The organism is Solirubrobacter ginsenosidimutans (assembly GCF_027587205.1).
In genome coordinates, this window is the sequence record NZ_JAPDOD010000031.1 from 57,672 (window position 1) to 112,504 (window position 54,833).

Below are 54,833 nucleotides of genomic sequence, written 5' to 3' on the forward strand. Positions count from 1 at the left end.
CGACCCGGAGCCGCTGCTCGACGGCTCGGAACCCGAAGCGGGCGACGAACCGGAGCCGGACCCGGCGCCGGCGCCGGCGGACGACGAACCCGAGCCTGCGCCTGCGCCGGTCGATGACGAGCCCGACCCGGACGAGCCCGAGCCCGACCCGCCGCCGCTGGGCGCCGTCGTCGGCACCGGCACGACCGGAACCTGCACCGTGGGCACCGGCACGGGCACCTGGACGGTCGGAACCGGCACGGGCACGCGGACCGTCGGCACCGGGACCGGGACCTGCACGGTCGGGACCGGGACCTGCACCGTCGGAACGGGCACGGGCGCCTGGACGGACGGCACCGGAAGTTGGGCGAACGCCGGGGTGGCGATCGAGACGATCGCCACACCCACCACGATCACGACCTGGAGCTTCAATGCATCGAGCGCTATACCGCCGCCCGATGGTCTTCAAACCAGAGTGGTCAGGAAAGCAGCTTGCGTATACGCGCCAGCGCGTCGTCGACCTGCTCGGCGGTGACGATCAGCGGCGGCAGGAAGCGCAGCGTCGTCGGCCCCGTGGCGTTGATGATCAGCCGTTCTTCGAGCAATGCGCGCTTCGCGAGCTCGGGTGCGCCACCCGCCACCTCGGCCGCCACCATCAGCCCGCGACCGCGTGCGGAGAGCACACCGGGAAGTTCGCGCAGGCCCTCCAGGAGCCGCTCGCCCTGCTCGCGCACGCCGGCCAGGAACGCCTCGTCGTCGATCACGTCGAGCACCGCCAAAGCGGCCGACGAGACCACCGGCCCACCCGCGAACGTCGACCCGTGGTCGCCCGGGGCGAAGACATCCTTCAACCGCTCGCCGATCACCAGCGCGCCGATCGGCAGCCCGCCGCCGAGGCCCTTGGCGAGCGTCATCGCGTCCGGCACGACGCCCACCTGCTCGTACGCCCACAGCGTGCCGGTCCGGCCCATCCCGGTCTGGACCTCGTCGAACACGAGCGCCGCGCCCGCCGCGTCGCAGGCGGAGCGAATCGCGGCCAGCAGCGCCGGATCCATGATGTTCACGCCCGACTCGCCCTGCACCGGCTCGATCAACACCGCGGCGGTGCCCGCCCCCACGAGCGAGGGGATCTCGTGGGCCGGCACGGCGATGAAGCCCGGCACCAGCGGCGCGAACGGCGCCTGCTTGGCCTCTTGGGGAGTCGCCGAAAGCGCCCCGTACGTGCGGCCGTGGAACGCGTTGTGGGCGACGATGATGTCCCCGCGCGGCCGAGCTTTACGGACGAGCTTCAGCGCGGCCTCGTTGGCCTCCGCCCCCGAGTTGCAGAAGAAGACGACACCGCCCAGGGACCGCGAGGCCAGGCGTGAGGCCAGTTCCACGTTGGGCGCGTTGTAGAAGAGGTTGGAGACGTGCATGAGCCGCCCGACCTGTTCCTGCACCGCGCTCACGACCGCCGGATGGCAATGCCCGAGGTTGTTGACCGCGATCCCGCTGAGGAAGTCGAGGTACTCGACGCCGTCGGAATCGGTCAACACGCAGCCGGAGCCCGACTGGAACGTGACGTCGTAGCGCGCGTAGGTGGGAGCGAGCGTCATGAAGCGGGCCTCACCTTCGTGCCGATGCCGGCGTCCGTGAAGAGCTCCAGCAGCAGCGAGTGCGGCAGCCGGCCGTCGATGATGTGGGCGTAGGTCACGCCCCCGTGAATGGCCTCGATGCAGGCCTGGAGCTTCGGCCGCATCCCGCCCTCCATCGTCAAGAGCGCCGTCTCGACGTCGTCGGCGCTGGCCTCGGAGATGACGCTTGACGGATCGTCGACGTCGCGCAGCCAGCCTGCGACGTCCGTGAGGAACATGACTTTGTAGGCGCCCATCGCGCGGGCGATGGCGCCTGCCGCCTCGTCGGCGTTGATGTTGTGCGAGCGCCCGATGCGATCGGCGCCGACCGACGCGATGACCGGGATGTAGTCCTCGGCGATGTGGTTGATCACGCCGACGTCGACGCGCTCGATCTTGCCGACGAAGCCGATGTCCTCGCCGCCAGGGCCGGTCATCGTCGACACGCGGAAGAGCTGGCCGTCGTCGCCGGAGAGGCCGACCGCCGGCTGCCCGTGCCGGTTGATCCGCGACACGATGTCCTTGTTGACCTTGCCGACGAGCACCATCTTGGCGATCTCGACGGTGTCGGCGTCTGAGACCCGCAGCCCGCCGACGAACTCCACCGGCATGTTCAGGCGCCGCATGTAGGCCGTGATGTCCGGCCCGCCGCCGTGGACGATGATCGGGTTCAGCCCGACGTACTTGAGCAGCACGACGTCGCGGGCGAAGTCCTCGCGCAGCTCGGGCTCGGTCATCGCCGCGCCGCCGTACTTGATCACGACGGTCTTGCCGTGGAACTCCCGGATGTAGGGGAGCGCCTCGAGAAGGGTTCCGACCTCGGGCTTCACGTCGTGTAGTCCGCGTTGATGGTCACGTACTCGTGCGAGAGGTCGGAGAAGAAGACCTCGGCCTCCGCGCCGTCGCCGGGCAGCGCGACCACGTACTCGACCTCCTCGCCGGCGACCGCCTCGGCCAGGCCGGCCACGTCGTAGCGGGTCGCCGCTCCCGCCGAGCAGACCTTCACGCCCTCGATCGAGATGTCGAGCAGCAGCGGCGCGGAGTCGTACAGCGCGGCGCCGACGGCCTGCGCGATGCGGCCCCAGTTCGGGTCTCCCCCGTGCAGCGCGGCCTTCACCAGCGGCGAGTTCGCGATCGCCCGGGCGACGCTCGCCGCCATCCCGTCGTCGCCGCCGCTGACCACGATGCGGCCGATCCGCTTGGAGCCCTCGCCGTCGCGCACGATGTCCAGGGCGAGCTTGCGCAGCGCCCAGTCCAGCGCCTCGCCGAAGGCCGCCTCGTCCACCGTCTGCGGCTCCACGGCCACGCCGCTCGCCCCCGACGCCTGCAGGATCACCGTGTCGTTGGTGGAGAGCTGGCCGTCCACCGAGACGCGGTCGAACGACCGCGCCACGCACACGCCGAGCAGCAGGTCGGCGGTCTCGGCGCTCAGGATCGCGTCCGTCTGGACGAAGCAGAGCATCGTCGCGAACGCGGGCGAGATCATCCCCGCCCCCTTGGCCTGCGCGGTCAGCCGGACGGTGCCGGACGGCAGCGCGACGTCGACCTCGATCGCCTTCTCGAACTTGTCCGTCGTGCGGATCGCCTCGGCGAAGTCGCCGTGGCCGTACTCGCGCAGCTCGCCGCGAGCGCGCGCGATGCCCTTGATCGCCACGCTCGCGTCCAGCGGCACGCCGATCACGCCGGTCGAGGCGACCGCGACCTGATCCTCGCGCACGCCGCCGGCCATCGAGGCCGCGCCCTGCATCCGCGCGGCGTCCTCGAACCCGCGGTTGCCGGTGGCGGCGTTGGCGTTGCCGGAGTTGGCGACGATCACGCGCAGCGCGTCCAGCCGCGAGCGCGTCTGGGTCAGCACGACCGGCGCCGCCAGCACGCCGGAGCGGGTGAAGCGCGCCGCCGAGACGCACTCCGGCGCCGAGCAGACCATCAGCCCCAGGTCCATCCCACCCGACGGCTTGAGCCCGCAGGCGACTCCGGCCGCGCGGAACCCCGCGGGCAGATCGCCGGGGTTCTCGGTCACATGCGCGGGCATCTCGAGCCACCGTGAGCTCAAAGCAGTCCCTCCGTCTCAGGCCGGTCGAACATCAGGTTCAGGTTCTGCACGGCCTGCGACGCCGCGCCCTTCCACAGGTTGTCGATCGCCGAGAAGACGATGATCCGCCCGGTCCGCGGGTCCTGGACCCACGAGATGCGGCAGAAGTTGGTGTCGCGCACGTCGATCACGCCGACCGGACCGGTGCGCAGCTCGACGAACGGCTCGCGGGCGTAGGAGTCGTCGTAGAGGTTCACCAACTCGTCCTCGCTCAGCTCCGCCGACGGCGTCACATACGCCGTGACGAGCTCGCCCTGATCGAGCGGCAGCAGGTGCGGCATGAACGTGATCGGCAGCGTCGCGCCGAGCACGCCGAGCTCCTGCTCGATCTCGGGCGTGTGGCGGTGGCCGTTGATCTTGTAGGGCGAGACGTTCTCGTTGGCGGAGATGAAGTGCGTCGCGTGGGTGGGCGCGCGACCGGCGCCCGAGACGCCCGACTTGGCGTCGATCACGACGTCGCCGATCACGCCCGCCTTCGCCAGCGGCGCGAGGCCGAGCAGCGCCGCGGTCGGATAGCAGCCGGGGTTGGCGACGAGATCGGCGCCCGCGACCTGCGCACGTGTCAGCTCGGGCAGTCCGTAGACGCCTTGGCCGAACAGCTCCGGCGCTTTGTGCTCGCCGTACCAGTCGTCGTAGATCGCGCGATCGCGCAGCCGGAAGTCGGCGGAGAGATCCACGACCCGCGTGCCCGCGGCACGCAGCTCCGCCACGACCGGCGCCGCCGCGCCATGCGGGTACGCGACCACCGCGGCGTCCACCGCGTGCTTGGAGACGTCGAAGATCTCGAGCTCGAGCGGCACCCGCGTGCGCGGGTGGACGTCGTCGAGCCGCTGACCCGCCTCCGCGCGGGCGGTCACATGCGCGAGCTTGAAGAACGGGTGGCGATAGAGCAGTTGCGCGGCGATCGCGCCGGCGTAGCCGACGCCGCCGAGGACGCTGACCTCAACCACGCAGCTCACCCTCGAGCTTGCTGCGCACCGCCTCCACGATCTTGTTGCGCTGCGGCGCGATCTCCTCGTCGGTGAGCGTGCGGTCGCCCGCGCGGAACTCCAGGCGGACCGCCAAGGACGTCTGGCCCTCACGCGCGTACACGTCGAACACGTGCACGCCGCGCAGCAGCTTGCCGCCCGCGCCCTTGACGACCTCGACCAGCTCAGCCGACGTCCGGTCCGCCGGCACCCAGAACGCGAGGTCCTGGCGGATGCCCGGGAACGACGTCAGATCCTCGTAGGCGGGGACGAAGTTCGCGTGCGGGAGCACCGGGCCGAGGTCGAGCTCGAACCCGGCGACCCGGCCCAGGTCCCACTCCGAGGCGACGCCCGGGTGGACCTCGCCGAGCCAGCCCACGTCCTCCCCGCCGACGATCACCCGCGCCGCGCGGCCCGGATGCAGGAACGGATCGGACCCGCGCACGACGCTCCACTCGACGCGCAGGGCGCCCAGCAGGGTCGTGAGCGCGCTCTTGGCGGCGAAGAAGTCCGCCGCCGGCGGGTCGCTCTCGCCCCACGAAGCCGGGCGCAGGCGCCCGGTCATCAGCGCGGCGAGATGCATCCGCTCGTCCGGGAGCGGCGTCGAGCGCGCCTCGGCTGCGGTCAGCTCGCGCCCGTGCGGGCGGTCGAAGTAGACCGAGCCCTCCTCGAAGAGCCGGACGTCCTCGCGCCCACGGGCGACGTTATGGCGTACGGAGGTGAGCAGCGACCCGAGCAGGGTCGTGCGCATCACCGAGAGATCCTCGGAGAGCGGGTTGCGCAGCGTGATCGCGGGAGCGTCGAAGCGCAGCTTGCGCGCCATCTCGGGCGCCTCGAAGCTCCAGCCGATCGCCTCGGAGAAGCCCGCGCCGACCAGCGCGTCGCCGGCACGGCGACGCAGCCGCTGCTCCACTGTCAGGCGGCCGGAGGCGCCGTGGGCGGGCAGCGTCGAGGGCAGCTTGTCCAGCCCCCAGAGCCGCGCGACCTCCTCGATCAGATCGACCTCGCGGGTGACGTCGTTGCGCCGGACCGGCGGAACGATGACCTCGAGCGCGTCGCCCGTGTCGGTGACGCCGAAGTCCAGGCGCTCGAGCAGCTCGGCCTGGTCGCCGAGCGGGACCTCGGTGCCGAGCAGGCCGGTGACCTTCTCGTCGCGCAGCCGAATCGTCTTCGGCGGCGGACCGTCGCCACCCACGTCGACCGTGCCGGGCACGAGCCGCGCGCCGGTCAGCTCGAGCATCAGCTGGGTCGAGACCGCCTGGCCCCACATCGCGATCTCCTGCGCCAGCGACTTCTCGAAGCGCGAAGAGGCCTCCGTGCGCAGATTGAGGCGCTGCGACGTGCGCTGCAGGTTCGGCCCGTCCCAGTTGGCCGCCTCCATCAGCACCCGCGTGGTCGTCGGCTGGACCTCGGAGCGCTGCCCGCCCATGACCCCGGCGATCGAGGTCGGGCCGTCGTCGTCACAGATCAGGCCCATGTCGGAGGTCAGCGTGCGCTCGACGCCGTCCAGCGTCGTCATCTTCTCGCCGTCCTGCGCCCAGCGGACGACCAGATGCCCGCCGGCGACGAGGTCCCAGTCGAACGCGTGCAGCGGCTGGCCGGTGAGCAGCATCACGTAGTTGGTGATGTCGACCACGTTGTTGATCGGGCGCTGCCCGCTCGCCATCAGCCGCGCCTTCAGCCACGGCGGCGACTGCGCGATCTTCACGTCCTCGAACAGCCGCGCGGTGAAGCGCGGGCAGAGGTCGGGCGCCTGGACCTCGATGTTCACGCCCGCGAGCTCACCCGCGATGCCCGGGTCCTCGAGCCACGGCGGCGGGTTCAGCGGCGCGCCGGTCGCGGCGTGCACCTCGCGCGCGGCGCCGTAGATCGACAGGCAGTCGGGCCGGTTGGAGGTGATCGCGAGCTCGAGCACGTCGGTCGCGATCGGCAGCACGTCGGCCAGCGGCGTGCCCTCCTGCAGGTCGTCGTCGAGGACCATGATCCCGTTGTGGTCGAGGCCGATCGCCAACTCGTCCTCGGCCAGGATCATCCCCTGGGACTCCACGCCGCGCAGCTTGGAGCGCTTCAGGCGGGCGCCGTCGGGCATGACCGCGCCGGGCAGCGCGACGCCCACGACCTGACCCGCCGCGACGTTGGGCGCGCCGCAGACGATCTGGGCGACGTCGCCCTCGCCGGTGGAGACGTGACAGACGGAGAGGCGATCGGCGTCCGGGTGCTGCTCGCGCGTGAGCACCCGCCCGACGACGAAGTTGTCCAGCGCGGTGACGCCGTGGGTGAAGACGCGGTCGACCTCGGTCCCGGTCAGGTCCAGGCGCTCGGCCAGCTTGGCCGGCTGCAACCCCGGATCGACGTAGTCCGTCATCCAGAACAGGGGCAGCCTCATCCGAATTGCTCCAAGAGTCGAAGGTCGTTCTCGAAGAACATGCGCAGGTCGGGCACGCCGTGCTTGAGGAAGGCGATCCGCTCGATCCCCATGCCCCAGGCGAAGCCCTGGTGCTTCTCGGCGTCGTAGCCGGAGTCGGCGACGTAGCCGTAGAGGTTCGGGTCGACCATCCCGGAGCCGAGGATCTCGATCCACGACGTGCCCTTGCACAGTGGGCAGCGCGACCCGTCGCGCAGGAAGCCGTGCTTGCAGTTGAAGCAACTGACGTCGAGCTCCACCGACGGCTCGGTGAAGGGGAAGAAGTGCGGCCGCAGGCGGACCTTGCGGTCGTCGCCGAAGATCGCCTGGGCGAACGCGAGCAGCGTGCCCTGGAGGTCGCTCAGCGTCAGCCCCTCGTCGACCGCCAAGCCCTCGACCTGGTGGAACTGCGGCGTGTGGGTCGCATCGTTGTCGGGCCGGTAGACCCGCCCCGGGACGATGATGTAGAGCGGCGGGCCCTGCTTCTCCATCATCCGCACCTGCATCGGCGAGGTCTGCGTGCGCAGGACCACGTCGTCGGCGACGTAGAACGTGTCCGACTCGGCCCGCGCCGGGTGGTGCGGATCGTGGTTGAGCGCGTCGAAGTTGTAGTAGGCGAGGTCGATCTCCGGTCCCTCGACCACGCGGTAGCCGAGGCCGACGAACACGTCCTCGATCTCGCGCCGGGTGGCGGTGAGGATGTGCAGGTGGCCGGCGGGCAGCGCCGGCGTGCCGGGCAGCGTGACGTCGACGACGTCCGCGGCCAGCGTGGCCTCCAGCTCGAGCGACTGCAACTCGGCTTCGCGCGCGTCGACCGCCGCCTGCAGCGCCTGGCGCGCCTGATTGGCGCCCTTTCCGACCGGACCTCGCTCCTCGGGCGGCAGCTTGCCCACGTCGCGCAGCAGGTTCGGGAGCTCGGCTTTACGGCCGAGGAAGTGCACGCGCACCTCTTCGAGCTCGGCGGTTGCGGTGGCGGCGGCGACGGCCGCCTCCCCTTCGGCGCGCAATGCGGCGATCCGGTCGGCGGTGCTCATGGGCGGGTGATCCTAGTGTTGATCTGGTAGAGGGCGACGGTCGCCGCCATCGCGGCGTTGAGCGAGTCGGCGTGGGCGATCGGGATGTGGGCGACGTCGTCGCAGGCGGCGACGAGGGCCTTCGGCAGGCCCTCGCGCTCGGAGCCGATGAACAGCGTCATCTCCCCGTCCACCGGCAGCTCGCTGAGGGGCGCGCCCTCGCGGGCGACCAGCGCGACCTTGCGGCCGGGGACCTCGCCGAAGTTCCTGACGCGGGCGATCGGGACGGAGAACAGCGCGCCCATCGAGGCGCGGACGGCCTTGTGCCCGTACGGGTCCGCGCTGCCCGGGCCGAGCGCGACGCTCGAGGCGCCGAACGCCAGCGCGGAGCGCAGGATCGTGCCCACGTTGCCGGGGTCCGCGACACCCCACAGCGCGACGCAGCGCGGGCCGACGGGCTCCGACCAGCGCTGCGGGTAGACGCCGAGCGCTCGCGTGCCGGAGCCGAGCTGGGAGACCGTGGCCAGCACGTGCGGCGCGACGGGAATGCCCTCGAGCCCGCTGCCGGTCGCCGCGTAGCGCGCCGACGCGTGCCAGCCGGCGGCGTCGGCGGCCTCGAGCAGGTCCTCGCCCTCGGCGACGAACTCGCCCAGCTTGTCGCGCCACTTCCTTCCGGCGAGCTTGCGGATCTCTTTGAGCGCTTCGTTGTGGGGGCTGGTGATCTCGGTCATGTCGTGTCGGCTGGAGAAACAAAAAAGGGCGCCGCTCCGACATGGAGGGGCGCCCTGGAAAGGCTCGGCGGTGTTCGGGTAAAGCTAAGCCGCCGAGGCCTCGCGGGCGCGGTCGACGAATCGGCGGAAGGTCTCGGGGTCGCGCACGGCGATGTCGGCGAGGACCTTGCGGTCCAGCTCGACGCCGGCCAGCTGCAGGCCGTGGATGAACGTGCCATAGGACATGCCCTCGGCGCGCGCGGCGGCGTTGATGCGGGTGATCCAGAGGCGGCGGAAGTCACGCTTGCGGTTGCGACGATCGCGGTACGCGTACGCGTCCGCCTTGAACATCGCTTCCTTGGCGCGCTTGTACGAGGAGTTGGCCTCCCCGCGGAAACCCTTGGTCCGCTCGAGGACCTCGCGGCGCTTCTTACGCGCGTGGACTGAACGCTTTACGCGGGTCATCGGCCCTGCCCGTGGAGCAGTTGGCTGGCACGGCGCGCATCGCCCTTGACGAGGTTGATGTCCAGGTGCATGTGACGCTTGCGCTTAGGCGACTTCTTCTCGAGGATGTGGCTCGAGAAGGAGTGGCGAGCCTGGACCTTGCCGGTGCCAGTGACCTTGAAGCGCTTCTTGGCGCCGGAGTGAGACTTCATCTTGGGCATGACGAGGGCGGCAGTATAGCCGCCCCAGTCGCGCCGATCGATCTACGAGGCCGGTTTCTCGTCCGCGGGGGCGGTCCGGGCCGGGCCGAGCATCATCGTCATGTTGCGGCCGTCCTGCTGGGGACGCTGCTCCACGACGGCCAACTCCGCCAGGTCCTCCGCGAGCCGGTTGAGAATCATCTCTCCCCGCTCGGGGTGGGCCATCTCGCGCCCGCGGAACATGATCGTCACCTTGACCTTGTCGCGCGCCTTGAGAAAGCGCGTGACGTGGCCCTTCTTGGTGTCGTAGTCATGCTGCGCGATCTTCGGCCGGAACTTGATCTCCCGGACGTTGATCTGCTGCTGATGCTTACGAGCCGACTTGGCCTTCTGGGCCTGCTCGTACTTGTACTTCGAGTAGTCGAGGATGCGGCACACCGGCGGCTTGGCGTCGGCGGCGACCTCCACTAGGTCGAGGTCCTTCTCCTGCGCTCGGCGCAGGGCATCTTGGGTGCGCATGATCCCTACCTGCTGGCCGTCCTCATCGATGAGACGGACCTCAGGAACGCGGATGCGTTCGTTGATGCGGGTGGTATCGCGCTCCGGCGGTTGCCGGTCGAACCTTCTCGGGACCGGCACTAGCTGGGGGTGTGTGCGCGTGGCGTCAAGAACGCAGCGCAGTCTGGAGACGCGTATTCAATGCCAAGGAGTATAGACGCGTTTGCGCGAGCGTGTGGGGAAACCTGCGGGTCAGCACTCGGACCGAAGCGCTCAACGCACCGCTAGCGGTGCCGATTGACCCGGTTGCTCCTCTTGTTGGAGAGCGGCCCGGGACACGGATGTGCCAGGGCAATGTGGGTCACCCGCGGGGCAAGGATGCCCACGGGTAGCCCCTTATTCTTCGTCCGCGCCCAGCTTCGCGCGGAGGTCCTCGAGCGTCAGTGCGCCCTGGTCACCCTCGCGGTGCCGGCGCACCGACAGCGTGTCGGACTCGACCTCGCGGTCGCCCAGCACCAGCATGTACGGGATCTTGCGCAGCTCCGCCTCGCGGATCTTGCGCCCAATCGACTCCGTGCGGCGGTCGACCTCGACCCGGAACTCCCCGAGCGCGGCCTGGACCTTGTCGGCGTGCTCGACGTGGCGGTCCGACACCGGCAGGACGATCGCCTGGACCGGCGCCAGCCAGACCGGGAACTCGCCCGCGTAGTGCTCGACGAGCATGCCGATGAAGCGCTCGAAGGAGCCCATCAGGGCGCGGTGGATCATCACCGGGCGATGCTCGGCGTTGTCGGCGCCGGTGTAGACCAGCTCGAAGCGCTCCGGCATCACGTAGTCGAGCTGCACGGTGCCGAGCTGCCACGAACGGCCGATGGCGTCGGTCATGTGCAGGTCGATCTTCGGGCCGTAGAACGCGCCGTCGCCCTCGTTGACGTCGTACTTGAGCCCGTGGTTGTCGAGCGCGCGCTGCAGCGCGGCCTCGGCGCGGTCCCACATGTCCTCGGTGCCGATGCGCTTCTCCGGGCGGGTGGACAGCTCAAGGCGCGGCTCGAACCCGAACTTGTCGTAGATCGCGAAGCCGAAGTCGAGGCAGCGGATGACCTCTTCCTCGATCTGGTCCTCGGTGGCGAAGATGTGGGCGTCGTCCTGCGTGATGTGGCGCACCCGCAGCAGGCCGTGCAGCGTGCCCGACGGCTCGTGGCGGTGCACGAGGCCCTGCTCGGAGTAGCGGATCGGCAGGTCGCGATAGGAGCGGCGCTGGGACGCGTAGAGCTGCGTGTGCGCCGGGCAGTTCATGGGCTTCAGGCCCATCGACTGGCCCTCGACGTCCGTGAAGTACATGTTGTCGCGGTACACGTGCCAGTGCCCGGAGCGCTTGAAGAGCTCGGCGTCGTAGAGGATCGGGGTCTTGACCTCGCGGTAGCCGCGGGCGCCGTTCTCGGTGCGCCACAGCTTGGTCAGCTCGTTCCAGATCGCCATCCCGTTCGGGAACCAGAACGGCGAGCCCGGCGAGAGCTCGGAGAACATGTAGAGCTCGAGCTCCTTCCCGAGCTTGCGGTGGTCGCGCGCGCGGGCCTGCTCGAGGCGCTCCACGTGCTCGGCGAGCTCCTCCTTGGAGGCGAACGCGGTGCCGTAGATGCGGGTGAGCATCTGACGGTTGGCGTCGCCACGCCAGTACGCGCCGGCGACGGACGTGAGCTTGAAGGCCTTGGCGCGGCCGGTGCCCGGGGCGTGCGGGCCGCGGCAGAGGTCGTAGAAGTCGCCGTTCTGGTAGATCCCGACGCTCGGCACGCCCTGGTTCTTGACCAGGTCCTCGATCAGCTCGACCTTGTAGGGCTGATCCTCGCGCAGGAAGTGCTCGATCGCCTCGCCCACCGGCAGCTCGGAGCGCACGAACGGCTCGTCGGCCTTCACGTGCTTCTTCATCTGCGCTTCGATCTTCGGGAAGTCGTCCTCGTTGATCGTGACGCCGGGCGGGAACTCGAAGTCGTAGTAGAAGCCCTCGGCGATCGGCGGGCCGATCGAGACCTTGGTCCCCGGGTAGAGCTCGAGCACGGACTCGGCCAGCACGTGCGCGATGTCGTGGCGCAGGAGCTTCAGCGCGTCCCCGTCACCCGCCTTGGCGGTGACGATCTCGACCGGCTGCCCGTCGACGAGCGGGTACGACAGGTCGACGATCCGCCCGTTGTCGTAGGCCGTCCCGTCCCGCTTCTCCGTCTTGTCGCCATCGAGGACGCGGATGGCCATCGCGGCCCGGGCGAGGCCCGGACCGATGTCGGCGGCGAGATCGGCTCCGGTGGAGCCGTCGGGAAGTTCACGGACAGAGCCGTCGGGAAGAGGGACGCGCATCGCGCGCTAAGGCTAGATCACGTTGATCTTCACGCTCTTCGCGGCCGTGTTGCCGTCGGTGCCGGTGAGTTCGAACCGCAGCTTCTGCTTGCCCTTCTTGGCGTTCGCCGGGACGCGGAACGAGAACGAGGTCGCGCCCGCCTGGAGCGTGAGGTGCTTGACCGTCTTGCCCAGGGTGAGCGTGGCCTCGGTGTCGGCCGAGCTGCCCAGCACGACCTTCAGCAGGCGGTTACGGCGCACGGACTTCGCGAGGGTGACCAGCGAGGCGCGCAGGGGCGTCGCCGAGGACGCGGACGAGGACGAGGGATCGAAGCCGCTCGGCACATCGATCGGCACGAACTGGGTGTCGGGCGGCGGCGCGAGATCGGCCTGCGGCTCGGCGAAGAGGACGTCGTCGATCGCCGCGAGGTCGGTCTGCGGGGTGTCGACGACGCCGGGGGCGATCGGCGCCGTGCCCGCGCGGACCTGCACCTCGGCGATGCGCTCGCCGTCGCGGAAGCGCACGCCCACGAAGCTCAGCCCGTTCGGGCCGGGCGGGACGGGCACGTCAAGGATCGTCGCGCCGCGCGAGTCGAGGAACGTCACCGAGGCGCCACCCGTGGTGTCGACGTCTGAGAGCACGACCCCGAACGCGCTCGTGAACGCCTGACGCGGCGTGCCGGGCACGTTGAAGCGCACGTTCGTGTAGTTGGAGCCGACCGGCGAGAAGAGCTTGTCCCCGGAGTAGCGCGGGAACCCTCCACCCCACGGCGAGCCGTTGGAGATCTCGGTGCCGATGCCGGGCGTGTCGAACTCCGCCCCGCGCTGGCTGCCGAAGAACCCGCCGGGGAACCGGTTCGGGAACGTGGCGGTCGCCGGCACGCCGTCCCAGTTGATCTCGGAGCGCTTCTCGCCCGCGTCGGCCTTGAAGGCGTTGATGGTCGCGTCGAGCGAGGCGGGCGTCGCCCCCGACACGGTGCGGATCTCGGGGGCCGCGGACGCCACCGCTGGTAAGGCGAGCGCGACGACGGCGGAGAGCACAGAAATTCTCAGGAGCGTGGCCATACGGGAGCTGACGCCATCGCCACGCCCACCATTCCCGCCAAACGAAGGGGTCAGACCCCTCAACAATTGATTTGGCTCTACAGCGGGGCTCGCAATGTTGAGGGGTCTGACCCCCCCTTTGTGACCCCCCTTTGCGGGGTCTCGCTAGGGTGCCCCGTTCGCAAGCGACAGCGAAGGAAGTGACATGCGAACGACCACGACCGCCGTTTTGGCCGTGGGCGCGACCGCCTTGGCCATCCCGACCGCCGCCCAAGCGCAGACCGTCCAGTCCTCGGTCCAGGCCCCGCTCGCCGGGCACCTGACCGTCGCCTCCCAGATGAAGGCCGAGCACACCGAGCTCGCCCAGCAGCGCCTCACCCGCAAGGCTTGGCGCCTCGCCGACAAGGTCGCGGACGCCCGCGGCCATGGCTTCTCGCCGCGCGATTACCGCCGGCGGGTGAAGGACGAGCCGCCCGCCCGGCTCGCCCGCCGCGTGCGCACGCTGCGGCGCGACCTCAACGACGCCCGCCGCGACGCGCACCGCCGCCGGGCCGCCGCGCAGAACGCCCCGGCCTCCCCCACGCTCGAGGCGATCGCCGCCTGCGAGTCCGGGGGCAACCCCGGCACGGACACGGGCAACGGCTTCTACGGCAAGTACCAGTTCACGCTGCAGACGTGGCAGAGCGTCGGCGGCGAAGGGAACCCGGCGGCGGCCGGCGAGGCCGAGCAGAACCGCCGCGCGGCGCTGCTCTACGCCCGCGAAGGAGCCTCGCCCTGGCCCGTGTGCGGCCGTTAGTAGTCTCGAAACCATGGCCCTCCGTGACGAGTTTCCGGTCCTTGAAAAGGTCGCGTATCTGAACGCCGGCACGGACGGGCCGATCCCGCGCGCCGCCGCTGAACTGGTCCAGCAGGAACTCAACAGCTCGCTCGCGGACGGGCGGACGTGGCCGCACTTCGAGCGCCGCATGCAGTTGCAGACCGACCTGCGGGCCGGCTACGCGCAGTTGATGAACTGCGAGCCCGACGACGTCGCGGTCACGACCGGGACGAGCTTCGGGCTCGGCTGCGTGCTCGCGGGGATGGACCTCGGCACGGGCGACGAGATCGTCACCTCCGACAACGAGCATCCCGGCCTGCTCGGCCCGTTGATCGCCGCCCGCCACCGCGGCGCGACGGTCAAGCCGGTGCCGTTCGCCGAGCTGGCGAACGCGGTCACCGCGACGACGACGCTCGTCGCCGCCTCGCACGTGAACTGGATCACCGGCGAGCTCGCCCCGGACCTCTCGAGCGTCAACGTCCCGGTGATCCTCGACGGCGCGCAGGGCTCCGGCGCGGTGCCGGTCGACGTCCAGGCGCTCGGCTGCGCCGCCTACGCCGCCGCCGGCCAGAAATGGCTCTGCGGGGCGGACGGCACCGGGATGCTCTACGTCCAGCCCGAGTTCGGCGAGCGGGTGCGGACGATCGCGCCGACCTACGGCTCCTTCGAGGACGCGTCGCGCGGGCTGGAGTCGACGCTGCGGGCCGGCGGGCGGCGCTTCGACGCCGCCCTCTCCCGCGAGGCGCTCGCGTTCTCGTTCGCCGCGCTGGAGGTGCTCGTCGCGGCCGATCTCGACGCGTCGATGGAGCGGGCGGCCGACCTCGCGGAACAGTTCGCGACCGGGCTCGCCGACGCCGGCTACACGGTCGCGCCTCGTGGCCGGTCGACGCTCGTCGCCTGGGAGTACCCCGAGCCCGCGGAGGCCCGCCAGCGGCTCGCCGACGCCGGCATCGCGGTGCGCGACCTCCCCGGGTTCCCGTACCTGCGCGCGTCGGTCGGCGCCTGGAACGACGAGTCCGACCTCCAGAAGCTGCTCGCGGCGCTGTGAAGACGATCTGCGTCTACTGCGGGTCCAACCCTGGAAAGGACCCGGTGTACCTCGAGGCGGCCACCGCGATGGCGCGCACGTTCGCCGAGCGCGGCCTGCGGATCGTCTACGGCGGCGCACAGGTCGGCGTGATGGGCGCCGTGGCCGACGCGGCGCTCGCCGCGGGCGGCGAGGTCGTCGGCGTGATCCCGCAGCTCCTGGTCGACCGCGAGGTCGCGCACCAGGGGCTGACCGAGCTGCACGTCGTCGAGAACATGCACGAGCGCAAGGCGCTGATGGCCGAGCTCGCCGACGCGTTCGTCGCGCTTCCGGGCGGGATCGGCACGCTCGAGGAGCTGATCGAGGTCTACACCTGGAGCTACCTCGGCATCCACGACAAGCCGCTGGCGGTGCTCAACACCGCGGGGTTCTATGACCGCTTGACCGCGTTCCTGGACCACGCGATGCATGAGGGCTTCCTGCGCCCGGAGCACCGCTCCCGGCTGCTGGTCGCCCCCGACACCGAGGCGCTGCTCGCGGCCTGGACATGACCTGGTGGCGCGACGGGGCGATCTACCAGGTCTACCCGCGCTCGTTCCAGGATTCAGACGGCGACGGCACCGGTGACCTACGAGGCGTCCGCCGGCGCCTGCCGTACCTGAAGTGGCTCGGCGTCGACGGCGTCTGGCTGTCGCCGTTCTACCGCTCGCCGATGGCGGACTTCGGCTACGACATCTCCGACCACCGTGACGTCGACCCGGTGTTCGGGACGCTGAACGACTTCGACGCGCTGGTCGCCGAGGCGCATCGCCTGGGCCTGAAGCTGATCCTCGACTACGTCCCGAACCACACCTCGATCGAGCACCCGTGGTTCCGCGAGCGCCCCGAGTTCTACCTCTGGGCGGACGAGGTCCCGAACAACTGGGTGAGCAACTTCGGCGGCCCGGCGTGGACGCGCGACGACGCGAGCGGGCGCTTCTACTACCACGCCTACCTCGAGCAGCAGCCAGACCTGAACTGGCGCAACGAGGACGTCCGCGCGGCGATGCTCGACGTCCTGCGCTTCTGGTGCGAGCGCGGCGCCGACGGCTTCCGGATCGACGCGCTGCGCCAGGTGATCAAGGACGCGCGGCTGCGCGACAACCCGCCCAATCCGGACTGGAACGAGGGAGACGACCCGTACTGGGCGCTGCTCCCCGAGTTCACGAGCGACCGCCCCGAGCTGCAGGACGTCATCCGGCAGTTCCGCGACGCGGTCGGCGAGGACCGGCTGCTGCTCGGCGAGCTCTACCTCCCGATCGAGCGGCTGATGGCGTACTACGCGTCCGGGCTCGACATGCCCGCGAACTTCCACCTGCTCACCACGCCGTGGACCGCGCGCGACGTCGCAGACCTCATCGAGCGCTACGAGGGCGCGCTGCCCGACGGCGCGTGGCCGAACTGGGTGCTCGGCAACCACGACCGCCCGCGACTCGCCTCCCGCCTGCCGCCCGGTCACGAGCGGGCCGCCGCGTATCTGCTGCTCACGCTGCGCGGCACGCCGACGCTCTACTACGGCGACGAGATCGGCATGCACGACGTCGAGATCCCGCCGGACAAGCGCGTCGATCCGTGGGCGTTCGGCAACCGCGACCCGGTCCGCACGCCGATGCAGTGGGACGCCGCCGGGTCGTTCACGACGGCGCGCGAGCCCTGGCTGCCGTTCGCCGCCGACCACGGGCGCGTCAACGTCGAAGCGCAGCGCGACGACCCGTCCTCCCTGCTCTCGCTCTACCGCCGCCTGCTCGCGCTGCGCCGCACCGAGCCCGACCTGCGCACCGGCGCCTACCGCACGCTCTCCGCCGACGACAACGTGCTGCGCTTCGCCCGCGGCGACACGTTCGAGGTCACGATCGACTTCGAAACCGGCGCCGCCGCCCTCATCCGGTCCGCACACGGACCGGATCGCGTCAACGAGTGGTGACCATGCGATTCCGCACGTTGCGGCATGGGAACCCAAAGGTCATCGGAGCCGCGCCGAGCCCGTGTTCCAGTCGGCGCCGCCACCGCGGGGCTGAGTTGTTCCTGCTCGTCCGGGGGGTGATCGCCCTTGGGCGGGCGGGATCAGCCACGTACTCTCTACGGGGATGCGTACCGCTTTCCTGTGCATCGTTGCGCTGGTGCTGGCGCTTCCGGCATCCGCCGGCGCTGCGACGTTGACGCTGCAGAGCGGGACGCTGACCTACACGGCGAGCCCGGGCCACGCCAACTCGGTGTCCGTGAACCCGCTCCTCGGGACGGTGGCGATCGCCGTCGCCGACGACGACCTGATCGCCGCGGGCCCCGGCGGCTGCAGCGCCGTCTTCGCCCTCCCGCCCGACTCGGCCTACGCGTGCGCGGGCGTCAGCCGGATCGTGATCAACGCTGGCGATCTGAGCGACTCGATCACCGCGGCGGACACGCTCGCCGTCCCGCTCACGCTCAACGGTGAGAGCGGCGACGACAACGTGCGCGGCGGCGGGGCGGGAGACGTCATCAGCGGCGGTGACGGGCAGGACTCGCTCTTCGGCGGCGACGGCGACGATCTACTCGACGGCGGCAACGGCGACGACACGCTCGAGGGCGAGGCGGGTGGCGACACGCTGCTCGGCGGCGAAGGGCTCGACACCGCGCGCTACACGGCCCAGACCGCCGCGCCGCCGTTCACGATCACCCTCGACGGCACGATCGGCGACGGCCGGCCGGGAGAGGGCGACACCGTCGCCTCCGACGTCGAGAACGCCACCGTCGTCGGCTTGCGCGCCGGGCTGCCGCCACTCGAGACGATCGTCGTGCCGGAGGCGACGACGCTCGTCGGCAACGCGGACGCCAACGAGCTGACGACCGACGACGGGAACGACACGCTCATCGGCGGCGCCGGCAACGACGTCCTCGACGCGTTCGGCGGCGACGACACGATCGACGCCCGCGACGGCTTCGTCGACCGCGTCCACTGCGGAGACGGCAACGACACCGTCACGGCGGACACGCGCGATCTCGTCGACGGCGACTGCGAGTCGGTCTCGATCGCCGAAGTCGGCGACGGAAGCGACGACCACCCGCCGACCGTCGCCTGGGCGGCGCCTGCGGCGGGCGCGCGGCTGCCGGCGAACCCCGCCAACACCCTGCAGGCGTTCGCCGAGGACGACCGCGGCGTGGCGCTGGTGCGCTTCCTCGACGACGACCGCGTCGTGTGCGAGGACGCGTCGGCGCCCTACACCTGCGATTACCGGGCACGCGGCGGCGACGTCGGGCGCAACACGCTGACCGCGGTCGCCGTCGACACCGCGGGCCAGACGACGAGCATGCAGCGCGCCGTCGTCGTCAGCCGCTTCCGCCCGCGGGTCACGCTCGCGGTCAAGCGCTTCGTCGCGAGCGGGCGGGTGGTGCGCCCCGCCGCGCTCACCAGCGCCTGCTCCGGGACGGTCGCGGTGACGGTCCGCTGGGGCCGCCGCCGCGCCACCCGCCACGCCAAGGTCACGCGGAAGTGCGCCTACCGCGTCACGCTGCCGCGGCGCCGCGGCAAGGTCACCTCGCGCTACGGCGGCAGCGCGCTGATGGTCGCGCGCAGCTCCCCCGTCAGGTCGAGCTGAGCTCCTTCAACAGCAGGGCCTCGGCGAGCGCGATCCCGGCGATCTCGCCCAGGTCGACCGACTCGTTGGCCGCGTGGATGCGGGCGAGGTCGGAATCCTGCGCGCCCCAGAGCACGAACGAGGCGTCCGGGTAGGCCGCCCGCAGCTTGGCGACGAGCGGGACCGACCCGCCGCTGCCCATCCGCGCGACGGGCTTGCCGAACGCCTGCTCGAGCGCGCGCTCGGCCTCCGGCAGCGCGGGCAGCGCGATCGGGGTCGAGGCCGGCTCGACGACGACGTCGATCCGCGCGCCCCACGGCACGTTCGCGCGGACGTGACGCTCGACGGCCGCCAGCGACTGCACGGGGTCGGCGCCCGGCGGGACGCGCACCGCGATCTTCGCCCGCGCCTCGGGGATGACGATGTTTCCCGCGCCCTCGACCGGCGGCGCGTCCAGGCCCAGGACCGAGATCGCGTGGCGCGCCCACACGCGGTCGCTGATGGCGCCGCTGCCGACCAGCGCGACGCCGTCCAGGACGCGCGCCTGGCGGCGGAAGTCCGGCTCCGGCCACTCCGTGCCGTCCCAGTCGCCGTCCTGGAGCCCTTGCACCGCGACGCTGCCGTCGTCGTTGTGGAGCGTGGCGATCAGGCGGTTCAGCGCCAGCAGCGCGTCCGGCGCGGCGCCGCCGAAGTGGCCGCTGTGCAGCGCGCCGTCGAGCGTGCGCAGCGTGACGACGAGCTTGCCGTGCCCGCGCAGCGTCTGCGACAGCGTCGGCTCCCCCACCTTCCAGTTGCCGTTGTCGGCGATCACCATCACGTCGGCGCGGAGCAGGTCGGGCTGCTCGTCGACGACGCCCAGCAGCGCCTGGCGGCCGTTCTCCTCGGAGCCCTCGACCACGAGCTTCACGTGCACCGGGGGCGCGCCGTCGAACGCCCGCAGCGCGGCGAGGTGGGCGACGATGCCCGACTTGTCGTCGGCGGCGCCGCGCCCGTAGACGCGCCCGTCCTTGACGGTGGGCGTGAACGGGTCCGTCTCCCACCCGTCGGCCGGCGCGGGCTGGACGTCGTAGTGCGAGTAGAGCAGGACCGTCGGACCGGCGCCGGGGAAGTCGGCGACGAGCGTCGGCGCCTCGCCGGGGACGTCGACGCGCTGGATCTGCGCCGCGCGCGCATCGCGCAGCAGCTCCTCGACCAGATCGGCCGCCTCGTCGAGCGGCTCGCGCGGGTATCCCTCGAACGCGATCGACGGGATCGCCACGAGGCGCTCGAGGTCCGATTGGAGGCGTTCGCGGTCCACCGTAAGGGCTTGATCGACGTGCATCGCGGCCACGATACGACCGACATTGCTCAGCGGCACGTCACAATCGAAGGGTGACCGACGTCCTCGAAGGCGCTCATATCGCGGGCTGCCGGATCGAGGCGGTCGCCGGCCGAGGTGGCATGGGCATCGTCTATCGGGCGACCCAGTTGTCGCTCGGGCGCCCCGTGGCGCTGAAGCTGATCGCGCCCGAACATGCCGCCGACGCGGGGTTCCGCGAGCGCTTCCAGCGCGAGTCGCGGATGGCGGCGGCGATCGATCACCCGAACGTGATCCCCGTCTATGAGGCGGGTGAGGAGGACGGCCGGCTCTACCTCGTCATGCGCTGGGTGGCGGGCACGGACCTGCACCGGCTGTTACGCGCCGAGGGGCGCGTGGAGCCGCAGCGGGCGGCGGAGATCGTCAACCAGGTCGCGGGCGCGCTCGACGCGGCGCACGAGGCCGGGCTGATCCACCGCGACGTCAAGCCCGCCAACGTCCTGCTCAGCGGCGAGCACGCCTACCTCGCCGACTTCGGCCTCACCCGCTTCGCGGGCGCCGACACGCTGACCACCGCCGGGCACTTCCTCGGCACGGTCGACTACATGGCGCCGGAACAGTTCCATCCCGGCCCCAACGACGCGCGGGCGGACGTCTACGCGCTCGGCTGCGTGCTCTACGCGGCGCTGACCGGCGCCCCGCCGTTCCTGCGCGAGACCGTGCCCGCGACGATGCTCGCGCACCTGCACGACCAGCCGCCGCAAGCCTCGCGGACGGCGGGCGTGCCGCCCGGGTTCGACCGCGTCCTGGCGCGGGCGCTGGCCAAGTCGCCGGAGGACCGCTACCCGTCGGCGGGTGACTTCGGGCGGGCCGTGCTGGCCGCCGCCGAGGGTCGCTCGGTGACCGAGGAGGAGCGCTCCGTCGCGCGCGGCGCCGCGGCGCCGACGATCCGCCGCGAAGGCCGCCTCTGGTCAGGCGTCGAGAAGCTGCCGCCGGTCGGCGTCCCGGATCCGGTCGCGGAGCAGGAGCCGCCCGCACCCGCCGAGACCACGCCGATTCGCCGCTACCGCGCCAAGCGCCGGCGCCGCCTGTGGGCGTGGGGCTCGGGCGTCGTGGCGATCGCGGGCGCGGCCGTGGCGATCGCGGTCGTCCCCGGCGGCGCCGACACCCCGAAGCCGGGCGAGCCCGTCTCCTCCGGCGAGGTCGAGCGGATGGCCAACTCGTTCGCCTCCGCCTACGGCGACGAGGACGCGGCGCGGATGTCGCGGCTGCTGACCGCCGACGCCCAGCGCGTCTCACCCACCGACAACCAGACCGGCCGCCACGACGTGGTGGCCGCCTATCAGAGCCAGTTCAACAGCAAGGCGATCACCGGGTTCGAGCTCAAGGGCCTCTCGGCCGAGAGCGGCCCCTCAGGCCGCGCGACCGCCCGCTACACGATCACCTACGACGGCGCCAAGCCGACGACCGGCCAGATGACGTGGGTCGTCATCAGCGAGAAGGGCCGCCCGCGCATCTCGCTGATCGCGTTCGTCCCGGACTAGCTAGCGGGCGCCACTAACAGGTGTTGGCGGTGCGCAGGGTCACCTTGGTGCCCTTGGCGACCGCGGTCCCGGCGGGCGGGCTGACGGAGCAGACGGTCGGGCTGCCGAGCAGGCGGTCGAGCCAGTTGGTGTCGTCCTGGATCACCGGGGTCAGGCCGGTCGCCCTCACGGCGGCGGTCGCGTCGTCCGGTGACCGGCCGAGGACGTTGGGGACGTCGACGCGCATATCGCGCACATAGCGCAGCGCGTCCGCGGCGGGTCGGCGCCCGGGCGAGCTCGCCGTGACGTCGATCACGTTGCCGCCCGGCTGGAGGTCGACGTCGGCGGTGAACTCGCCCGCGCTGACCGACGCCGCCGTGCCCATCACTTCGACGGTGGCGTCCGCCGGGGTGACCGTGCCGTGGATCGAGATGTGGTCGTCGCGCGTGGTTCCGCCGCTGTTGGGCGCCTCGAGCTTGAGCTTGACGCGCGGCTCGGTCGCGGGGCGCGGGGTCTCGCCGCAGGCGCTCACGACGAGGCCGGCGGCCAGCAGGATGACGAGACGGCGCACGACCTAGAGGCTAGCCAGGACGGACGGTGGCCTTCGCGTGCGTGATCAGCTTCCTTCCCCCAGGGGGCGTCAGCGCGACCGCGACGCTGACCCGCAGCCGGCGCGCCTTCGCGAGCGTCCGGCGCGCGCGGGCGTTGAGCGCGACCGAGAACGACACGGTGCCGGACGCGGTCGACTTCTTCAGATACGTGCCGACCTTCGTCTTGCCCGCCAGCACCGTCACCTCCAGGCGCGAGGCCGGCTCCTCGACGCTCACCGACCCGCGAACGCGCGTGCCGCGCTGGGTCCCGGCGAGCTTGAGCTTCAGCGTCCTCTGCTTCGGCGCGGCGGCCGTGGGCTCCGCGGTCGACCCGGGAGCCGGCGGGGTGGCGGTGGCACCGGGCGTGCCGACCGGGTCAGTGGTTGCCGTGGGAGTGGCGGTTGCGCTGGGCGTGGGCGTCGCGGCGGCGGCCACGACGACCGTGCCGGTCATCTCCGGGTGGAAGTCGCAGACGAACGGGTAGCTGCCGGGAGCGTCGAACGTGCACTCCGCGCTCCAGCCCGGCTTCGTGGCGCTGGCCGGCAGACCGGGGCAAGCGCTGGGCTGCTTGTCCGTGAAGTGGGCGTCGTGGCGGCTGGCACCGCTCGGGTAGGCGAACGTGACCGTCTGCCCGGGCGTGATCGTCACCGTCGTGCCGCTGGTGCCGTTCGCCTGCCACGCGTAGTCGATCGCGGTGAAGCTCCCGCCTGCCGCCGCGCCGCTGTACGCCAACGCCGGCGCTGCCGCGCAGGCCATCGCCGCCGCGACCAGCAGCGCCTTTCTTCCGACCCGCAAGTTTCTCGCCCTCCGTGTCCGGTCCGACTCCGTCGCGGGGAGATACGCCGACGCGGGTGGGTCGGTTCGAACAAAGTTTGACATGTGACCATTTGGTCACGTATTGTGAGGAACGTGACCGACGACGACCGCGTGTTCAAGGCGCTGGCCGATCCGACCCGGCGCCACCTGCTCGACCGCCTCTTCGTGCGGGACGGCCGCACGCTGACCGAGCTCGAGTCCGAGCTGGAGATGACCCGCTTCGGCGTCATGAAGCACTTGCGGGTGCTCGAGGAGGCGAACCTCGTCGTCGCGCGCCGGTCGGGCCGGGAGAAGCAGCACTTCCTGAACCCGGTGCCGATCCGGCTGATCCACGACCGCTGGATCGACAAGTACACGGAGCGCCGCGTCTCGGCGCTCGCCGACCTCAAAACCCAGCTGGAGAGCGCATGAGCACCGAGACCGCCACCAACACGACCCAGGTCTACCGCGTCTACATCCGCACCACGCCGGAGCGCGTCTGGGACGCGATCACCCAGCCGGAGTGGACCGAACGCTACGGCTACGGCGGCGTCGCCGACTTCGACCTCCGGCCGGGCGGGCGTGCGATCCAGCGCCCGGGCGCCGCCATGAAGGCCTACCCGGGCGTCCCGGACGTCATCGTCGACGGCGAGATCCTCGAGTCCGACCCGCCGCGCAAGCTCGTCCAGACCTGGCGGATGCTGATGGACCCGGCGATGGAGGCCGAGGGCTTCACCCGCCTCACCCACGAGATCGAGCCGATCGACGGCGGCGTCACCAAGCTCACCGTCACCCACGAGCTCGAGGGCGCGCCGGCCCTGGCCTCGATGGTCGCGGGCGAGAGCGAGTCCAGCGGTGCCGGCGGCGGCTGGGCGTGGGTGCTCTCGGACCTCAAGACGCTGCTGGAGTCGGGCGAGGCGATGGCACAGCGCTGAGCGCGTAGCGGAAGGTGTTCTCGAGGCGGTAGGAGCCGTCCGGCCGCCGGAACGGCTCCGCGGCGCTGACCATGGCGGCCAGCGCCTCCGCCTCGGGCACCCCGGCGACGCCGCGGGCGAGGAAGCCGTGCCCCAGCTCGAAGCGTTCGCGATCCCGAACCTCGTACGGGACGCTGACCGTGGCGTGGGTGGAGAGTGTTAGGCCGGCAGTGGCGACGGTCTCGACGAGGCGCTCGCAGAAGCGCGGCGCCGGCGGCTCGGTGCTGACGGCGCCCCAGACGGCGTCGAGCTCGCATTCCTCGCGCGGACCCCAGACGCAGATCGCGATCGCGGCACCGGGCTTCGCGACCCGCACCCACTCGCGCAGCGCGACGTCCGGGTCATCGGCGAACTGCAGCGAGTTGAAGCTCGTGACGGCGTCGAAGGTGTCATCCGGCCACGGGAGCTCGTCCATCGGGCCGACGCAGAAGTCGGCGCCGGGCGCGACGCGGCTGGCGATCGCGATCATCGCCGGCGCCGCGTCGATCCCGCTCACGTGCGCGCCGCGGGCGAGCGCCTGGGCGCAGAAGTGGCCGCTGCCGCAGCCGACGTCGAGCAGCCGCGTGCCCTCGGTGAGCTGCAAGGCGTCAGCGATCTCACGCTGCGCGGGCGCGGGGAGCCCGGCCCAGTGGTCGGCGAAGGTCGTCGCTTCCTCGTTGAACACGTCCATGAGAGCTAAGACCGAGAGATCGCCGGAAGTTCATCGGGGCCGTCACAAACCCCGTCACCGCGACCCGGTCGCCACCGTTGTCCTTGGTGATATGCCCCGATTCCTCACTCTCCCCCTCCTGATCGGCGCCCTGGCCCTCCCCGCTTCCGCCAGCGCCGACGTCCCCATCCACAGCGCGATCTCGATGCGCCTCGTCGACTCCCACCACGCGACGATCGAGTTCGCCTCTCCGGTGCTCCCGCGCAAAGCCGACGGCAGCATCGACGCCCGCTACGTCTTCGCCCCGGGCAAGAGCCCGTCGGCGATCAAGAAGGTCGGCATGCACGGCACCGACACCCGCTACTCCTCGACGGTGACGTCCAAGAACGCCTGGCGCGTCAACGTCCGCTACACGGTCCGCCTCAAGATCGCGGGCCAGAAGGACATCGTCCAGAAGATCAAGCTCATCGACGCCCGCCACTGACACGATGACGGGATGGAAGCCGCCGTGCGCGCCGCGCTCGCCACCGACCTGCCCGCCACCGCGCGGCCCGTCACCGACGATGCCGAACGCCGTGCGGTGATCCGCGCGATCATCGACGAGCTCGACGGCGATCGCGACTATGACGAGTGGGTGGCCGGCGCCCCGCTCGCGGAGATCACGTTCGTGTAAGTCGTGCGAACATTCCTGTCGGCGGGTGCGTACCCGTCGACAGGCGCGTGTTCGGCTGCGGACACGCCAGCTTCGCTAGGGTCGGTGGCGATGGGCGGGAAGGCGGTTCGCTGGATCTGTGCGCTGGCCGGGGTGGGCGCATTCATGGCACCGGGGGTGGCTCGCGCCGACACGCCGGTGACGAGTCTGCGCCCCTGGGCGGCCGACAACACCTACCTCGCCGAGGACGATCTCGACGGCCGCGCGCAGCCGACCGTCGAGCCCCGCACCGTGGTCAATCACGTGCGCAAGGGCCAGTGGGTCAAGATCGAATGCCAGACCGTCGGCGAAGAGGTCTACGGCAGCGCTCTGTGGGACCGGGTCAATGGACTTTACGTTCCAGACCACTACCTCAAGACGTACACGACCGGCTTTCTCGACGGCGCGCCGCGCTGCGACGCCGCGCCCACTCCGCCGCCTGATCAGGACGGCGACGGCTACCCCGCCGCGCAGGACTGCAACGACCTCGACCCGGCGATCCACCCGGGCGCGATCGAGATCCGCGGCAACGCCGTCGACGAGAACTGCGACGGCCTGCGCGAGGATCTTCCGCCCCTGACGGCCAACGTCTCCTCCAACTGGCGGGTCAAGGGCGCGCGGGTGACGGCCGATCGGCTGCTCGTCACGAGCGGCAGCGCGAACCTGACGATCGAGTTCCGCTGCTCGGGCAAGCACTGCCCGATCAAGCGCCGCACCCTCAGCGCCGCCGCCGGCGGGCGCGTCAACGTGCTCAACACGATCAAGCGCTATCGCCACCGGTTCCGCGCGGGCCAGACGCTCGAGATCCGCGTCACCGCGCCGGACAAGGTCGGCAAGGTCGTGCGCTACCCGCTCAAGCGCGGGCGCACCCCGGTCGCGCAGACGCTGTGCCTGGCGCCGGGCGCCACCGCGCCGTCGCGCTGCTCCTGACCCCGTAGAGCGTGCAGGCACGCCTTGCGGTGGGCCAGGACGCACCCCTTCCGAGGGCTCCGGGAGGGGCGTACAGTCGAGCGAATGCACGGTCGTTCGCTGACTGGTGGCGGTGCCTCCTACCACTCTATATTTTTGCTCGTCGGGGTCTTCGCGGCAGCGATGTTCTTCTCGGGCACTGACCCCGCCGGCGCCGCACCGGGGCAGCCCGGGGAGCGGGCGCGGATCGTGGTCGGCTTCAAGCCCGGCGTGGCGCGCCCGCAACGCGAACAGGTGCTCGTCCGCGGCGACGCGGTGCTCACCCGCGACATCGGCGCATTGAGGGCGAACGCCGCCACGGTCCCCGCGGATCAGCTCGAGGCGATCCTCGCGCGGCTGCGCGCGGAGCCGTCGGTCGCCTTCGCGGAGCTCGATCAGCCCGTCAGGCTCGTCCGGCCGGTGATCGTCGGAAAGCGACTGAACCTGGGCCGCATCGCCAAGGTCCCCGACGACGAGGGCTTCTCGCTGCAGTACGCGCTCAGCGACAGCTCCGACCACGACATCGACGCGACCGCGGCGTGGAACTCCCGCACCTCGTGCTCGACCGTGGCGGTGATCGACACCGGCATCGACACCGGACACAAGGACCTGAAGGACAACATCTGGGTCAATGAGAAGGAGAAGAGCGGCAACGGGATCGACGACGATCACGACGGCTACATCGACGACTACAAGGGCGTGGACCTGACCGACGACAAGGGCTCAGGGGTCGACCAGAACGGTCACGGCACCCACGCCGCCGGCATCATCGCCGCCGAGGGCGACAACCAACGCGGGGTGAGCGGCCTGTGCTGGAAGTCGCGGCTGATGTCCATCCGGATCATGGACGCCGACGGCGCCGGCTACACCAGCAGCTCGGCCGAAGGGATCGTCTACGCCGTCGACCACGGCGCACGGATCATCAACGCCAGCTACACCTCCCCCACGCCGAGCGACCTCGAACGCAACGCGATCCAGTACGCCCAAGACCACGACACGCTGATCGTCGCCGCCGCCGGCAACGACGGCCAGAACGCCGACACGCACCCGTCCTATCCGGCCGCATACCCCAACGACAACGTCATCTCGGTGGCCGCGACCACCGACCGCGACAAGCTCGCCTCCTACTCCAACTACGGCGCGCAGAGCGTCGACCTGGGCGCGCCCGGCGACGCCATCGCGTCAACCTGGGATGACGGCGGCTATCGGGACGCCTCGGGAACCAGCATGGCCGCCCCGCTCGTCGCGGCCGCTGCCGCGATGCTCCGCAAGGCCGGCGCCGACACGTTCGGGCAGATCCGCAACCTGCTGCTCAAATACGCCGACGACAAGAGCAGCCTGAAGGGCAAGGTGGCGAGCGGCGGCCGGCTCAACATCAACCGTGCGCTGAACGCGGTCGACTAGACGCCGCCGTCAGGGCTCGCCGGAGAGCAGCATGTCGTGCAGCTCGCCTCCGGTGGTGGCGCGCGTGACCTGGATGCGGCCCAGCGGCTGCCCCGCCCCTGCCTGCGCCCGCGCGTTGACGTCTTGCGTGAAGACCGCGTCGTAGCGCTGCGTGAGCCAGCCGAGGAGGTCGCCGGGGATCCGCGAGTCGTTGGTGCCGTCCTGGCCGTAGCTGCCGTACGGGGGAGTGAAGGCAAGCGGCCGGTAGGCGGAGATGTGATCGGCGAGCGTCGTCTGACCCCAGGCGATGTCGGAGTGGACGCGGTCTTGCCAGCCGTCGAAGTCCTCCCCCTGCTGTGCGTAGGCGTAGAACGGTCCGTAGTCGTCGGGTCCCGGGCCGTAGTGGATCTGCGTGTGGCCCTTGCCGGAGTGCAGTTGCAGCTGCCAGCGCCCGCTGTCCTGCATGGTCGCGAGCTCGTGCCACCTGAGGTATTCCGGATCGCCGCCGTCGACGCGCCCGACGTCGACGAACATGACGGCGTCGAAATGCAGCTTGCGCAGGATGTCGTCGGCGCCGGTCCAGGAGTCGGCGCGCGCGTCGTCGAAGGTCAGCAGCAACGGTCGCGGTGGGAGATCGACCGGCTTGTTCTCTACGAAGTCGATGAACGTCTGCAGGTCGACGGTCTCGTAGCCGGCATGGTGGATCATCGTCATCTGCTTGGCGAAGTCCGCGGTGTCGACGCCGTAGGCGGCGTCCGCGGCGACCGAGAAGCCGCTCTCGGGGCCGATCCCGTGGTAGAGGAGGACCGGGATGGCCGACCGATCCGGCGGGAGCTGCTGCCACGTGTGCTGCTCGTCCTCGGTCAGGGCGGGGACGTCAGGCGCGGGGAGCGGTGTCCGGGCGGCGGCCGGCGCCGTCGGCTCGGGGGCCCGAACCGACGAGTCGCCGCAGGCCGCCGACCCGAGGCACAACCCGCAGGTCAAGGCGGCGAGCACCGCGGCCGATCTCATGCGGAGCGCGACTCTAACCATCACAGCCAACAGTTGCTCGCGCGGCCGGTCTCGGGCATCATCGCGGCGAGCTTGGCGATGCCTGACGATGCCCACGGGTTCGAGGAGCCATTTCGGCCACTGCGCCCGGCATCGGGACCGAAGCTGATCGCCGCGCTCGTGTTCGGACCGATCCTGTGGGTGATCGCGCTGATCGCCGCCGCCGTGCTGCTGGACCGCACGGACGCGATCGAGCTCGGGCTGCTGGTCACCGCCGCGTCGTTCGTCTTTGCGGCGATCGTGCTGAGCCTGCTCCGAGTCGGGCGACGCCGCGAGGAGCGACGGTATGCAGACCGCGCTTGACGTGCTGCTCGCAATCGTCGCGCTCTACCCCGTGCTCACCGCGGCGCTGTGGATCGCCGGCGGCCTCATGTTCCGCCTGTGGGACGAGCGCCCCAGCGATCCGCTGCCCGAGACCGAGCGCGACTGGCCCGGTGTGAGCGTGCTGATTCCCGCGTACAACGAAGCGGCGGTGATCGCCACGAGCGTACGCGCGGCCTTGAAGTCCGACTACCCACGGTTCGAGGTGCTGGTCCTCGACGACGGCTCCAGCGACGAGACCGAGGCCGCGGCGATCGAGGCGGGGGCCGGCGACAGGCGCCTGCGCGTGCTCCGCGATCCCGTGAACCGCGGCAAGGCCGAGCAGCTCAACCTCGGATTCGCGCGCGCCCGGCATGAGCTGGTGATGGTCACCGACGCCGACACCCACATGCACCCGCGCGCGATCCGCTTTCTCGTGGCGCGGATCGAGTCCTCGCCGGTGCTGGCGGCCGTGGCGGGCGCGCCGCACGTCACCAACCGCGATGGGGTGCTCTGCGCGATGCAGGTGCTCGAAGCCGCGGCGATCATCGGGCTGGTCCGGCGCACCCAGTCGCTCACCGGGCGGGTCGGCATCGTTGCCGGGGTGCTCGGACTGTTCCGCCGCGATCGGGTGCTGGCCGTGGGCGGCTACGACGGGCGGATGGCCACCGAGGACATCGACCTCACCTGGCGGCTGCTGATCGCCGGCTGGCAGACGGCATACGAGCCGCGCGCCCTCGTCGGGATGCAGGTCCCGTCGAGCCTGCACGCGCTGTGGGCGCAACGCAAGCGCTGGGCGCGCGGGCAGGGAGAGGTCCTGCACGCCCACCTGCGCGACGTCTGCCGCTGGCGCAATCACCGCATGTGGCTGCTCGGCCTGGAGTCGCTCGCATCGTTGATCTGGGTCGCGTGTTTGCTGTGCTCGCTCGTGCTCAGCGTGCTGAACGTGCTGTTCGGCCAGCACCTCGGGTTCTTCGGGGTCGGGCTCGGGTGGGGCGTCGCGATCTCGACCGTGGCGGTCGTCCAGCTCACCGTCGCCGTGGTTCTGAGCTATCCCTACGACCACTGGGACGTGCGCGCGATGGTGCTCGGCCCGCTCTACCCGATCCTGTTCTGGCTGATATCCGCGAGCGCCGCGATCAACCAACAGATCACGGCGCTGATCCGCGGGCCGCGAGACCAGCGGGTGGTGTGGGACATCCCACGCGAACCGCTCGACTCCACCAGCCCGTAACGGGGGGCGCGTCGAACCGGTCTCGGACGGCAAAGACAAAAGGCCTGCGAAGGCAGGCCTTTCAGTGGGCGATACTGGATTCGAACCAGTGACCTCACGCATGTCAAGCGTGCGCTCTAACCAACTGAGCTAATCGCCCCCAGCGGACGGGTAGCCTAGCAACCGAATCCGGGAGCTTGGCGGCTAAGATCACTCGCCCACCCGGCGCCGTGGCGGAGTGGCTACGCAGCGGCCTGCAAAGCCGTGTACACCAGTTCGATTCTGGTCGGCGCCTTTTGGCTTTCACGCTCGCGCACGAAGCTCATGGGCGTGGCGAGCCGCTCGTGCTGGTTCACGGGCTCGCGACGACGCGGGTGATCTGGCGGCGGGTGCTGCCGCTGCTGGAGCGTTCGCGGCGGGTGGTCGCGATCGACGTGCCCGGGTTCGGCGAGTCGCCGGCGGCCGGTGAGGGGTTCGATCTGGAGGTCGTCGCCGACGACATCGCCAACGGGCTCGAGGAGATCGGGGTCAAGGCGCCGTTCGAGCTCGCCGGCCATTCGCTCGGCGGCGCGTTGGCGATCGTGCTCGCCGACCGGCACCCGGGCGCGGTGCGGTCGCTCGTGCTCGTCGCACCCGCGGGGCTGCGGCGCGTCCCGAACGCCGCCGCGCAGCTGATCGGCGGCGCCGCCGAGCGCGCGCTCCCGCTGCGGCGGCGGGGGGCGGCGCTGGCGGACACGCCGTGGGGACGGCGCCTGCTGATGTCGCCCGGGACGAAGGACCCGGCGTCGATCCCGCCCGCCGAGGTGCGGGCGATGCTGAAGGCCTCGCAGGGCGCGACCCGCACCGGCGCCGCGCTGACCGCGGTGGCGCAGGTCGATCTAAGACCGCGGCTGGCGAGCCTGAAGGTCCCGGTGGGCGTGCTCTGGGGCGAGCACGACCGGATCATTCCCCCCTCCGGGATCGAGACCATCCTGCACGCCCGTGGCGCCGACACCCCCGTAAGGACGATCGACGGCGCCGGGCACATCCCGATGATGGAGCGCCCGGAGCAGTTCTCGCTCGCGCTGGAGGAGATCCTCACAGCGCTGTCACGGCATCGCAACATCGCCGCGACGCGCTCGCCCTAGCTTCGGGTTTGCAGGGATTTCGACCGCCGCCTGGAGAGACCGGCTTGACCCAACTTCGCGTAGTGCAACACGCTGTGCGCCTCACCGACGGCCGCTCGCTCGCCGTCACCGACGTGGGCTCGCTCGACGGTCAGGTCGTCATGTACCTGCACGGCGCGATCGGCGCGCCGCTGGAGTGCCGGGGCGACCTGGCGCTGGCGATCGACACCCTCGGCCTGCGGATGCTGCTCCCCCAGCGCCCCGGGTTCGGCGGCTCGGACCCGCATCCGAACCGCACGCTGCTGGACTTCGCGGCCGACCTCGAGCAGGTCGCCGACGCGCTTGACGTACAACGCTTCTCCGTCGTGGGTGTCTCCGCGGGCGGCCCGTATGCCGTCGCGTGCGCGCACCGGCTGGGAGAGCGGGCGAAGGCCGCCGCCGTCGTGTCCTCGCTCTCCCCGCTCTGCGCGCCGGTCGACGTGCCCGGCCTCCCGCGGCGGGTGCGGCTGCCGCTGCGGGCGATCGCCGCTGCCCCGCACACCGCCGCCCGCCTCGGGGACGCCGCCGTCGCCCTGGTCGCCCGCCAGCCGCGGCTGCTCGAGCGCGCGATGGTGCTCGGCGCGCCCCCGATGGACCGCCGCCACGTGGCCGAGCCCGCCACCCGCCGCGACACCCACACGGCCTTCCTCGCCGCCACGTCGAGCGGGATCGGCGGGCTGATCGAGGATCACCGCGTGACGTCGCGCCCGTGGGGCTTCCCGCTGGACGAGGTGCGCTGTGAGGTGCAGGTGTGGCACGGGATGGCCGACGCCTTCGTGCCCGCCGATCACGCGCTGCACCTCGTCGCCGGCCTGCCGCGCTGCCGCGCGTGGTTCGATCCCGGCGAGGGGCATTTCTTCTTCCGCCGGCGGGTGCGCGAGATCCTCGCCGCGCTCGTCGGGCCGGTCAACGGCGAGGATTGGAACTCGCGCCGCGCCGACCGCCATCAGCGCGGCCGGCTCAGCGCTTAGGGCACGCGATGCGCTTCGTCTCGCCCGGCTGCTGACAGCGGTCGGTGCGAGCGGGGCCCTTGCCCTTGCGGATCGTGATCGTCGTGACCTTGGTGATGTAGCCGGGCTTGGTCACGGTGATCGTCAGCTTCGTGCCGGCCACCAGTTCGCGCTCGAACTGCTGGATGTGAAAGAGCGACGTGGCCTGGGCGACCTCCCGCAGCGGGCAGCCCTTGCCCTGGCAGGTGAGGGTGATGCGCACGCCCTTGGGCGCCTTGACCGTGAGGAGCGCGACGTCAGCACCGCGCTTGGTCAGGCTGCCGCTGATCCGGACCGTCGGATACGGGCGGATCATCTTCGCCTTCGCGACCTTCTTGCGGGCGGCGGTCTCGGCCGCGAGCGAGGCCGCGGGGCTCGGCTGGGCGACGGGCGCGGCGATCGGCTCGCCGAGCGGCGGATCGGCCGCCGGCGCGTCGGCGGAGGTGAAGCCCGTGGCCGGTGCGGCCGTGGGAGCAGGGGCCGCGGTTGCCGTCGCCGTGGGGGTGGGTGAGATCACCGGGGCCGCGGTCTTGGCGGGCGTTGCGGTCGGCGTCGGCGTCTTGGTGGGCGTCGGCGTCGGCGTAGGGGTCTTCGTCGGCGTGGGAGTCGGCGTCGGCGTCCGCGTCGGCGTCGGCGTGGGGGTCGGCGTCGGCGCCGCGGCGATCACCGCCGTCGGGCTCGTGAGCGCGTAATCCCAGTCATAGAGCCAGTACGCGTACAGCGTCACCCGCAGCCACTTGCCCTTGTCGGCCGTGGTCAGCGTGTACGTCGTCGACGTCGCGCCGTCGATCGTCGCGCAGGAGGTCGTCGTCGCGGAGTCGCAGCGCACCCACATCCGCCCGGTCGTCGTGCCGCTCGGGCCGGTGTAGGACCCGTTGCTCACGGTCAGCTTCTGGCCGACCACGGCGCTGCCGGTGATCGTCCCCGCCGAGGTGACGTCGACCGCGGCGGCCTGCGCGGGCGCGGCGATGCCGAGCGCGAGCAGCAGACCGATGAGAGCGATGTAGATCCTGCGTCCGTACAACTCGCCGCCTCCATGCGGTCACGTCCTGTGCGGACATCTTTGACTTGAATCGACCGAGCCACAACTCGGCCGATCGTCCAGGTCCAGCTACACGCCCAGGCCGAGCAGTCCCGCGGCAACGTACAGCACGGTGAACGTTGCCGCGAAGACCACGAAGCGGGCGAAGAGTCGCCGCGTCTGCATCTAGAAGATCTCCCCCAGCTGGACGATGACGTACCAGCCGGCGAAGAAGCCGTAGAACAGCACCGCGACGCACAGTGCGCCCAGCCGCAGGCCGCGGACGCGGATCGCGGGCGGCAGCCCGGTGCGGTTGAGCCTGATCAGCAGGATCGAGTAGATGAACATCACGATCCCGTTCAGACAGGCCGAGAGCACCAGCAGGACGAGCGGCTGATCGAAGCCCGAGGCGAGGACGGCCACGCCCAGCAGGCACATCGTCCACACGATCGCCGCGTAGATCTTCGACTCGCTCCAGCGCGCGTTGTCGCGCAGGTGCAGGGTCTTCAGAACGTCAGCGCAGAGACGTGCGACGTAGTCGACGACGCCCAGCGCCACCAGCACCAGCGAGATCGACCCGAAGATCCAGAAGAACGTGCCGAACCACGGCCCGACGACGTCCTTCAGGACCTCGCCCTCGCCCTTGATGAAGTCGAAGTCGGCCTCGTCGGAGATGTTCTTGCCGTAGACCGTCGAGTACGCGAGGACGGAGAAGACGACGATCGAGGCCAGGCAGATGGCCCAGAAGGAGACGAGCTGCTCCTTGTTGGCCACGCTGAACCACTTGCGGAAGCGGCCGATGTTCTCCTCGTCCTGGCGCATCATCGTGCCGGTCGAGGCGGCCGGCTCCGGCGCGCCGGTGACCGGGGACTCGATCCGCGGCGCGTAGGCGCCCATGCCGAAGCCCTTCTCGCGGATCCAGTTGGACTGCACGAGGTTGTTCGCCCCGCCCGCGCCCGCGAACACGAGTCCGGCGAGCAGCGTTGAGATCGCGACATCGCTCGTCGGCAAGGTCCCGAAGTTGGACACGTTGTCGCTCAGCGCGCCCCAGTCCGACGGACTGATCGCGGCCACGATCGCGATCAACAGGAAGACGATCGTCAGGCCGACCTTGAAGAACTCCGCGCCCTCCAGGGCCTTGTAGACCACGGGTGACGTCGTCAGCGCCACCCCGATCGAGATCAGCACGATCATCGCGATCACCGTCGGCGATCCACCCACCAGGTAGCTGAAGGTCGTCGCGCCCGCGGTCGCCCATCCCGGCCAGATGTTCGGGACCACCGCGAAGACGCAGAACAGGATCCCCCATGGCTTCCACGAGCGCGCGAAGCCCGCGATCGCCGTCTCCCCCGTGGCGAGCGTGTAGCGCTCGATCTCCATGTTGAGGAAGTACTGGATCGTCACGCCGACGAAGGCCAGGTACAGGAACCCGATCCCCGCGTTGGCGCTGATGTAGGGCCAGAGGATGTACTCGCCTGAGCCGACCCCGACCCCCGCGAGGATCACGCTCGGCCCGAGCACCTTGCGCAGTGGCAAGGGCTCCGGCATGTCGCGGTACTCCATCGGCGGCAGGTGATCGCTGCGCGCTTCCGGCGCATACACCGGCTCCGGCTGATCGGGGCGACCGAACCGCCCCTTGGTGGTCGTGCCACGGGTGCCGACCTCTTGGGCCAACGTCCTCACCTCCCCCCGCGGCGCCTCCCATTCCAGCCGCCGCGGCCTTTGTTGCGGACGTTTCCCATTCTTGCCAGGGCCTGGCGCGCGCAAACTCAGGCGCCAGGCCCTCGGGCGTCAGCCCTAGCTGACGATGAGCTTGCCCTTCATGCCCGCCTTGGCGTGCCCGTCGACGGTGCAGAGGAAGGTGTAGGTGCCCTTCTTCAGGGTCGCGGAGACGGTTGACGTGCCGCCCTTGTTCACGACCTTGCCCTTGCCCTTGCCCTGGATGCTGATGTTGTGCGGGAGCGAGGACGGATTGCTCAGGCTGAGCGTGACCTTGCCCGACTTGGCGCGGATCGTGGACTTGTTGAACTTCAGCTTCGACTTGTCGGCCGACAGCTTGTAAGTCGTGTTCGGCGCCGCCGAGACAGCGGTCGTCGCCACGCCACCGAGGCCGACGGCCAACACGACGGCTCCCGCGGCGAGCTTGTTCTTGCGCATCTTGCACCCTCCATTCGATTCCCGACGCGGAGGTCTACGCACTGCCCCCGCCCCGGGTTCAGAGTACGCGCCGGGCCCAGGTGAAGCGAGCCTGGCGCCATTCGTCGTCGAGCGAGGACACGTAGACGCCCTGCGCCGAGGAGTGGATCATCCAGTGCGGCGAGAGCGCGATCCCGACGTGGTCGACGCCGGTCTCGGTCGCCTTGCCGTTGAACTTCGCGGTGCCGAAGAACACGAGATCGCCGGGCGCGATCTCGTCCAGGCGCAGCCGCTCGCGCTTGGGGATCTCCCCCGCCATCTGCGCCGCGGTGCGGCCGGTGATCCCCGTGCCGGCCGGAAGGTTCGAGAGCTTGAAGGTGCGCCAGACGAACCCGGAGCAGTCGTAGCCCCCGTGCGCCTGATAGCCGTACGTGGAGGACGTGGTGTCGGTCTCGCCGCCCCAGATGTAGGGCATGCCGATCTTCGAGACCGCGACGCGCAGGGCGCTTCGGGTCGTGGCGTCGTAGCTCGGGAGAGCGAAGGCGCCGAGCTGGGCGCGGGCGTTCTCGACGGCCCAGTCGCGGCTCTGCAGGAGCGTCGCGAAGGAGTGGGCGGCCTCGGCGCGGGTGATCGGCTCCCACGGGTAGAGCTCGAGCGCGTCGTCGGAGGCCGGATGGTTCGTTCGCAGACCGAGGAAGCGGGCGACGACCTCGGTGCCGAACGTGCGCGGCGGGTTCAACCCCGCCTGGCGGGCGGTGTCCTGGACGTGGGCGGCAATGTCATTCAGGCCGAGCTGGGCGACCAGCCGCGCGTCGAACGCGGTGACCGAGACGGTCGTCTGCGCGGCGCCGGCGACCGGCTGGCCGGCGAGCGCGGTCAGTGCCTCCCCCAGCTGGGCGCCCGTCAGGTCACGCTCGCCGTGGAAGCGGCCGTCGTCGAGGCGGGCGAGGATGCCGGCGGCGACGACGTCCTCCTGCTCTGAGCGGTTCCAGTTGGCACGCGTGGCGGCGTGGGCGGTGGGGCCACAGGTCAGCGCCGCGACCGCGGCGACCAGGAGGAGCGAGAGGCGGCGCATCTTCGGTTGTTGGTCGGCGCGTGGGCGTGGAAACATGAGCGCGTGGAGCTCTCGGTCGCCTTCACGCTCTGGGTCTCGTTCGGCGCCTTCCTGTTCTTCCCGACCGTCAAGGCGCCGCCGCTGTTCGCCCGCACGGCGATCGCGCTGTGCAGCGCCGAGTTGCTCGCCTGCCTGCTGTGGACGGCTGGGAGGACCTGCATCGTGCCCGGCTGCCCCGCGATGGGCGCGACCGCCCGCACCGCCGCCGCCGTCGACATCCCCGCGCTGACGGCGCTGATGCTCGTCCTCGCCGGGGTCTACGGGCTGCGCGTCGCCAAGAACTGGTAGGCCTCCGGTATGGAGATCCTCGTCACAGGCGCCCGAGGCAAGGTCGGCGCGGCCACGGTCCACGACCTGCTCGAGGCCGGGCATCGGGTCACGGGCTGCGATCTGATCGCTCCGGTCTACGAAGGTGGCAACCGCGGCGCGCACTACTTCCAGGCGGATCTCACCGATCCGGGGGACGCGTTCGCGGCGGTGCGCGGCGCCGATGTCGTCATCCATTGCGCGGCGCTGCCCGAGCCGACCCGCAACGCCCCGCACAAGGTCTTCGGCAACAACGTGATGGCGACGTTCAACCTGGCCGAGGCGTGCGTGCGGGTGGGTGTGGACCGGCTCGTGAACGTCTCTTCGGAGACCGTCGCCGGGATGGGCTTCGCGGAGCGTTCCTTCCACGCGCCCGCGGCGCCGATCGACGAGTCGCTGGAGAACCGCCCGCAGGACCCCTACGCGCTCGCCAAGGTGTTCGGCGAGCAACTGATGGACGCCGCGGTCGCGCGCTCGGACCTGCGCGCGATCTCGATCCGGCCGACGTGGGTGCAGTGGGAGGGCAACTACCAGCGCTCGCTCTCGCCCTGGCTCACCGATCCCCTCGGCGGCGAGTCCAGCGCGAACTTCTGGAGCTACGTCGACGCCTACGACCTCGCCCACGCATTGCGGCTGGCGGCGGAGAGCTCGCTGCCCGGGCACGAGACGATGTACGTCAGCGGGCTCGACAACGGCGCCGGACGGCCGCTGCGGGAGCTGATCTCGCATCACTTCGGGTCGGAGGTGACCGTCGGCGAGTTGGAGCGCGAGGACGCGAGCGGGATCTCGAGCGCGCGTGCCGCAGAGCTGCTCGGCTACCAGCCCACGCGGTCCTGGCGGGACTACTTGAGCGAGGCGGGCGAGCTGCTGCCGGAGGCGAGCGAGCGGCTCGCGCACGGCCGGACCGGAGTCCAGCGCGGGCGAGCCGCCCTCTCTTAGGCCCTACGCGACGCTCGGCTCGTTCGCCGCGACGCGCGGGATGGGAACGCCCGCCGCATTGTAGGCGTCGTCCATGTCGAGCGTCTCCTCCTCGAGGAGGCGCTCGGTCAGGCTGTCGAGCTTGTCGCGATGGTCGGTGAGCAGGCGAGTGACGATCTGGTACTGCTCCTCGACGATCCGCCGCACCTCGGTGTCGATCAGCTGCTGCGTCGTCTCCGAGACCTCGGAGACGCCGGGCAGCAGCGGGCCCTGCGAGTCGGACGGAATGACCGCGATCGGCCCGATCGCCTGGCTCATGCCCCACCGGCCGACCATCTGACGGGCGATCCCCGTGAGTTGCTGGATGTCGGATTCCGCGCCGGCGCTGATGCTGTCGTAGACCAGCTCCTCGGCGATCCGGCCGCCGAGCGCGACCCGGATCCGGCCGTGCAGATAGTCGACGTCGTAGTTCGTGCGCTCGTTGTCGGGGCTCGAGATGGTCACGCCCAGGGACATCGTGCGCGGGATGATCGACACCTTGCGCACGGGGTCCGCGCCCGGGGTCATCATGCCCACGATCGCGTGCCCCGCCTCGTGGTAGGCCGTCCGCCGCTTCTCCTCGTCGGACAGGATGATCCCTCGCGGCGCGCCCAGGATGATCTTCTCGAGGCTGTCCGTGAAGTCCAGCCGCTGGACCTTGGTGTGCCCGCGGCGGGCCGCGAGCAGCGCCGCCTCGTTGGCCAGGTTGGCGATATCGGCGCCCACCATGCCCGGGGAGATCGCGGCGATGTCGTCCAAGTCGACGTCGCTGTCCAGCGGCAGGCTGCGCGTGTGGACCTCGAGGATCTTCTTGCGGCCGTCCTTGTCGGGCGGCGGGACCGTCACGCGCCGGTCGAACCGGCCCGGTCGCAGCAGCGCCTGATCGAGGATCTCCGCCCGGTTCGTCGCCCCGAGCACGATCACCGTGTCGCCCGTCTCGAACCCGTCCATCTCCGTGAGGATCTGGTTGAGCGTCTGCTCGCGCTCGTCGTTGCCGCCGCCGAACGAGTTGCCGGCGCTGCGGCTGCGCCCGATCGCGTCGAGCTCGTCGATGAAGATGATCGCCGGCGCGGCTTCCTTCGCCTGCTTGAAAAGGTCGCGCACGCGGGACGCGCCGATGCCGACGATGGCCTCGACGAACTCAGACGCGGAGACGGAGAAGAACGGCACGCCGGCCTCACCCGCGACTGCCCTCGCGAGCAGCGTCTTGCCCGTGCCGGGACGCCCCGCGAGCAGGACGCCTCGTGGAATCCGGCCACCGAGCTTCTGGTACTTCTCGGGGTTCTTGAGGAAGTCGACGACCTCGGTGAGCTCGCCCTTGGCCTCGTCGATCCCCGCGACGTCCTTGAACGTCACGCGCTGGTCGTTGCCCTCGACGCGGCGCGCCTTCGAGCGCCCGAACGCCCCGATCGCGCCCATCTGCCCGCCCGCCGCTCGTCTGCTCAGCCAGACGAAGAGGAACACGAGCAGGATCACGGGGCCGAACCCGAGGATCAAATTCGTCAGGAACCCGCGCCCGTCGTTGATCGGCTGCGCGGTGATGTCCACCTTCGCCGCCTTGAGCACGGACTGCAGGCGCGCGCTGTCGTAGATCTCATACGACGGGATCTCGGTCTCGAAGTTCTTGACCGCGTCAGCCTTGTCGTCGGGGTATTTGACGTCGTTCTTGAAGACGCCCTCCATGCTGGCGCCCTGCGTCTTGATCTTCGTGACGTTGCCCTTCGCGACCTGCTGCAGGAATCCGGGCGCACCGGACGGCGCGTCATACGGGATGGTCACGCTCTTCGCCTTGCCCGGCGCGAAGAACGCGACGCTGAGGTAGTTCACGGCCAGCAGCGACAACACGATGATCCAGAACGTCCGCCCACCCGGAATCCTCGGCATCCGTGACGGAGTCGGAACTCCAGGACGCTTCGCGGGCGGCTTGCCCGGCTCTTGTCTCGGGGGCAGCGGAGTCCGCGGTCGCCGCTCAGTTGGGGAATCCGCCATGCCTTGACTCTACAGGCGCTCTCACAAGACCAAATCAAGCTGGCTATACTCGCTGCCGCCGTGCGGATGTAGCTCAGTTGGCTAGAGCGTCTGCTTGCCATGCAGAAGGTCGAGGGTTCGAGTCCCTTCATCCGCTTCACCGAAAGGCCCGCAATCGCGGGCCTTTCGTCGTTTCGGGCCTGATTCCGCGGCCTAGAGCCAAATTCCGGACGCTGGCCTAGCGCCCGTACATGATCACGGTCACGCCGATCAGGCAGATCGCGGCGCCGAGCAGGTCGGCGCGGTCGAGGACTACCTCGACCACGTCCGCTTCTCGGCCCGCCTGCTGGAGCACCCGGCCGCCGAGGGCGGCCCGCCCGCGGGCTGACGCCCGCTCAGGCGACCTCGCCGGCAGCGAAGTGCAGCAACTCGGGCGGTCCGGTCAAGAGCTCGTCCGCCCGGTCGAGCAGGCGCCTGATGTGCGGGGTCTGCCCGTGCGCGGCGAAGGCCTCGTCGTCGGCCCAGCGCTCGAGCACCGCGTACCGCGTCGGCGTCCCCGCCAGGCGGCGCACCGCGTAGGCGACGTTGCCCGGCTCGGCGCGCGACGGCGTGACCGCCGCCTTCAGGACATCCTCGACGTCCTGAGCGCGGTGCTCGGCCGGGGTGAACAAGGCGATGATCTCGAGTTCGTGCATGACGGCGAGCGTATGGCCGCGCGCTCGCCGGGGGAAACAGGCCGGGGTTGTCACGTCACAATGGCGCCGTGCCTGAGCTCCGTCACCTGCGCTACGCCGTGGCCGTCGCCGACGAGCTGAACTTCACGCGCGCCGCCGAAAAGCTGGGGGTCTCCCAGCAGGTGCTCAGCGAGCAGGTCCGCCGGCTGGAGGACGAGCTCGGGCTGCGCATCTTCGACCGCACGACCCGCCACGTGCGCGTGACCTCGCACGGGCGCCCGATCGTCGACGAGGCCCGCGCGGTCGTCGCGGCGGCCGACGCGCTGCGCGACCGCGCGCGCCGGGTGGGCGCCGCGCAGACCGGGGTCGTGCTCCTGGGCTACTGGCGGACGGCGGCGTTCGACACCGGACCCCGGCTCGTCTCAGCCGTCACCGAGGCGCGGCCCGAGCTGCGCGTGGAGGTACGCGAGGTCCCGACCCGGCAGCTCGCGCAGGCGGTACGCGACGGTGACGTCGACGTGGCGTTGTCGCGCTGGGCGGCCGATACCGACCAGCTGTTCACCCACACCCTCCGCCGCCTGCGCTCCGGGGTCATCGTCCGCGCCGACGACGCGCTGGCCGGCCGTGCGGAGGTCGCCCTGGGCGACCTCGCGGGGCACTCGCTGGTGATGCGCCGCCGAGACGACTCGCCCGCGCGCCACGACGCGATCATGGCCGCCTGCGCCGCGGCCGGCGTGGTCCCCGAGATCGTCACGGTGCGCCTGCCGTTCGACCCGCTGTTCACCGACGTCGTGGAAGGACGAGGCGTCCAGATCGCATCGGAGTCGGTCCGCGGCGCGCTGCCGGGCGGACTGACGTGGATCCCGCTGACGTCGGGCGTCCTGGAGGAGCAGGACGACCTGCTGTGGGACCCTGCGCGCTCGCATCCGGCGCGCGACGCGTTCCTCGACGAGGCCCGGCGCTGGGCCGGGGCGCAGGGGTGAGCGCTCAGGGGGTCGCAGTGCGCCGGGTCCGCGGCGCAGCCCGTCGTCGTTTCAGGGCTGATTCGGCGGCCTAGAGCCAAATTCTGGACGCCGGCCTAGCGGCCGTACATGATCACGGTCACGCCGATCAGGCAGATCGCGGCGCCGAGCAGGTCGGCGCGGTCGGGGCGGAAATCGTCGAAGACGACGCCCCAGAGCAACGAGCCGACGATGAAGACGCCGCCGTACGCGGCCAGGACGCGCCCGAACTCCTGGCTGGGCTGGAGTGCGGCGAGCACGCCGTAGGCGGTCAACGCCATCGCGCCGAGGGCGACGAACGCGATCCCCTTATCGTCCTTGAAGCCGAGCCAGACCAGGTAGGCGCCGCCGATCTCGGCGATCGCGGCGGCGATGAAGAGGGCGATCGAGCGGGCGGTCACCCGCGCATGGTCGCATCAGGCGCGAAGAGGAGATCGACGACCGGCCGGGCGTCCGGCGGGCCTGAGATGTCGAGGATCAACGCGGTGTCGTCGCGGCGCAGATCGAAGTCGAGGAAGCCGCAGCACGCCGATTCGGCGGCGATCAGCTCGCGCGTGCGGCGCTCGATCTCGGGGGTGTCGCGCAGCCGCACCCGCAGTCCGGACTCGGTCGCCGTGCGCTCGAGGAGCCCGTCGGCGGCGAGCGCTTCGATCAGGGCCAGGCGGGCGCTCATCCCGTCCGGGCTCAAGCTGCAGGCGATGGGCAGGTCGGTCATGGCAGCTCGGCGATCAGCGCGTCGACGCGCTGTGCGATCTCCTCGCGCAGCGCACGCACCGCCTCGATCGCCTGGCCGGACGGGTCGGGCAGGTCCCAGTCGAGGTAGCGCTTGCCGGGGATGTAGGGACAGGCGTCTCCGCAGCCCATCGTGACCACGATGTCGGCGCGCCGCGCGAGCTCGTCGGTCAGCCGCTGCGGGCGCCGGCCGGAGAGGTCGACCCCGACCTCGCGCATGACCTGCACGACCTCCGGGTGCACGTGGCCGTTGGGGTCGGCGACGCTGCCCGCCGATTCGGCGCTGTGGCGCCCGCCGGCGGCGCGTTCGAACAGCGCCTGGCTGATCTGGGAGCGGCCGGCGTTCTGCAGGCAGACGAAGAGCACGTGGGTCATGTCGGATAGAGGGTTCGGATCAGGCCGAAGGCCGCGAGGCCGCCGGCGAGTTGGGCGAGGACGAACGTGGGGACGGACGCGGGCGCGATGCCGGCGAAGGTGTCCGAGAAGACGCGGCCGGCGGTGATCGCCGGGTTGGCGAAGCTCGTCGAGCTCGTGAACCAGTACGCGGCCCCGATGTACGCGCCCACGGCGGCCGGCACGGTGGCCGGCCGGCCGGTGCGCACCAGCGAGAAGATCACCAGCAACAGCCCGCACGTCGCGACGACCTCGGACAGCAGGTGCGCGGGGCTGGCGCGGTGGTGGGTGGAGATGCTCACCGCGGCGAGCGCGAACATCGCGTTGGCGAGCACCGCCCCGGCGACGCAGCCGGTGACCTGCGCCGCGATGTACGGAACGAGATCCCGGCGGCGCAGGCCACCGAACGCGGCGTCGACGAGCGAGACGACCGGGTTGAAGTGCGCGCCCGAGACCGGCCCGAAGATCAGGATCAGCGCGAACAGCCCGGCCGCCGTCGCGGCGGCGTTCTCGAGCAGCTGCAGCCCGGCATCGGCCGAGAGCCGTTGCGCCGCGATGCCCGAGCCGATCACGACCGCGGCCAGCAGGGCGCTGCCGAGGAACTCGGCCAGCAGGCGTCGCGACAGGGGCGATGGCATGACGGGGTGGACCATATTCCATTGACAACCATCACTTCAATCGATATCCATAAATAGATGGCTGTCGATCTGCCCCTCGTGCCCAAGACCAAGCGCGCCGCCGGTGAGCCGTGCTGCGAGCCGATCGTCTATCCCGACGTCGATCGCGCCCAGGCCCTCCGCATGGCCGAGGTCGCCAAGGCACTCGGCGACCCGGTGCGCCTGCAGCTCGTCGACGTGCTGCGCAAGCACGCCGGCAAGGTCTGCGTGTGCGAGCTGGTGCCGCTGTTCGACATCTCCCAGCCCACGCTCTCGCACCACCTGAAGAAGCTCCGCGAGGCCGGCATCGTGGACTCCGAGCGCCGCGGGCTGTGGGCCTACTACTACGTCCTCCCCGACGCGCTGCAGGAGCTGACCACATGGCTGAGCTGACGAACGACGCCCTTCGCGAGACCGTCCGCGAGCGCTACGCCGCCGCGGCGCGCGCGACCACCGAGCCGGCAGCCAAGTCGGGCTGCTGCGGCAGCGACCCGGCGATCATCACCGACGAGCAGGCCGAGCACTTCGGCCGCGGCCTCTATGCCGACGGCGAGCGCGACGAGCTTCCCGAGGAGGCACTGATCGCCTCGCTCGGCTGCGGCAACCCGACCGCGATGGCCGACCTCTCCCCCGGCGACACGGTGCTCGACCTCGGCTCGGGCGGCGGCATCGACGTCCTGCTCTCCGCCCGCCGCGTCGCCCCCACCGGCACCGCCTACGGCCTCGACATGACCGACGAGATGCTCGAGCTCGCCCGCGCCAACCAGGCCAAGGCCGGCATCACCAACGTCCACTGGCTCAAGGGTCACATCGAAGCCATTCCGCTCCCGGCGGCCAGCGTCGACGTCGTCCTCTCCAACTGCGTCATCAACCTCTCGACCGACAAGCCCCAGGTCCTGCGCGAGACCGCCCGGGTGCTCAAGCCGGGCGGTCGCTTCGCCGTCTCCGATGTCATCGCGGACCCCGGCATGGACGACGCCACTCGTGCCGATGTCTCGCAGTACGTCGGCTGCATCGCCGGCGCCCTCACCCGCGACGAGTACACGCGCTATCTCGCCGCCGCCGGCCTCACTGACATCGAGATCACCGAGACCCACCGCGTCCACGAGGCCGCGGGCTCGGCGATCATCCGCGCCCGCAAGCCCGCTGTCTGACCCGCGAAGCCCCTGGCGCCCTTACGTGGTCGGGGTCGTGAGGCGTCGCCGGGGCACGCGCTCGGTGTGGAGGGTCGTGACCTGACCCCGCTCGGTGGCCGCCGTGTAGACCGCGACGACGTCGAGCTCGAGCCCGCTCTCGATCACCACGAAGCCCTTCAGGAAGCGGGTCGTCTTGAAGCGCTTGAGGATGTCGGCGTTGTCGATCTCCAGCGCCTCGTCGGGCCGCAGTCGCGCGTCGAGGAACGCCGAGACCGGACCGGGCTTCGCTCCGGGGCGACCGACGGCGACCTTCCAGCGAAGATGGACCGTCGCGCGGTTCGGGTTGTGGACGTTGACCGCGGTGAAGTACACGCCGCGCGCGACGACGTCGCCGGCCGACTCACCGCAGACGGCCTTGGCCGCGTACTGCAGCGACGTGTCCGCCGCGAACTGCGACTGGTAGTGCGCATCGACCCGCTCCCAGGACAGGGCCGTGGGATACAGCGCCAGCTCGTCGATCAGGCCGTGGAAGGTTCGCGTGCCGCCCGACTGGAAGTGGGCGGGGTCGGAGTAGTACGCCAACCGGTCGCCGATGCCCAGCTCCAGTTCCGGACCCGATTGCTGTTCCTTGGAGATGTCGATCGGCGCGGCGTTGCCCGGGACGGTCACGCTGTCGAGGTCACCATCGAGGAAGATGCAGACCTGGTGCCCGTCGTACGTCGCGACGATGTGCGTCTCCGCCGGCGCCGCATTGACCGGCTTGGTGCTGGTGGCACTGACGGAATTGAAGGCGTTCGCGGCCGTCGGGCAGCGCAGCTCGACGAAGACACGGCCGTTCGGCTGCACGCTCAAGCCGTACTGCGTCGTCCCCGCGAAGCTCTCCTTCTCGACGATCCGCTGCTGCACGCCCGTCGGGCCGTCCCACCTGATCTTGGCCTCCATGGTGATGCTGGGCGGATTCAGGCTCGGGCTGTTGGGCACCCGGACGATCCCCGTGGCACCGTCGAACAGCGCCGCCGTGTCACCGCCCTGGAACGGCCGCAGGTGCAGCCCGAGGGTGATTCCCCCGTTGTAGGACCCGTGGTTGTTCTTCGGCGACGAGTCATGCGCCGCCTGCCCGGGAGTCTCGCCGAAGCGCCAGTACCCAACGGGCCCGTCCGCCAGAACCTCGGCGGCGAAGGCATCTACAGCCATTGCCTGCTCCTTGCTCGAGATGAAACCCGCGGACGAGCGCCGATGCCACGCGAGTGACATCGCGTCGGGCTCGATCCGGGTGGACTTCATCGCCTCACGCGCCGTAATCCCTTATCAGTCTGGATTCCTTGCGCTCAGCGGTAGGGCGAAGGTAGCCGATCATCCGCCGTACCGGGGGTAAAACCGGAGCAATCGCTCCTCTCAGAAATCGGCGGACCGTGCGCCCGCCTCAAGAAACCGGGCTCAAGGCCCGCTCAGCCGCTCCCGGCGAGATTGTTCGTCTTCTGACAATCCTTGCTGCCAGAGCGCGGGGACACTCCGGTCCGCGAGGATGACGGCAACCGCTCCACCCGCGAAAGGACATCCAGGATGCGTTCCGACATCGTCCCCGGCGCCACGTTCCCGGACTACGAGTTGCCCGACCACGAGCGTGTGCCTCGCAAGCTCAGCGAGATCCAGGGCGACGACCCCCTGGTCCTGACGCTCGCCCGCGGCCACTACTGCCCGAAGGAGCACCAGCAGCACCTGCAGCTCGCGGCGGCCTATCCCCAGTTCGCGGTGGCCTACACCAAGATCGCGACGATCTCCACCGATCCCCACCACACGAGCCAGGAGTTCCGCGCGTCGGTCGGCGCCCAGTGGCCCTTCCTCGAAGACCCGGACCGGCTCGTCCAGAAGGACCTGGACATCCAGGAGTACACCGACCCCGACAACGACCCGATGGTCCCGCACACCATCGTGCTCAAGCCGGGGCTGGTCGTGCACAAGATCTACAACGGCTACTGGTTCTGGGGTCGCCCCTCCGTCGAGGACCTCCGTGTGGAGCTACGGGCCGTCTTCAGCGAGATCCGCCCGGACTGGGACCTCAGCACGCCCGGTCTGCGCGAAGCGTGGGAGGCCGGCGACCTCTCCCACTTCCACGGCTGGGACAAACAGGCATCGGCTGCCGAGTGACCCACGAAGCGGATCGGGTGTGCGAGTTCCGCCTGGCCGCGGGCGGATAGGTCAGGCAAAGCACACAAGCTCCCGCCGGCTCCCCCATAGGGGTGTGGCCCGTGATGAACTGTCGGGGGATCCGCGCTTTGGTGCGGTGGCGCAGGGAGGCGTGACCCGGCTGAGGAGCCGGGTGGTCTGCGCACGGCCGCGCGACGGTCATCACCTATCCCAGAGGTCATCATGCAGCGAACTTCGCGCTTGGTCAGCGCGCTGGTTCTCGTCGGTGCGGCAATCGCGTCGGGCTCGGTCGAACCCGCGTTCTCCGCCACCTCCCTCGTGACGCTCGAGGCGGAGTCGATGTCGGCGACGACGGGCAAGATCAAGACGGACGCGACGGCGAACGGCGGGCGCTCGTACGCGCTCACCGCGAACGGGGCTCTGTCGGCCTCGATCAACCCGGCGAGCCCAGTCACGAGCGTCACCATCCGGGCCAAGGGCGACCAATGCCAGGGCGCGCCCGCGCTCGCGCTGCGGGTCGACGGCGCGACGGTCCAGACCTTCTCGGTCACCGGCACCAGTTGGACCGCCTACACGACGACCGCGGCCGTCCCCGCCGGAGGCCACACGGTCACGCTGGCCTATACGAACGACCGCTCGACCGCGAGGTGCAATCGCAACCTCTACCTGGACACGGCCACGTTCTCCGGCACGACCCAGAGCAGCAGCGCCCCGCAGCTGTCCGTGCGGCATCTGTGGACCAACAGCGACGGCACCTCCGCCTTCAGCCCCTCCACGGACAGCGCGCGGACCGACGTGTTCATCGCGCACGCCTTCGACTCATTCGCACAGGCGGACGCCTACCACGCCAATCGGCCGGCCGGCCAGGCGTACTTCTACGCGGACTTCGGCGTCGCCGGCGACCCGTGTTGCGTGGCGAGCGTGCTGGACGCGGCGACGGTCGACGCCCACGGCTGGTGGGCGACGCACAACGGCGCGAGGATCCCCAACCCGTGGGGCGGAGCGAGCTGGCTCGTCGACCTCGGCAAGCCCGGCGTCGCCGCCGCGTACGCCGCCGCTCTCGAGGCGAAATGGGGCGCGCACAACTGGCAGGGCGTGTTCGCCGACGACATCAACGCCTGGCGCAACCTCGGCTACGCCATCGACGGCTACGCGAGCGCCGGCGACTGGATCAACCGCGCGGTGGTGCCGCTGGTGCGCACCGTCACCGGCGCGATCGCGGCCGACAAGGGCGGCGTGGTGATCCCGAACATCGGCAACTGGCCCCAGGAGCCGGACATGGACGCGGTCGCCGACGCGGCGAGCGGCGGCCTGAACGAGTGGTACCTGACCTGGGGCGGCGGCGCCGGGCAGGCAGTCGCGGAGATCGAGGCCGAGTACGCCAGCATGCGCCGCGCGATCGCCGGCGGCCGCACCTACCTCGGCATCGTCCACTCCACCGCCCTGACCCGGTACGCGTTCTGCGCGGCCGCGATCATGGGCGAGCGCGACAAGGTGCTGATCACCAACCAGACCTCCTACGGCTCGGCCCCGCTCGCCTGGGACCCGGTGTTCGACCTCGACCTCGGCGCCGCGACGGAACCCACACGCCACACCGCCGGCTCCACCGCCTGGTCGCGCCGGTTCACCAACCACGCGCTGAGCATCGACACCGGGGCCCAGACCTGCACCATCCAGTAACGGTCAGCGGGTGAGCCCGCGCACCCCGAGGAAGATGAGGTACACGCCCGAGCCGGCGGTCAGCGCGGCGAGCAGCACCCCGCCCCACCGCGCGACGAAGTCGCGCACGCGCAGGAGCGCCGGCTGGGCCCGTACCCCGAACACCGCGGTCAACACCGTGATGGCGATCAACGGCGCCACGTAGGCGACGTTGAAGACGACGAGCAGGCCGAGCTGCTCTCCGATCGGCAACACCGCCCCGACGATCAGGGCGATCGCGCCGAAGTACATCAGCGCGGTCGGGAGATCGACCACGGTGATCCCGACGCCGAGGAGGAAGCTCCGGCTGGGCCGCAGCTCGTGCGGCACGCGCTTGGACACCGCCTCCGCCGGCCGCGTGACGATGAACGCGGCGACCCCGAGCGCGAGGACGCCGACGACGATCTCGGCGATCCACGTCCGCGTCCCGCCGCGATGGTGGACCGCGGTGCGCAGTAGCGCCGCGGGCCCGAGCGTCAGCACCACCCCGCCGAGGAAGTAGGTGACCCCGGTGCCGAAGGTGTACGTGGCCAGCCGCCGCGCCGGACGCTCCCCGGTGGCGAGCAGCACCGCCACCGCGATCGTGACCGGGTTCAGTGAGTCAGCCAACCCGAGCAGCAGGACCGGAGCGAGGAGGCTTGTCACCCCCGCAGCCTATGAGGCGGCGACAGCCACCCGTTGCCACTCGACCGGATCGCTCGGCGCGAACGGGGGAACCGCGACGACCGAGAAGCCGGGGGCGGACACCGCGAACGCGGGGTCGTAGAAGGTGTCGCGCACGCGGGCGATGACTGCCGCCGGCCCGAAGTGCCCGTCGTCGGTCGCCTGGGCGAAGCGAATGACCCGCCGGCGCGCCGCGCGGTCGTAGTCGGACCAGGCGACCACCCCGCGCCCCGCGGTGAGCGCCGCCGGGCCGGTGTTGACGTCGAGGTCGTGCGTAAGGATGCGCGGGCGGCCGAGAACGCCGCTCGGCTCGCGTACCCGCGCCTCGACGCGGTGGGTGGAGTTGTCGCGCCAGGCCAGGATCATCCGCCCGGACGCCTGGACGGCAACGTTCGGCGACGTCGCCTCCTTCACACGGCTCAGCGTGACCGGGCGGCCGAAGGGGCCACCGCCGCTGCTGAACACGCCGTGGATCGAGAACTCCACGTCGCCAGGCCGCCGGCGCGTCTTGCTCACGATCCACACGATCGCCACGTCGCCGCGGTCGTTGGCGGCGATCCGCCCGTAGTCGGGATCGTGCTGGACGCCGACGACGACCTTCGGCGCTCCGAACGGCTGACCGGCGAGCCGCGAGGCAACCGCGATCTGCGAAGGGTTGCGGTCCTTGCGCTGGTGCTGCGCCCACGCGATCACCGCGTTGCCGTTGCCGGTGAGCGCGAGCTTGGGCCGGTAGACGTCGATGCCGCCCAGCGTCTGCACCGGCCCCCACCCGCTCACCGGGTCGCGGGTCCGGACATGGAGCCCGCCGCGACCGCTCTCCGGTGCCCACGCGGTGGTCACCGCGCCCGCTGCATCCACGGCCAGCGGGAGCGACTCGATGTAGGTCGAGGCGCTGCGCGTGACGAGTTCGGCGGGTCCCAGCGTCCCACCCGCCGGCCGATACCGAGCCCACAGCTCTCTGCGGTCGATCCACGCGACGACGGCGTCACCGGCGGCGCCGACCGCGACCACCGGCGTGTCGAAGGTCTCCCCGATGTCCTCCGCCGCGCCGACGACGCCCTCGGGCGAGACGACCCGCAGCGTCGAGCGGCTCCCATTGCCCTGGGTCACGAACGCGAGGTGCCCAGCCGATGACGCGGCGTGCTGGGCTCCGGCGACCTGCGCGCGTGCCGGAGGCGCGGCGCACGCGAGCGTCAGAACCACAGCCAGGAACAGGGGAGAGCGACGGGGCATGCGGTGCGCATGCCCTGAGTGCTCGATCGCTAATCGATCAGGGAAGCGGCGAGCGCGTCCAGCAGCTCGGGGTCGAAGTGGGTGCCGCGGCCTTCCTCGAGCACGTCGAGCGCCTGATCGCGGGAGAAGCGCCGGCGGTAGACGCGGTCGCGGGTGAGCGCGTCGAAGACGTCCGCGACGGCGGCGATCCGGCCCTCCTGCGGGATCTCGTTCCTGCTCAGCCCGCGCGGGTACCCGCCGCCGTCCAGCCGCTCATGATGCGTCCACGCGATCGACGCGGCCAGGCGCAGCAGCTCGGCGCTGGAGCCCGCGAGGATGCGGTAGCCGATCTCGGCGTGGCGCTCCATCTGCGCGCGCTCGTCGTCCGTCAGCGGCCCCGGCTTGAGCAGGATGTGATCCGGAACGCCGACCTTGCCCACGTCGTGCATCGGGCTGGCGGCGCGCAGGAGCTCGCAGTACTCGGCGTCGAGCCCGAGCTCGCGCGCGATGGCGTAGCAGTGCTCGCTCATCCCGGTGATGTGCGCGGCGGTGCTGGTGTCGCGCGCCTCGACCGCGACGCACAGCCGCTGGATCGTCTCCGAGCTCGCCTCCCACACGGCCGCGAGCTGGCGCCGGCGGTGGGCGAGCGCGCCGAGCACGCCGATCAGCACGTCGTTGGCGGTGAACGGCTTGACGATGTAGCCGTAGGCGCCGATCCGCAGCGCCCGCTCCCCGAGCGCGACCTCGTCCAGGCCGCTCACGACGACCGCGGCGATGTGCTCGTCGCGGGTGATCGCCTCCTCGACGAGGTCGAGGCCGGAGCCGTCGGGCAGCCCGACGTCGCACAGGATCACGTCGAACGGGCCTTCGGCGAGACGGGCGCGGGCCTCGGCGACCGCACCGGCGCGGATGCACCGGTACCCTTCCGCGCCGAGCACGTGGGCGAGCAGCAGCGCGACGGAGGGATCGTCGTCGACGATCAGCACGCGTTCGCGCTCGACGGGCTTCCGGTGGGCCGCGACGGCCACGGCGGATTTCAGGACGCTCGACCTCCCCGCACACGGACACTCGCGCCCTCGAGCAGGGCCGCACGCTTGACGCTCGGCATCACATGATCCTTGCGAGCACCGCGCACCGGCGCAACCATTCTCCGGACCACTGCGACCGGATCGACGACCGCGGCGGGAGCGGATCCACGCTGTGCCGCGGATCGCGGCCTCGAACGGCCTCCGGTGCAACACCCGTTTCCGGGTCACCGCGCTTACGGACGGTCACACCGCCGAAAGGTCTCATGGGCGCGCCGTACGCTCGCCGGCATGGACCCGCTGAGCGTTCTGCTGCTGGCCGCGATCCTGCTCGGGTGGATCGGGCTCTTCGCGCTGTGGTGGTTCGGGTTCCGCGGACGCGGCTAGAACGAGGACGCGACGCGGCCGGCGGCCGGAAACGCGGCGATCGCCTCTTCGACGGCGATCGGGCGACCCACGTGGTAGCCCTGGACGAGGTCGACGCCGAGCTCGCGCAGCAGATCCTCGGTCTCCTGGTCCTCGACGAACTCCGCGACCGTCTGCTTGTCCAGGCCCGACGCGGTGTGGACGAGGCTCTCCAGGATCACGCGGTCGGCGCGATTGGTGGTGCAGTGGCGGACGAACTCGCCGTCGATCTTGAGCACGTCGAACGGGAGCTGCTTGAGGTAGACGAACGAGCTGAAGCCGGCGCCGAAGTCGTCGAGCGCGAGCCGGCAGCCCATGCCGCGCAGCTCCTCGGCGAACGCGCGCGCCTCGGCGAAGTTGGTCACCGCGGCCGTCTCGGTGATCTCGAACACCAGTGAGCACGGGTCGACGCCCGTGCGCTCGAGGTCGGCGCGGATCGCGGCGAGCAGCGTCGCGTCGCCCAGCGAGCGCCCGGACAGGTTGACGTGGAAGACCAGGTCGCGGTCGCGATGGCGGTCGAGGATCGCGATCGCCTCGCCCGCGACCCAGTGGTCGATCTCGCCGATCAGGCCGAACTCCTCGGCGACCGGGAGGAAGGCGCCGGGCGGCAGCTCGCGGCCGTCGGCCTCGCGCATGCGCAGCAGCAGCTCGTGGTGCACGATCGCGCCGCTGCGCACGCAGCGGATCGGCTGCGCGGCGAGGTGCAGACGGTGTTGGGCGAGCGCGTCGCGGATCTTCCCCACCCACTCGAGGCGGTCGCGTGTGGCCGACGGCGTCGCGGTGTCCTCTTCGAAGAACGCGTAGCGGCCGCGGCCGGCGTGCTTGGCGTCGTACATCGCGAGGTCGGCGGCGACGAGCGCGTCGTCGGGATCCAGGACGGTCGGGGCGAGCAGCACGATCCCGACGCTGGCCGACACGCCGTGACCGCCACCGTCGGCCGGCAGCCGCGCGGGGTCGTCGAGCGCGGCCAGCAGCCGCGTCGCGGCGAGGCGTGCCGCCGCGGCGTCGGCGGTCGGCAGCAGCACGGCGAACTCGTCGCCGCCCAGGCGGGCGACGGCGTCCCCTTCTGAAAGGGTCTCTTTCAACACGCGCGCGACGGCCTCGAGCACCCGGTCGCCGACGCGATGCCCGTGGAGGTCGTTGACGGCCTTGAAGTGGTCGAGGTCGAGCAGCATGACCGCGCCGCCCCCGTCCGCGGGCCGCGCGGCGAAGTGCGCGGCCACGATCCGCGTGAACCCGCGCCGGTTCAGGAGATCGGTGAGCGGGTCGTGCTCGGCCTGGTGCACGAGCTGATCCTCGAACTCGCGCCGCTCGGTGATGTCGATCGCCTGGATGAGCAGCAGCTCCTCACCCGCCAGGACCGTCACGTGGCTCTCCGTCCAGCGCACGCCCGCAGCCGTGAGCAGCCGGATCTCGCCCGCGACCGCGTCGCCGGGACGCTCCCCGGCGGCGACGAACAACTGGCTCGCCTGCGTGCGGTCGTCGGGGTGGATGAGCTCCGGCGCGGGGTGCTTGAGGATCTCCTGGAGCGGGCGTCCCAGCAGGTCGAGGAAGGCGTGATTGACGCGGAGCACGGCGCCCGCGGGCGTCACCAGCGCCATCCCGATCGGCGCGGACGCGAAGGTGTCGAGGAACCGGCGCTCGGCGCGGTCGCGGTCCTGGCGGCCGACGAGCGCCAGCGCCCGGCTCGAGCGCGCGAACGCCGCCAGCAGCAGCAGGCCGATCACGAGGAGGCCGCCGACGAGTGTGGCGGGGCCGAGTCGGACCCCGTCCTGTGGCGCGGCCATGCTCTGGACCGACCAGGGTTGGCCGGCGAAGGAGAACGTGCGCTTCGGGGCGTCGGGTTCGATCTCGCCGAAGTCCATGACGTCGCTCCCGCCGACCCGCACGCGCACCGACGTGCCCTCGGGCACCGCGCGCTGGACGGCCAAGCGGGCGTCGGCGACGCTGAAGGACCCGGCGATGATCCCGACGACGTCGTCCATCACGCGCCGCCCGCCGGGCCGGTAGACCGGGGCATAGACCACGAAGCCGAGCTGGTTCGCGCTCGCCAGCCGGAGCACCGGCGTCGAGGTCGGGCGGCCGCTGGCGATCGCGCGCTGGATCGCGGCGCGCCGGTCGGCGCGCGTGTAGGCGTTGAACCCGATCACCGTGCGCGACGGCGCGCCGAGCGCGGCATAGCGGATCGGGAACACGGGCCCGGGCGTGCGATCGCGGACCAGGCGACCGTCCGGCGAGAGGGTGGTGATCGGGGCGCCGAGCTCGCGTTCGGCCGCGGCTCGGCCCTCGGGGGTGACCTTCACCAGCCAATTGAGCCCGTTCGCGTGCCCGCGCCCGACCATCGGCGCGGTGAAATCGGTGAACTCGCGCCGGCTGACGGAGTGACTGGCGACGAAGAGGCTGCGCGCGTCGACGACGCGGCTCTGCAGGCCGGCGGTGAGCACCTCGAGCGCGCCCGCGGCCTGCGTTCTGGCCTCGCTGTCGCGCGTCTGCGCACGCTCCGCGTCGGCGTGGAACGCCGCGAGCGACATCACGGTCGTCGCGAGCACGCCCGCCGCGACGGCGAGCAGTGGAACGCGGCGGCGCGGCCGGCCGCTGAAACTGGGGCTCACCCGGTGACCATCGGCAGCTGTCCGCCGATGAGTGAGCAGTTCTGACGCGACACCGCTCAAACGTCGGCCGCCGCGGACGGATCAGCGCAGGCGCAACCGGGCGCCCAGTCGCAGCTCCAACACGCCTTGCAACACGTCGTGCGCGGGGTCGTCCTTGAGCCAGAGCAACTTCATCCGCTCGCCGTCGCGCATCACGACCGCCAGCCGGCTGGTCGTGAGGCCGGTCCGCAGGCGGGCCTGCTCGATGTCGTCGAGGGCGATCCAGCGGCTGCGGGCCGTCGCGGCGGTCCGATCGCGCAGCTCAGCCTCGCTCGGCACCGGCATGTCCAGATCGACCGTCGAGCCGCCGCCGCGCTGCCGGCGGGCCTTGGCTGCCGCGCGCGTCGCATCCCAGCCGCGCGCCACGCGCACGAGGGCATCCGGCCGTAACCAGAGATCACCCCAGACCCAGTCCGCCCAGCCGGTTGTACATGAGCGCGAGAGGAGTTGCGTTGGCATCGCAGCAGCTTGGCAGCTGCGCTACTGCGTGTAAGGCGGCGAACATCTGCGTGAGCGCGCCTCACGTTGGCGGTTCAAGCTCGCGGTCTAAAGGCAACGCGTGGAGGGGCCGCCGGCGGCGGCCCCTCCGGCGTTTGTCACTTAGTTCTCGGCGCGCTTGAAGTGCAACAGGCCGAGCTCGGTCGGAAAGACCTCGCCCGTGGC

At 71.0% G+C, this 54,833-nt stretch carries 58 protein-coding genes and 3 tRNA genes (1 of these 61 only partly in view); 25 read left to right on the top strand and 36 right to left on the bottom strand.

Annotated elements, in window-relative coordinates; genetic code table 11:
• The 13 genes from OM076_RS28015 to OM076_RS28075 all read right to left on the bottom strand — a co-directional run.
• A protein-coding gene (locus tag OM076_RS28015) for a sigma factor-like helix-turn-helix DNA-binding protein (protein ID WP_270043422.1) crosses the window boundary here: on the bottom strand, positions 1-411 show its 5' portion. The gene continues 1,029 nt to the left of window position 1, outside the view; the window shows 411 of its 1,440 coding nt (coding positions 1-411); the start codon lies at positions 409-411; the stop codon falls past the left edge of the window.
• 47 nt (positions 412-458) lie between these two features.
• Positions 459-1,574, bottom strand: a complete 1,116-nt coding sequence (locus OM076_RS28020; protein ID WP_270043423.1) for an aspartate aminotransferase family protein — start codon at positions 1,572-1,574, stop codon at positions 459-461.
• Positions 1,571-2,422, bottom strand: coding sequence for an acetylglutamate kinase (argB, locus tag OM076_RS28025; RefSeq protein ID WP_270043424.1), 852 nt, complete (start codon positions 2,420-2,422; stop codon positions 1,571-1,573). Before argB ends, OM076_RS28020 begins: the two co-directional genes overlap by 4 nt.
• Complete coding sequence (argJ, locus tag OM076_RS28030) at positions 2,419-3,624, bottom strand: bifunctional glutamate N-acetyltransferase/amino-acid acetyltransferase ArgJ (RefSeq protein ID WP_270043425.1); 1,206 nt, start codon at positions 3,622-3,624, stop codon at positions 2,419-2,421. Before argJ ends, argB begins: the two co-directional genes overlap by 4 nt.
• Positions 3,625-3,641: 17 nt before the next feature.
• Positions 3,642-4,634, bottom strand: a complete 993-nt coding sequence (gene argC / locus OM076_RS28035; RefSeq protein WP_270043426.1) for an N-acetyl-gamma-glutamyl-phosphate reductase — start codon at positions 4,632-4,634, stop codon at positions 3,642-3,644.
• A complete protein-coding gene (gene pheT, locus OM076_RS28040; protein WP_270043427.1) occupies positions 4,627-7,038 on the bottom strand; it encodes a phenylalanine--tRNA ligase subunit beta in 2,412 nt (803 codons plus the stop codon). The genes argC and pheT overlap by 8 nt, the downstream gene beginning before the upstream one ends.
• Positions 7,035-8,090 carry a phenylalanine--tRNA ligase subunit alpha gene (pheS, locus tag OM076_RS28045; protein WP_270043428.1) on the bottom strand — a complete coding sequence of 352 codons (1,056 nt, stop codon included), beginning with the start codon at positions 8,088-8,090 and terminating at the stop codon, positions 7,035-7,037. The genes pheT and pheS overlap by 4 nt, the downstream gene beginning before the upstream one ends.
• Positions 8,087-8,800 carry a TrmH family RNA methyltransferase gene (locus OM076_RS28050; RefSeq protein ID WP_270043429.1) on the bottom strand — a complete coding sequence of 238 codons (714 nt, stop codon included), beginning with the start codon at positions 8,798-8,800 and terminating at the stop codon, positions 8,087-8,089. The genes pheS and OM076_RS28050 overlap by 4 nt, the downstream gene beginning before the upstream one ends.
• A gap of 84 nt (positions 8,801-8,884) precedes the next feature.
• Entirely contained in the window at positions 8,885-9,244 is a 360-nt protein-coding gene (rplT, locus tag OM076_RS28055) for a 50S ribosomal protein L20 (RefSeq protein WP_270043430.1), read from the bottom strand.
• Entirely contained in the window at positions 9,241-9,444 is a 204-nt protein-coding gene (gene rpmI, locus OM076_RS28060; RefSeq protein WP_270043431.1) for a 50S ribosomal protein L35, read from the bottom strand. Before rpmI ends, rplT begins: the two co-directional genes overlap by 4 nt.
• A 42-nt stretch (positions 9,445-9,486) precedes the next feature.
• Positions 9,487-10,062, bottom strand: coding sequence for a translation initiation factor IF-3 (infC, locus tag OM076_RS28065; RefSeq protein WP_270043432.1), 576 nt, complete (start codon positions 10,060-10,062; stop codon positions 9,487-9,489).
• A 255-nt stretch (positions 10,063-10,317) separates the two neighbouring features.
• Positions 10,318-12,270: a threonine--tRNA ligase gene (thrS, locus tag OM076_RS28070; RefSeq protein WP_270043433.1), complete on the bottom strand. Its 1,953-nt coding sequence runs from the start codon at positions 12,268-12,270 to the stop codon at positions 10,318-10,320.
• Positions 12,271-12,282: 12 nt separating this feature from the next.
• Positions 12,283-13,314, bottom strand: a complete 1,032-nt coding sequence (locus OM076_RS28075; protein WP_270043434.1) for a hypothetical protein — start codon at positions 13,312-13,314, stop codon at positions 12,283-12,285.
• Between the two features lie 184 nt (positions 13,315-13,498).
• Here OM076_RS28075 and OM076_RS28080 point away from each other — a divergent pair, with 184 nt between their 5' ends.
• The 5 genes from OM076_RS28080 (at position 13,499) to OM076_RS28100 (ending at position 18,748) form a co-directional block, all read left to right on the top strand.
• Positions 13,499-14,089 carry a transglycosylase family protein gene (locus OM076_RS28080; protein WP_270043435.1) on the top strand — a complete coding sequence of 197 codons (591 nt, stop codon included), beginning with the start codon at positions 13,499-13,501 and terminating at the stop codon, positions 14,087-14,089.
• Between the two features lie 13 nt (positions 14,090-14,102).
• On the top strand, positions 14,103-15,158 hold the full coding sequence (locus OM076_RS28085; RefSeq protein ID WP_270043436.1) for an aminotransferase class V-fold PLP-dependent enzyme: 1,056 nt from the start codon (positions 14,103-14,105) through the stop codon (positions 15,156-15,158).
• The gene (locus tag OM076_RS28090; protein WP_270043437.1) at positions 15,155-15,688 is read left to right on the top strand and encodes an LOG family protein; all 534 of its coding nucleotides are present in this window, start codon (positions 15,155-15,157) and stop codon (positions 15,686-15,688) included. The genes OM076_RS28085 and OM076_RS28090 overlap by 4 nt, the downstream gene beginning before the upstream one ends.
• Entirely contained in the window at positions 15,685-17,100 is a 1,416-nt protein-coding gene (locus OM076_RS28095; protein ID WP_270043438.1) for an alpha-amylase family glycosyl hydrolase, read from the top strand. The genes OM076_RS28090 and OM076_RS28095 overlap by 4 nt, the downstream gene beginning before the upstream one ends.
• Positions 17,101-17,263: 163 nt before the next feature.
• Entirely contained in the window at positions 17,264-18,748 is a 1,485-nt protein-coding gene (locus OM076_RS28100; RefSeq protein WP_270043439.1) for an Ig-like domain-containing protein, read from the top strand.
• Here the strand turns inward: OM076_RS28100 and OM076_RS28105 are convergent.
• Positions 18,735-20,048 (bottom strand): M20/M25/M40 family metallo-hydrolase, encoded by a 1,314-nt coding sequence (locus OM076_RS28105; protein WP_270043440.1) that lies wholly within the window; start codon positions 20,046-20,048, stop codon positions 18,735-18,737. The genes OM076_RS28100 and OM076_RS28105 overlap by 14 nt on opposite strands.
• A gap of 50 nt (positions 20,049-20,098) precedes the next feature.
• On the opposite strand from OM076_RS28105, the gene OM076_RS28110 reads away from it, so the two are divergent.
• Positions 20,099-21,568, top strand: coding sequence for a serine/threonine-protein kinase (locus OM076_RS28110; RefSeq protein WP_270043441.1), 1,470 nt, complete (start codon positions 20,099-20,101; stop codon positions 21,566-21,568).
• Positions 21,569-21,581: 13 nt separating this feature from the next.
• Here the strand turns inward: OM076_RS28110 and OM076_RS28115 are convergent, their stop codons facing one another.
• Entirely contained in the window at positions 21,582-22,118 is a 537-nt protein-coding gene (locus OM076_RS28115) for a PASTA domain-containing protein (RefSeq protein ID WP_270043442.1), read from the bottom strand.
• Positions 22,119-22,128: 10 nt separating this feature from the next.
• Positions 22,129-22,932, bottom strand: coding sequence for a cupredoxin domain-containing protein (locus OM076_RS28120; RefSeq protein ID WP_270043443.1), 804 nt, complete (start codon positions 22,930-22,932; stop codon positions 22,129-22,131).
• A 114-nt stretch (positions 22,933-23,046) separates the two neighbouring features.
• Between OM076_RS28120 and OM076_RS28125 the strand changes: the two genes are divergently transcribed.
• Positions 23,047-23,364: an ArsR/SmtB family transcription factor gene (locus tag OM076_RS28125; protein ID WP_270043444.1), complete on the top strand. Its 318-nt coding sequence runs from the start codon at positions 23,047-23,049 to the stop codon at positions 23,362-23,364.
• A complete protein-coding gene (locus OM076_RS28130; protein ID WP_270043445.1) occupies positions 23,361-23,867 on the top strand; it encodes an SRPBCC family protein in 507 nt (168 codons plus the stop codon). The genes OM076_RS28125 and OM076_RS28130 overlap by 4 nt, the downstream gene beginning before the upstream one ends.
• Here the strand turns inward: OM076_RS28130 and OM076_RS28135 are convergent.
• On the bottom strand, positions 23,824-24,576 hold the full coding sequence (locus tag OM076_RS28135; protein ID WP_270043446.1) for a class I SAM-dependent methyltransferase: 753 nt from the start codon (positions 24,574-24,576) through the stop codon (positions 23,824-23,826). The two genes, OM076_RS28130 and OM076_RS28135, sit on opposite strands and share 44 nt — an antisense overlap.
• Positions 24,577-24,667: 91 nt before the next feature.
• On the opposite strand from OM076_RS28135, the gene OM076_RS28140 reads away from it, so the two are divergent.
• The 4 genes from OM076_RS28140 (at position 24,668) to OM076_RS28155 (ending at position 27,598) form a co-directional block, all read left to right on the top strand.
• Complete coding sequence (locus tag OM076_RS28140; protein ID WP_270043447.1) at positions 24,668-25,039, top strand: hypothetical protein; 372 nt, start codon at positions 24,668-24,670, stop codon at positions 25,037-25,039.
• 12 nt (positions 25,040-25,051) lie between these two features.
• Positions 25,052-25,228, top strand: a complete 177-nt coding sequence (locus OM076_RS28145) for a hypothetical protein (RefSeq protein WP_270043448.1) — start codon at positions 25,052-25,054, stop codon at positions 25,226-25,228.
• A 90-nt stretch (positions 25,229-25,318) separates the two neighbouring features.
• Complete coding sequence (locus OM076_RS28150) at positions 25,319-26,176, top strand: MopE-related protein (RefSeq protein WP_270043449.1); 858 nt, start codon at positions 25,319-25,321, stop codon at positions 26,174-26,176.
• Positions 26,177-26,260: 84 nt separating this feature from the next.
• Positions 26,261-27,598: a S8 family peptidase gene (locus OM076_RS28155; protein WP_270043450.1), complete on the top strand. Its 1,338-nt coding sequence runs from the start codon at positions 26,261-26,263 to the stop codon at positions 27,596-27,598.
• A 9-nt stretch (positions 27,599-27,607) separates the two neighbouring features.
• Here the strand turns inward: OM076_RS28155 and OM076_RS28160 are convergent, their stop codons facing one another.
• Entirely contained in the window at positions 27,608-28,588 is a 981-nt protein-coding gene (locus OM076_RS28160) for a polysaccharide deacetylase family protein (protein ID WP_270043451.1), read from the bottom strand.
• A gap of 78 nt (positions 28,589-28,666) precedes the next feature.
• On the opposite strand from OM076_RS28160, the gene OM076_RS28165 reads away from it, so the two are divergent.
• Positions 28,667-28,930, top strand: coding sequence for a hypothetical protein (locus tag OM076_RS28165; RefSeq protein ID WP_270043452.1), 264 nt, complete (start codon positions 28,667-28,669; stop codon positions 28,928-28,930).
• A complete protein-coding gene (locus OM076_RS28170; RefSeq protein WP_270043453.1) occupies positions 28,914-30,161 on the top strand; it encodes a glycosyltransferase family 2 protein in 1,248 nt (415 codons plus the stop codon). Before OM076_RS28165 ends, OM076_RS28170 begins: the two co-directional genes overlap by 17 nt.
• Before the next feature lie 65 nt (positions 30,162-30,226).
• Here OM076_RS28170 and OM076_RS28175 read toward each other — a convergent pair.
• Positions 30,227-30,300, bottom strand: a tRNA-Val gene (locus OM076_RS28175).
• Between the two features lie 64 nt (positions 30,301-30,364).
• On the opposite strand from OM076_RS28175, the gene OM076_RS28180 reads away from it, so the two are divergent.
• The 3 genes from OM076_RS28180 (at position 30,365) to OM076_RS28190 (ending at position 32,256) form a co-directional block, all read left to right on the top strand.
• A tRNA-Cys gene (locus OM076_RS28180) sits at positions 30,365-30,435 on the top strand.
• Position 30,436: 1 nt separating this feature from the next.
• Positions 30,437-31,267 (top strand): alpha/beta fold hydrolase, encoded by an 831-nt coding sequence (locus tag OM076_RS28185; protein WP_270043454.1) that lies wholly within the window; start codon positions 30,437-30,439, stop codon positions 31,265-31,267.
• A 62-nt stretch (positions 31,268-31,329) separates the two neighbouring features.
• Complete coding sequence (locus OM076_RS28190) at positions 31,330-32,256, top strand: alpha/beta fold hydrolase (protein ID WP_270043455.1); 927 nt, start codon at positions 31,330-31,332, stop codon at positions 32,254-32,256.
• Here OM076_RS28190 and OM076_RS28195 read toward each other — a convergent pair.
• The 4 genes from OM076_RS28195 to OM076_RS28210 form a co-directional block, all read right to left on the bottom strand.
• Positions 32,246-33,298 carry a hypothetical protein gene (locus OM076_RS28195; protein ID WP_270043456.1) on the bottom strand — a complete coding sequence of 351 codons (1,053 nt, stop codon included), beginning with the start codon at positions 33,296-33,298 and terminating at the stop codon, positions 32,246-32,248. The genes OM076_RS28190 and OM076_RS28195 overlap by 11 nt on opposite strands.
• 183 nt (positions 33,299-33,481) lie before the next feature.
• Complete coding sequence (locus tag OM076_RS28200; RefSeq protein WP_270043457.1) at positions 33,482-34,969, bottom strand: Nramp family divalent metal transporter; 1,488 nt, start codon at positions 34,967-34,969, stop codon at positions 33,482-33,484.
• Positions 34,970-35,092: 123 nt separating this feature from the next.
• Positions 35,093-35,452 carry a plastocyanin/azurin family copper-binding protein gene (locus OM076_RS28205; protein ID WP_270043458.1) on the bottom strand — a complete coding sequence of 120 codons (360 nt, stop codon included), beginning with the start codon at positions 35,450-35,452 and terminating at the stop codon, positions 35,093-35,095.
• A gap of 58 nt (positions 35,453-35,510) precedes the next feature.
• Positions 35,511-36,506, bottom strand: a complete 996-nt coding sequence (locus OM076_RS28210; RefSeq protein ID WP_270043459.1) for a C40 family peptidase — start codon at positions 36,504-36,506, stop codon at positions 35,511-35,513.
• 42 nt (positions 36,507-36,548) lie between these two features.
• Between OM076_RS28210 and OM076_RS28215 the strand changes: the two genes are divergently transcribed.
• Both OM076_RS28215 and OM076_RS28220 read left to right on the top strand, forming a co-directional pair.
• On the top strand, positions 36,549-36,833 hold the full coding sequence (locus OM076_RS28215) for a hypothetical protein (RefSeq protein ID WP_270043460.1): 285 nt from the start codon (positions 36,549-36,551) through the stop codon (positions 36,831-36,833).
• Between the two features lie 9 nt (positions 36,834-36,842).
• On the top strand, positions 36,843-37,790 hold the full coding sequence (locus OM076_RS28220) for an NAD-dependent epimerase/dehydratase family protein (RefSeq protein WP_270043461.1): 948 nt from the start codon (positions 36,843-36,845) through the stop codon (positions 37,788-37,790).
• A gap of 3 nt (positions 37,791-37,793) precedes the next feature.
• Here OM076_RS28220 and ftsH read toward each other — a convergent pair whose 3' ends face one another.
• Positions 37,794-39,692 (bottom strand): ATP-dependent zinc metalloprotease FtsH, encoded by a 1,899-nt coding sequence (ftsH, locus tag OM076_RS28225; protein WP_270043462.1) that lies wholly within the window; start codon positions 39,690-39,692, stop codon positions 37,794-37,796.
• A gap of 167 nt (positions 39,693-39,859) precedes the next feature.
• Here ftsH and OM076_RS28230 point away from each other — a divergent pair.
• Positions 39,860-39,933, top strand: a tRNA-Gly gene (locus OM076_RS28230).
• 81 nt (positions 39,934-40,014) lie between these two features.
• Here the strand turns inward: OM076_RS28230 and OM076_RS28235 are convergent.
• Positions 40,015-40,191, bottom strand: coding sequence for a YnfA family protein (locus tag OM076_RS28235; RefSeq protein ID WP_270043479.1), 177 nt, complete (start codon positions 40,189-40,191; stop codon positions 40,015-40,017).
• Positions 40,172-40,471, bottom strand: coding sequence for a putative quinol monooxygenase (locus OM076_RS28240; RefSeq protein ID WP_270043463.1), 300 nt, complete (start codon positions 40,469-40,471; stop codon positions 40,172-40,174). The genes OM076_RS28235 and OM076_RS28240 overlap by 20 nt, the downstream gene beginning before the upstream one ends.
• A gap of 68 nt (positions 40,472-40,539) precedes the next feature.
• On the opposite strand from OM076_RS28240, the gene OM076_RS28245 reads away from it, so the two are divergent.
• On the top strand, positions 40,540-41,433 hold the full coding sequence (locus OM076_RS28245; protein WP_270043464.1) for a LysR family transcriptional regulator: 894 nt from the start codon (positions 40,540-40,542) through the stop codon (positions 41,431-41,433).
• 95 nt (positions 41,434-41,528) lie between these two features.
• Here OM076_RS28245 and OM076_RS28250 read toward each other — a convergent pair whose 3' ends face one another.
• From OM076_RS28250 to OM076_RS28265, 4 genes are read right to left on the bottom strand one after another with little or no spacing between them, the layout of a single operon-like run.
• On the bottom strand, positions 41,529-41,852 hold the full coding sequence (locus tag OM076_RS28250; protein WP_270043465.1) for a YnfA family protein: 324 nt from the start codon (positions 41,850-41,852) through the stop codon (positions 41,529-41,531).
• The gene (locus OM076_RS28255) at positions 41,849-42,166 is read right to left on the bottom strand and encodes a hypothetical protein (protein ID WP_270043466.1); all 318 of its coding nucleotides are present in this window, start codon (positions 42,164-42,166) and stop codon (positions 41,849-41,851) included. The genes OM076_RS28250 and OM076_RS28255 overlap by 4 nt, the downstream gene beginning before the upstream one ends.
• Positions 42,163-42,558 carry an arsenate reductase ArsC gene (locus tag OM076_RS28260; protein WP_270043467.1) on the bottom strand — a complete coding sequence of 132 codons (396 nt, stop codon included), beginning with the start codon at positions 42,556-42,558 and terminating at the stop codon, positions 42,163-42,165. The genes OM076_RS28255 and OM076_RS28260 overlap by 4 nt, the downstream gene beginning before the upstream one ends.
• Positions 42,555-43,229, bottom strand: a complete 675-nt coding sequence (locus tag OM076_RS28265) for an aquaporin (RefSeq protein WP_372518086.1) — start codon at positions 43,227-43,229, stop codon at positions 42,555-42,557. Before OM076_RS28265 ends, OM076_RS28260 begins: the two co-directional genes overlap by 4 nt.
• Positions 43,230-43,271: 42 nt before the next feature.
• Here OM076_RS28265 and OM076_RS28270 point away from each other — a divergent pair, with 42 nt between their 5' ends.
• Together OM076_RS28270 and arsM are read left to right on the top strand one after the other, a co-directional pair.
• Complete coding sequence (locus OM076_RS28270; protein ID WP_270043469.1) at positions 43,272-43,625, top strand: ArsR/SmtB family transcription factor; 354 nt, start codon at positions 43,272-43,274, stop codon at positions 43,623-43,625.
• Complete coding sequence (arsM, locus tag OM076_RS28275) at positions 43,613-44,386, top strand: arsenite methyltransferase (protein ID WP_270043470.1); 774 nt, start codon at positions 43,613-43,615, stop codon at positions 44,384-44,386. The genes OM076_RS28270 and arsM overlap by 13 nt, the downstream gene beginning before the upstream one ends.
• Positions 44,387-44,407: 21 nt before the next feature.
• Here arsM and OM076_RS28280 read toward each other — a convergent pair whose 3' ends face one another.
• On the bottom strand, positions 44,408-45,562 hold the full coding sequence (locus tag OM076_RS28280) for a LamG domain-containing protein (protein ID WP_270043471.1): 1,155 nt from the start codon (positions 45,560-45,562) through the stop codon (positions 44,408-44,410).
• A 369-nt stretch (positions 45,563-45,931) separates the two neighbouring features.
• On the opposite strand from OM076_RS28280, the gene OM076_RS28285 reads away from it, so the two are divergent.
• Together OM076_RS28285 and OM076_RS28290 are read left to right on the top strand one after the other, a co-directional pair.
• Positions 45,932-46,516, top strand: coding sequence for a redoxin domain-containing protein (locus tag OM076_RS28285; RefSeq protein WP_270043472.1), 585 nt, complete (start codon positions 45,932-45,934; stop codon positions 46,514-46,516).
• Positions 46,517-46,738: 222 nt separating this feature from the next.
• Entirely contained in the window at positions 46,739-48,196 is a 1,458-nt protein-coding gene (locus tag OM076_RS28290) for a carbohydrate-binding domain-containing protein (protein ID WP_270043473.1), read from the top strand.
• Between the two features lie 3 nt (positions 48,197-48,199).
• Here OM076_RS28290 and OM076_RS28295 read toward each other — a convergent pair whose 3' ends face one another.
• From OM076_RS28295 to OM076_RS28315, 5 genes are all read right to left on the bottom strand, one after another.
• Positions 48,200-48,859, bottom strand: a complete 660-nt coding sequence (locus OM076_RS28295; RefSeq protein ID WP_270043474.1) for a GAP family protein — start codon at positions 48,857-48,859, stop codon at positions 48,200-48,202.
• Positions 48,860-48,868: 9 nt separating this feature from the next.
• Positions 48,869-50,110, bottom strand: coding sequence for a hypothetical protein (locus tag OM076_RS28300; RefSeq protein WP_270043475.1), 1,242 nt, complete (start codon positions 50,108-50,110; stop codon positions 48,869-48,871).
• A gap of 29 nt (positions 50,111-50,139) precedes the next feature.
• Positions 50,140-51,117, bottom strand: a complete 978-nt coding sequence (locus OM076_RS28305) for an HD-GYP domain-containing protein (RefSeq protein WP_270043476.1) — start codon at positions 51,115-51,117, stop codon at positions 50,140-50,142.
• A 380-nt stretch (positions 51,118-51,497) separates the two neighbouring features.
• The gene (locus tag OM076_RS28310) at positions 51,498-54,131 is read right to left on the bottom strand and encodes a bifunctional diguanylate cyclase/phosphodiesterase (protein ID WP_270043477.1); all 2,634 of its coding nucleotides are present in this window, start codon (positions 54,129-54,131) and stop codon (positions 51,498-51,500) included.
• Between the two features lie 81 nt (positions 54,132-54,212).
• A complete protein-coding gene (locus tag OM076_RS28315) occupies positions 54,213-54,629 on the bottom strand; it encodes a hypothetical protein (RefSeq protein WP_270043478.1) in 417 nt (138 codons plus the stop codon).
• Positions 54,630-54,833: the final 204 nt, after the last annotated feature.

Bases quoted from the DNA above. Each gene is read 5' to 3' on its own strand.
- OM076_RS28020 (WP_270043423.1), bottom strand. From the start codon at position 1,574: ATGACGCTCGCTCCCACCTACGCGCGCTACGACGTCACGTTCCAGTCG.
- argJ (WP_270043425.1), bottom strand. From the start codon at position 3,624: ATGCCCGCGCATGTGACCGAGAACCCCGGCGATCTGCCCGCGGGGTTC.
- pheT (WP_270043427.1), bottom strand. From the start codon at position 7,038: ATGAGGCTGCCCCTGTTCTGGATGACGGACTACGTCGATCCGGGGTTG.
- pheS (WP_270043428.1), bottom strand. From the start codon at position 8,090: ATGAGCACCGCCGACCGGATCGCCGCATTGCGCGCCGAAGGGGAGGCG.
- OM076_RS28050 (WP_270043429.1), bottom strand. From the start codon at position 8,800: ATGACCGAGATCACCAGCCCCCACAACGAAGCGCTCAAAGAGATCCGC.
- rplT (WP_270043430.1), bottom strand. From the start codon at position 9,244: ATGACCCGCGTAAAGCGTTCAGTCCACGCGCGTAAGAAGCGCCGCGAG.
- rpmI (WP_270043431.1), bottom strand. From the start codon at position 9,444: ATGCCCAAGATGAAGTCTCACTCCGGCGCCAAGAAGCGCTTCAAGGTC.
- thrS (WP_270043433.1), bottom strand. From the start codon at position 12,270: ATGCGCGTCCCTCTTCCCGACGGCTCTGTCCGTGAACTTCCCGACGGC.
- OM076_RS28075 (WP_270043434.1), bottom strand. From the start codon at position 13,314: ATGGCCACGCTCCTGAGAATTTCTGTGCTCTCCGCCGTCGTCGCGCTC.
- OM076_RS28080 (WP_270043435.1), top strand. From the start codon at position 13,499: ATGCGAACGACCACGACCGCCGTTTTGGCCGTGGGCGCGACCGCCTTG.
- OM076_RS28085 (WP_270043436.1), top strand. From the start codon at position 14,103: ATGGCCCTCCGTGACGAGTTTCCGGTCCTTGAAAAGGTCGCGTATCTG.
- OM076_RS28095 (WP_270043438.1), top strand. From the start codon at position 15,685: ATGACCTGGTGGCGCGACGGGGCGATCTACCAGGTCTACCCGCGCTCG.
- OM076_RS28100 (WP_270043439.1), top strand. From the start codon at position 17,264: ATGCGTACCGCTTTCCTGTGCATCGTTGCGCTGGTGCTGGCGCTTCCG.
- OM076_RS28105 (WP_270043440.1), bottom strand. From the start codon at position 20,048: ATGCACGTCGATCAAGCCCTTACGGTGGACCGCGAACGCCTCCAATCG.
- OM076_RS28130 (WP_270043445.1), top strand. From the start codon at position 23,361: ATGAGCACCGAGACCGCCACCAACACGACCCAGGTCTACCGCGTCTAC.
- OM076_RS28135 (WP_270043446.1), bottom strand. From the start codon at position 24,576: ATGGACGTGTTCAACGAGGAAGCGACGACCTTCGCCGACCACTGGGCC.
- OM076_RS28140 (WP_270043447.1), top strand. From the start codon at position 24,668: ATGCCCCGATTCCTCACTCTCCCCCTCCTGATCGGCGCCCTGGCCCTC.
- OM076_RS28145 (WP_270043448.1), top strand. From the start codon at position 25,052: ATGGAAGCCGCCGTGCGCGCCGCGCTCGCCACCGACCTGCCCGCCACC.
- OM076_RS28150 (WP_270043449.1), top strand. From the start codon at position 25,319: ATGGGCGGGAAGGCGGTTCGCTGGATCTGTGCGCTGGCCGGGGTGGGC.
- OM076_RS28155 (WP_270043450.1), top strand. From the start codon at position 26,261: ATGCACGGTCGTTCGCTGACTGGTGGCGGTGCCTCCTACCACTCTATA.
- OM076_RS28160 (WP_270043451.1), bottom strand. From the start codon at position 28,588: ATGAGATCGGCCGCGGTGCTCGCCGCCTTGACCTGCGGGTTGTGCCTC.
- OM076_RS28165 (WP_270043452.1), top strand. From the start codon at position 28,667: ATGCCTGACGATGCCCACGGGTTCGAGGAGCCATTTCGGCCACTGCGC.
- OM076_RS28170 (WP_270043453.1), top strand. From the start codon at position 28,914: ATGCAGACCGCGCTTGACGTGCTGCTCGCAATCGTCGCGCTCTACCCC.
- OM076_RS28205 (WP_270043458.1), bottom strand. From the start codon at position 35,452: ATGCGCAAGAACAAGCTCGCCGCGGGAGCCGTCGTGTTGGCCGTCGGC.
- OM076_RS28210 (WP_270043459.1), bottom strand. From the start codon at position 36,506: ATGCGCCGCCTCTCGCTCCTCCTGGTCGCCGCGGTCGCGGCGCTGACC.
- OM076_RS28220 (WP_270043461.1), top strand. From the start codon at position 36,843: ATGGAGATCCTCGTCACAGGCGCCCGAGGCAAGGTCGGCGCGGCCACG.
- ftsH (WP_270043462.1), bottom strand. From the start codon at position 39,692: ATGCCGAGGATTCCGGGTGGGCGGACGTTCTGGATCATCGTGTTGTCG.
- OM076_RS28240 (WP_270043463.1), bottom strand. From the start codon at position 40,471: ATGCACGAACTCGAGATCATCGCCTTGTTCACCCCGGCCGAGCACCGC.
- OM076_RS28255 (WP_270043466.1), bottom strand. From the start codon at position 42,166: ATGACCGACCTGCCCATCGCCTGCAGCTTGAGCCCGGACGGGATGAGC.
- OM076_RS28260 (WP_270043467.1), bottom strand. From the start codon at position 42,558: ATGACCCACGTGCTCTTCGTCTGCCTGCAGAACGCCGGCCGCTCCCAG.
- OM076_RS28265 (WP_372518086.1), bottom strand. From the start codon at position 43,229: ATGGTCCACCCCGTCATGCCATCGCCCCTGTCGCGACGCCTGCTGGCC.
- OM076_RS28270 (WP_270043469.1), top strand. From the start codon at position 43,272: ATGGCTGTCGATCTGCCCCTCGTGCCCAAGACCAAGCGCGCCGCCGGT.
- arsM (WP_270043470.1), top strand. From the start codon at position 43,613: ATGGCTGAGCTGACGAACGACGCCCTTCGCGAGACCGTCCGCGAGCGC.
- OM076_RS28280 (WP_270043471.1), bottom strand. From the start codon at position 45,562: ATGGCTGTAGATGCCTTCGCCGCCGAGGTTCTGGCGGACGGGCCCGTT.
- OM076_RS28285 (WP_270043472.1), top strand. From the start codon at position 45,932: ATGCGTTCCGACATCGTCCCCGGCGCCACGTTCCCGGACTACGAGTTG.
- OM076_RS28290 (WP_270043473.1), top strand. From the start codon at position 46,739: ATGCAGCGAACTTCGCGCTTGGTCAGCGCGCTGGTTCTCGTCGGTGCG.
- OM076_RS28300 (WP_270043475.1), bottom strand. From the start codon at position 50,110: ATGCCCCGTCGCTCTCCCCTGTTCCTGGCTGTGGTTCTGACGCTCGCG.
- OM076_RS28315 (WP_270043478.1), bottom strand. From the start codon at position 54,629: ATGCCAACGCAACTCCTCTCGCGCTCATGTACAACCGGCTGGGCGGAC.